The sequence below is a fragment of the Microcoleus sp. Pol10D4 genome (assembly GCF_036701555.1).
Taxonomy (GTDB): Bacteria; Cyanobacteriota; Cyanobacteriia; order Cyanobacteriales; family Microcoleaceae; genus Microcoleus.
In genome coordinates, this window is record NZ_JAUBRA010000013.1 from 1 (window position 1) to 57,671 (window position 57,671).

Consider the following 57,671-nt stretch of genomic DNA (forward strand, 5'->3'; position numbering starts at 1 on the left):
GGCATAGAGTTGAATTCCTTGACGGGGTAGATTCATATATCTCTTTTTTTGTCAACTTCTAATACTGTACCGACGCTCTAGTACCAACAATCTTCCCGTCGGAAAAACCATAAAACCCTATCAGGGATTGAAACATTTAATACCCTCCCCAGCCCTGACGAATCATTCCCGGTCGGAAAAACCATAAAACCCTATCAGGGATTGAAACGGGAAGCAATTGCCTGATTTCAGATATATCTATCCGGTCGGAAAAACCATAAAACCCTATCAGGGATTGAAACTTTTCCAGCCAGTTTTGATTCCCTTCTTCCGTTGGTCGGAAAAACCATAAAACCCTATCAGGGATTGAAACGGTTGGTTCGGTGTACCTTTGTGTTGTACTTTCAACGGTCGGAAAAACCATAAAACCCTATCAGGGATTGAAACTCGCAAAACCGGAGAACAGCTTGAAGACTACTTGTCGGAAAAACCATAAAACCCTATCAGGGATTGAAACCTCTTAGTTTTGAGGAGGTAGTAATTTTGGGCAAGGGTCGGAAAAACCATAAAACCCTATCAGGGATTGAAACAAATTCAAGAATCCTTTTCAAGTGCCAAGCAGGGAAGTCGGAAAAACCCTAAAACCCTATCAGGGATTGAAACTTAGCTCTAGGTTTGTACACAATTCGCCCCTCAAGTCGGAAAAACCATAAAACCCTATCAGGGATTGAAACAATGAAACTATTAGCCTCAGTCATGTGATTAAATGAAGTCGGAAAAACCATAAAACCCTATCAGGGATTGAAACACATCCCGCGACTCCGAAGGCACAATCCTCAAAATTCGGGTCGGAAAAACCATAAAACCCTATCAGGGATTGAAACCCATACTTTGATTTTGGGCAGGCCAGTCAATTTGGTCGGAAAAACCATAAAACCCTATCAGGGATTGAAACCGCATCGGCGGTAAAACCTACCAACTACTGCAACGTCGGAAAAACCATAAAACCCTATCAGGGATTGAAACTGAAACAAAAGCAATAGCCCCTGCTGCCGAAACAGGTCGGAAAAACCATAAAACCCTATCAGGGATTGAAACATGATTTACTTATCTCCAGCGGACAGGAGATTAGTGTCGGAAAAACCATAAAACCCTATCAGGGATTGAAACCGATTTTCGGTAATGACGAGTAGAGGCTACCACCTATAGTCGGAAAAACCATAAAACCCTATCAGGGATTGAAACGCAATCTATTTGTATTAGTAGAATTGTCCGATATGGTCGGAAAAACCATAAAACCCTATCAGGGATTGAAACAAGGGGCATGGACTCGGACAACTTTACGACTTGAGTCGGAAAAACCATAAAACCCTATCAGGGATTGAAACAACCGGGAACCCGCGCCTTGCACATCTACTAAAGTCGGAAAAACCATAAAACCCTATCAGGGATTGAAACCCGATCTCAAAAAGGTGCTATCCCGTGGGACTTGCGTCGGAAAAACCATAAAACCCTATCAGGGATTGAAACTGGATAACAGCCCTCGCACATCCTCTGTCAACTTTTTGTGTCGGAAAAACCATAAAACCCTATCAGGGATTGAAACTTTGTATTTAAGTGGTAGCTGCGGAAGTTGAGAAATGTCGGAAAAACCATAAAACCCTATCAGGGATTGAAACTTCATAATGCGAAAGGGGTAATCACCAAAGAGACACCAGGGTCGGAAAAACCATAAAACCCTATCAGGGATTGAAACGAAATCAAATAAGCAAGTGGCGACAAAAATGACAGTCGGAAAAACCATAAAACCCTATCAGGGATTGAAACTACTACTATCGATATGCCGACAATCGCCGCTGGAGCTGTCGGAGTCGGAAAAACCATAAAACCCTATCAGGGATTGAAACAAAAGCTGCATGGTACAAAAAGTAATGCAAAGAGCGTCGGAAAAACCATAAAACCCTATCAGGGATTGAAACTGATAAAAGCTTTCTAGATCACTATAATAACGAAAGTCGGAAAAACCATAAAACCCTATCAGGGATTGAAACACAGTCCAACAGGCTGCTACGTTGTTTCAGCTTCGTGTCGGAAAAACCATAAAACCCTATCAGGGATTGAAACCCCTTTTCCGGCTGGGCATACCACAACAGTAGCCGGTCGGAAAAACCATAAAACCCTATCAGGGATTGAAACTGATTATAGTTACATAGAAAACGGCGAACCGTACATCGAGTCGGAAAAACCATAAAACCCTATCAGGGATTGAAACTTGTATAGCGCCGCCATCTATTCCCTTTATAAATTCCTGAGTCGGAAAAACCATAAAACCCTATCAGGGATTGAAACACTACATAATGAGTGACCTAACCGTGGGTGATGCAGTCGGAAAAACCATAAAACCCTATCAGGGATTGAAACTTTGGCTTGATTTCTGATTTGCTGTTGTTGCTGCGGTCGGAAAAACCATAAAACCCTATCAGGGATTGAAACTATCTTGGTGATTATAATTATAGCAATTATTACAAGTCGGAAAAACCATAAAACCCTATCAGGGATTGAAACTTAAGGGATTATTCGGTAAAAAACCCACCTAAAAACTGTCGGAAAAACCATAAAACCCTATCAGGGATTGAAACGACAGTGTTGATAATAGGTCTGGCAACAGGAATTAAATCAGTCGGAAAAACCATAAAACCCTATCAGGGATTGAAACGGTAAACAATTGCCTGATTTTAGATATATCTATCCGTCGGAAAAACCATAAAACCCTATCAGGGATTGAAACATGACTCACCATTCAGATGGGCTTTCCTACTACAAGTCGGAAAAACCATAAAACCCTATCAGGGATTGAAACATTTGCGTAGGCAGAGGACACCTGAATGTCGCCCAGTCGGAAAAACCATAAAACCCTATCAGGGATTGAAACAATTCAATGAGCGATTTATTTCACGATGAAATCGTCGGAAAAACCATAAAACCCTATCAGGGATTGAAACGATCGAATTGGAGGACGGCAAGGTATTCGAGTTAGGTCGGAAAAACCATAAAACCCTATCAGGGATTGAAACTTTGTACGTTATAGGTTCGGCAACCGGTCTTTTTGGGTCGGAAAAACCATAAAACCCTATCAGGGATTGAAACCAAGCTGACCAGGGGAACCAACCAGAGGGCAACAGCGTCGGAAAAACCATAAAACCCTATCAGGGATTGAAACTTAGAGATAGCCAACAGCGCTTCGAGCATCTCAGGTCGGAAAAACCATAAAACCCTATCAGGGATTGAAACACTATGTGGAGCGCTGCTTTTCTTTCGATTGTCGGAAAAACCATAAAACCCTATCAGGGATTGAAACTGGTCGCCGCGTTGAGGCTCTTCTATTGTCGCAAATGTCGGAAAAACCATAAAACCCTATCAGGGATTGAAACTGAATCATCTGAAAAACACACCAAGTGTACGTAGGTCGGAAAAACCATAAAACCCTATCAGGGATTGAAACCGTGATACTAACATTCTTGCTTTAAATAAAGTTTGGTCGGAAAAACCATAAAACCCTATCAGGGATTGAAACTTTTTCCGGTGCAATATTTGCAGCGGCAAACCTAGTCGGAAAAACCATAAAACCCTATCAGGGATTGAAACCCCCAATTTCTCCCCCCACTTCGTATCGATACAACGTCGGAAAAACCATAAAACCCTATCAGGGATTGAAACTTACTGGAAGTTTAGGAATTGCAATTTGATATGCGTAAGTCGGAAAAACCATAAAACCCTATCAGGGATTGAAACCATTGATGAAGGTTTTGCCTGATGCGGTTTTGCGGTCGGAAAAACCATAAAACCCTATCAGGGATTGAAACCCGTGATTCTTCTCCCAGCGGCTGCTTTAACTCTGGTCGGAAAAACCATAAAACCCTATCAGGGATTGAAACGGTTTAGTTCCGATGAGCGCTCGAACTTCCGCGTCGGAAAAACCATAAAACCCTATCAGGGATTGAAACTTTGTAATCTTCTTCAAACAGTTCGCGGGATTCATAATCGTCTGGTCGGAAAAACCATAAAACCCTATCAGGGATTGAAACAACAAATTAGCTATCAAGGATTATAACACAATGATGTCGGAAAAACCATAAAACCCTATCAGGGATTGAAACAAGAAACTTTCAACTTACTTATAGCATTTATAGCGTCGGAAAAACCATAAAACCCTATCAGGGATTGAAACGTAGCTCCATCTACTGGGGCAACCATTCTGCAAGTCGGAAAAACCATAAAACCCTATCAGGGATTGAAACGTGATGGAATGTTTGACCTTGATTTAGCCATATTTGTCGGAAAAACCATAAAACCCTATCAGGGATTGAAACTTAGAAATGGAGCCTGGCTACTTTGAAAATAAGTCGGAAAAACCATAAAACCCTATCAGGGATTGAAACCAAAAAAATCGTACCAAATTGGATGGAAAGATTTAGTCGGAAAAACCATAAAACCCTATCAGGGATTGAAACTTGAATATGGTGCTTAGCCGCGTCTAGAATTCTGTCGGAAAAACCATAAAACCCTATCAGGGATTGAAACAGACCAAGCACTCGCGATCGAGACTCTGGCGACAAAGTCGGAAAAACCATAAAACCCTATCAGGGATTGAAACCTGCCTTCAGTTTGATCGAAGCTGTCAACAATTCAGGTCGGAAAAACCATAAAACCCTATCAGGGATTGAAACCCGGATCTGTAACTCTAACCATCACGTCTGCAGCAAAGTCGGAAAAACCATAAAACCCTATCAGGGATTGAAACCCTGGTTGCTGCTGTTTGTAACGTTGCCACATTGTCGTCGGAAAAACCATAAAACCCTATCAGGGATTGAAACTTCTATAATATGCCCACTGTTAATGCTGAATTTTAGTCGGAAAAACCATAAAACCCTATCAGGGATTGAAACAGAGCTAAATATTTTGCTTAGCTTCTTAATTGCGTCGGAAAAACCATAAAACCCTATCAGGGATTGAAACAACAAATTAGTTAGCAATGAAATCGAAATACTCACAAGTCGGAAAAACCATAAAACCCTATCAGGGATTGAAACGTTCAAGCAGTGATTGATAACTTGCTGTTTTTCGGTCGGAAAAACCATAAAACCCTATCAGGGATTGAAACCGAGATGAGGTTGCAGATGAGATTTTTTCATCTAGTCGGAAAAACCATAAAACCCTATCAGGGATTGAAACCAAGTCCAGGAGCCGATCGCACCAGCGCTCAAAACGTCGGAAAAACCATAAAACCCTATCAGGGATTGAAACCTCATCATTCGGCTGCCTCCCGCAAGGGGGTTAAGTCGGAAAAACAATAAAACCCTATCAGGGATTGAAACCTAGACAAAAAAATAGATACCAAAAAAGCGCCTCCCGTCGGAAAAACCATAAAACCCTATCAGGGATTGAAACCTCAAACTCAAACCAACAACAGCAGCGCTAATGGTCGGAAAAACCATAAAACCCTATCAGGGATTGAAACGTAAATGTAATCTTCAGAGAGAATCATGATATTGTCGGAAAAACCATAAAACCCTATCAGGGATTGAAACCAAATAGATAATGAGGTAATTTGGGAGACTGAAGAAAAGTCGGAAAAACCATAAAACCCTATCAGGGATTGAAACATTGCAAGAGTTAACTCCTGCTTCTTTTGGTTCAGGTCGGAAAAACCATAAAACCCTATCAGGGATTGAAACAGAAAAATGCCAAGCAAGAACAAAATGAGCACAGTCGGAAAAACCATAAAACCCTATCAGGGATTGAAACAAATTGCAAAATAAAGGCAAATAGTATGGTAGAGTCGGAAAAACCATAAAACCCTATCAGGGATTGAAACTCGGGCTGGTAATCAAACTCACCAACTAATTTGGTCGGAAAAACCATAAAACCCTATCAGGGATTGAAACTACTTTTGTATGCAGCAGTTTAAGCAATTCTGTGTCGGAAAAACCATAAAACCCTATCAGGGATTGAAACAATACTATCAAACACGGATTCCCGATACCACTGAAGTCGGAAAAACCATAAAACCCTATCAGGGATTGAAACACCGCCTGACGATGGCCGCACGGAATCAGTGGCCGGGTCGGAAAAACCATAAAACCCTATCAGGGATTGAAACCTATTAATGTGTTTAATGCACCGGGTGCACCGCCAACCAAGTCGGAAAAACCATAAAACCCTATCAGGGATTGAAACATAATACAAAATAGATATAGAATAAGCACAACATGTCGGAAAAACCATAAAACCCTATCAGGGATTGAAACCCTTTTCTAGGTTTGCTCGCGCCGTTCTCTCTTTTGTCGGAAAAACCATAAAACCCTATCAGGGATTGAAACCCACTGCTTCCGGTTGCACTTCCACCGAGGTAGGTCGGAAAAACCATAAAACCCTATCAGGGATTGAAACGAAGAAATAATAGCTGCTGTAGACACTTTTGTAAAGTCGGAAAAACCATAAAACCCTATCAGGGATTGAAACGAATAAATTCATTAGCTGTGCCGATTAGGTCACGCGTCGGAAAAACCATAAAACCCTATCAGGGATTGAAACATGATGTGTCTTACAGCTTAGGAACTTTGCTTGAGGTCGGAAAAACCATAAAACCCTATCAGGGATTGAAACCCCCATGTAATTACCAATTGGCGGCTTGCTTTAAAGTCGGAAAAACCATAAAACCCTATCAGGGATTGAAACAAAGTGAGCGGCCACACTGTTTGTCTGCGCTTTGTCGGAAAAACCATAAAACCCTATCAGGGATTGAAACCGAGAAAATATCGTGCTAGCAATCCAGAAAAAGGTCGGAAAAACCATAAAACCCTATCAGGGATTGAAACTTGCTGCTTAGGAATTATCAGATTTATCGGTTTGGGTCGGAAAAACCATAAAACCCTATCAGGGATTGAAACAGCAACATAAGGCAGCAACAAAAGAGCTTTTTGGGTCGGAAAAACCATAAAACCCTATCAGGGATTGAAACAAAATACGGATCAAAATAGCCAGGTATCTCAACAGTCGGAAAAACCATAAAACCCTATCAGGGATTGAAACACTGCGGCAAAATCCGGTCGGCTATAGGTAACTTGAGTCGGAAAAACCATAAAACCCTATCAGGGATTGAAACCAAACTCTTTGCGCTCGATGCCACAGATGAGCTGGGTCGGAAAAACCATAAAACCCTATCAGGGATTGAAACCAATCCACCGGAAATGCTGGTCTACAATTTATAATGTCGGAAAAACCATAAAACCCTATCAGGGATTGAAACTTGGACGATCATCTGGATCTGACAATGGACGCTTGCGGCGCGCGCGTCGGAAAAACCATAAAACCCTATCAGGGATTGAAACTTGGACGATCTATGTGAAATAGATGACTCCGAAACGTCGGAAAAACCATAAAACCCTATCAGGGATTGAAACCTCAATCGCCTGACGCAAGAATCATCTGGTATCGTCGGAAAAACCATAAAACCCTATCAGGGATTGAAACTTCACTTGTACTAGCATCATTCTTGGTGGGTATCGTCGGAAAAACCATAAAACCCTATCAGGGATTGAAACACGCCAACCGCATCTAATGGAACAAAATCACCAGTCGGAAAAACCATAAAACCCTATCAGGGATTGAAACAGAGACTACGGAAACAATAGAAGATTCTGGCGGGAACACGAAGTCGGAAAAACCATAAAACCCTATCAGGGATTGAAACAAATCCTGTGGGTTTAGATACGACCTTAAACGAGTGTCGGAAAAACCATAAAACCCTATCAGGGATTGAAACTCTTCTTTCCCAGTTTCTCGCCAAAACCCAACAAGTCGGAAAAACCATAAAACCCTATCAGGGATTGAAACTTCTATGGATTGGGCTATGAAAGCAGCGCTTGGTCGGAAAAACCATAAAACCCTATCAGGGATTGAAACCAAGTGCGATCGCAAACGATTGTCGAAATTCGCCGTCGGAAAAACCATAAAACTTTATCAGGGATTGAAACGGGAACTTTGCTTGAGTCTACCTACAGAAAATTAGTCGGAAAAACCATAAAACCCTATCAGGGATTGAAACGGGTCACTCAACACCATATCTAGCGTTCTTAAGAAGTCGGAAAAACCATAAAACCCTATCAGGGATTGAAACCCCAAAAATACAAGGATGCTGAGGTTGAATATCACCGGTCGGAAAAACCATAAAACCCTATCAGGGATTGAAACTTCAATAACTGCGAAGTCGGGCTGGAGCTCTCGGAGTCGGAAAAACCATAAAACCCTATCAGGGATTGAAACTCAGCCGACGGTTGTTGCAAATTTGCATTCTGTGGTCGGAAAAACCATAAAACCCTATCAGGGATTGAAACTGATTGGTGTTTACCTTCAGGAGTTTAAGAAAAGTCGGAAAAACCATAAAACCCTATCAGGGATTGAAACTTCTTTCTATTTTCATCGTGTTCTTGAGCGTAAGTAAGTCGGAAAAACCATAAAACCCTATCAGGGATTGAAACTTTCAGAGGGATTGAGCAAGGAAAGCGGATCATTTAGCGTCGGAAAAACCATAAAACCCTATCAGGGATTGAAACTGATAAAATGGTGTAAAGGCAATAATCTTTGTGTCGGAAAAACCATAAAACCCTATCAGGGATTGAAACAAAGGATGAACTATTCCACCGGGGTAGTATCGCAGCAGGGTAAACGCATCTTAACTGGAACCCCGAATATGCTACAGTTAAATCTGACTAAATTTCAATGTAGTTTGTTGTAGTTTATGGGTTCTACCAATGGCAAGAGGTTTTAGTAAAGCTGTAACTTCCCAACAAAAAGAAACAGATTCATTGCCTTCAATGAATATTTTAAATGCCAGTTTTTTAGAGCATTTTGCCAATTTGAAAGACCCCAGAATAGAAAGAAGTAAAGAACACTTACTCAAAGATATTATAGCGATTGCGATTCTAGCTATCATTAGCGGTGCCGACGGATGGGTGGCAATAGAAGCCTATGGTAATGCCAAATATGAATGGTTAAAAAGCTTTCTAGAATTACCGAATGGCATACCATCTCATGACACATTTAGTCGGGTATTTGCCCGAATTGAACCACAACAGTTTCAAGAATGCTTTTTGAGTTGGGTAAATGCCATAGTCGGGGAATTAGAACTAAACGTGATTGCCATTGATGGCAAAACAATGAAACAATCTTATGACCGAAATGACCAGCAAAAAGCGCTACATATAGTTACAGCCTGGTCTTCATCTCATCAATTGGTTTTAGGACAAAAAAAAGTCGATAAAAAATCAAATGAACTGACAGCAATTCCGCAATTAATAGAAATGTTAGAAATTGCCGGAAGTGTAATAACCATAGATGCTATGGGCTGTCAAAAAGACATAACATCTCTGATTATCAAGAAAAAAGGAGATTATGTTTTAGCTTTAAAAGGGAATCAAAAACTCCTATATCAAGCTGTGAAAGAGTGGTTTGAAGTAGCTAAAAAATCCGATTATTTAGGCAGAGACTACAGTCCGGCATGAGCAAGTAGAAGCTGGACATCATCGAGTGGAAAAAAGACAAGTGTGGACTGTTGATGTATCCGAGTTACCACCTCTGCACAATCAAGAATTATGGACGGGATTAAAAACAGTTGTCATGATAGTTAGTGAACGAAGGCTGTGGAATAAAACCACGACTGAAGCTCGTTTTTATTTGAGTAGTTTAAGCAGTAATGCTGAGATAATTGCTGGGGCTATTCGCAGTCATTGGGGCATTGAAAATAGCTTACATTGGACGCTGGATGTGACATTTTGTGAAGATGAAAGCCGGATTAGGAAACAGAACTCTCCCGAAAATTTTGCACTTCTACGTCGCTTGGCTATAAATTTACTAAAACAAGAAAAAACTTCCAAACAAAGTCTAAAAATGAAACGGTATCGAGCGGCAATGGACAATAATTATTTAGTGAAAATTTTAAACTCTGCCAGTTAATGCTCGAAATCTAACACCTATCTAAGAAGGAAAATTATCCGGCTTTAAGAAGTTTAGAAAATCTTAAGGTTCTGATTTAATTTGCTTAAATGTGGTTAAAGTTAATGATTTTTAAAAGTTTTTTTAGTTATTTAGTAATGCACAAATTTAGGTGTTTGTCAAATTAATTTAGATGCGTTTACCCTGCAACTTCTTGCAGTAAGCTTTTTACTTTATGTGCATCGGTTTCTGCACTATTGTATGTGACTATGCACAATGCCTCTCGGCACTGTTTAATAACATCTGCGTTACCTCGATCGCCCACATAGGCTAAACCAGGTAAATCAATAATTTTTACCCTTGTTCCTTGGGGTAGTTCCAGTTGAGACTCTTTCACAAGCCGGAAAGGGTAAAAAATTGTAGATTGTGGACAAGCTAAATTCGGTTGTTTGTCTCTGTTTTCGATATAACTTATCATTGCTTCATATAAGCGCTGATAAATTTTTTCCTCTCTAATACCTCTCCATTCTCCACATTCCCACAATGCTCCTGGTGTTTCATGGATTATGAGAGACTTTTCCTTGCTATATTCGATAGTGACTGCCCCTGCGCTCATTTCACTTACGGCTACAGGAACAATTTCGGCTCCACACAACAAATTTACCAAAGTGCTTTTCCCGCTACTGGTGGTTCCTGTAGTCGCAAGAGTCAGAGTCGGATTACGAAATTGATCAACCAGATTGCTTAAAGCCTCGTCTAACTTTATAGACAGTTCTTGCATTTCAGGCTGATATGTATCTGGTAAATGGTCTGAAATTTCTGTATAAAAATTATTCCAGTATTTAGTAAGCAGTTGAGCTTTGAATTCTACTTCGTCAAAAACTTTGTATAATTGTTTACTCATGTGTTCAATACCGGTGTTTATAGTGAATATGTATTCTAGGTAACATATTTGAGTCGCCACTCATAGAGGGCTGACAGCAGCACTGTTTAATTATGACTCTAGGTATAATACTATAACCTGTCAAGAGACGATCGCACTTTCTTTATTTATAGGACTTACGCATTGACAAAAAACATTCTCTATGCGTTCTAGATCGTGGCATTACTATTAAGGTTAGCAAAAATATGCTCACGTACAACTAAAGTAAAGAGATTCCGTTGTACTTCATACCAATTGCTAATTATTTTTTCAACGCGCATAAACTCCAGCCTAACAAAAGCTTGAAGTGAACAAAAGATGTGAGTCTTGATTGCATGAGTATCTCTAACCATGAACCGACAAATTCCACAGACTTGTTTTATGGCTCGATGAAAGGTTTCAATTCCCCAATGGGTATCATGAATTGTCATAAATTCATTTCTAGTTATATCCTTAATTTTTTCCTCATCTGGAAGATACAAGATATAATGTCTAGAGTCTTCTTTTTTAAAGTCTTTCCTAAACAGCTTCACAAATCCAAATTCTTTCAGATGAGTTCTCAATCCTGACTCTGGAATTACCAGATTCCTTACTTGGCAATAGTTATGTGGCTCGTTTGAGACAGTTCTGTTTTTTTCAATTCCGAATAGAAAACCCAATTTCTGGTTTTTTAGAAATTTTAAGTTTTCTACTCCTGAATACCAACTGTCTCCTGTCACTATTCTTGGCTTGACTCCCCAGCTTATTATTTCACTTACCATCTCTCTAAAATAATCGTTTTTTGTTTTTCCCTCCTTCTTGTCATATATTCTGTAATTTATTGGCACTGAATTACCATTAATATCGCTGTAATATAGAGTGATTAAATTTAAGCCAATAATTGTTTTATGGGCTTTTCCTGACCAAAAATAACTGATTAACTCGGCATTTTTTGGGTCGCTGTAAATCTTTTCTATAACAGTATCGTCTACACTTAGTATTCCTCCTACCAAGTTAATAATTTTCTCTATGATATTGAATAAATCTTTCGGTTCATATCGCTCTCTCAATAAAAAGCGATTCACACCCTGAATGTGAAACGTCTCCCAATATTTCTGATAACCTGCTACAACCTCCAAACTTTGGCTCTGACAGTAAAAATAAGGTGTATAGGTCTAGATTGCATTGCGCGGTGGATGGTTTAGTGATTTCTCTGATTGTCCGATACCTAGAAAGTAGACGACCTATATATATCAATGCACTATTTCGTTATTCTGTCAATGCGTAACTCCTAATTTAAATAAAGTTACAAACAGGCTCTTCAGATTTTTGCAGGTCTTCAATTAGATTATCAGCGGGCGTTGCTGAATCCAGGTCTGAAACGATCGCAAAAACGCCGAAGGAGCGCTCTAAATTGCGATCGATTATACCCATATTCCCCAAACCCGCTGATCGAAATCTCGCACAATTAGCCAACAATCGATCGACTAAAACAAACCCTATTACCAAGGATTGCCAATCATTCTAAAAGCAGACCAATAATAAGGATGAGAGAAATTCTGAGTCGTCGTGTTTGCCAATTCCGGGGGTAAGGGCAGATTGCCAACAGAAGTGTGCAGCATCCCCCCTTCAATTCGCACTTCTCCCCGCAACATCGCTAATTGCGCTTGCCGCAGTGCTTCTGCTTTAATCGGAGCAGTTTTTAACTGCCCGTAAAACTCCGTCATCAATCCCAAACTGCCCTCGTCGCTGACATACCAGAGAGTCGCCATCGCCGATTTAACCCCGGCTTGCACGGCTAACCCGCCAAACCCCAACTCGGCCTCTCGATCGCCCACAGCAGTCCTGCAAGCACTCAAAACTAACATTTCAACTTGCGGGCTGTGCCAATTCATTTGCCGCAACTGATCCAAACGCAATTTAGTATCCCACAACTGAATAAAGGATTGGCTGGGATCTCCCGCTCGAAATTCGGCGTGAGTAGCCAAGTGAATCATCCCAAAAGGCTGCTGCTGGCGCTGCGATTTCAAATTAGCCAGGGTGAAAGCTTCATTCAAGAAAGACTTACCCGGCCACTGCTGCGGCGTGATTGTCGATACTTCTATTTCCACCGCAGGTAAAGGACTCATATCTGGAAATTGCGACGCCCCCATTGCCAGAACTTGGGTATTTTTAAAATTGGCGAGGCTGGTATCTGTCAAACTCAGACTCGGCATCGAGCCAACACTGTAACGCTCTACCAGAAAGCCTTTGCCGTCGTACAGGGCACCCATCGGTATCGATCGCAACCCCATATCTGAGATAAAAGATAAATTCTCAATGCCTTTGGCTTGCAGTTCTGCTTCGAGCGGCGCTACCATCCACTGGTAGAGCTGCTGAGCCAAGGGCAAATAACTTTTAGTATTGCGCTTTACCGGATTAGTCAGTTCATCGCGAAATTTCCCAACAGCTTCCATTACCTGGGCGCGAGAGGTTCCAGGAATGCGCTGGCGAACGGGCACACCTTCCGGGGTGATCACCATCATTTCCAGTTCGTCAGAGGCTTGAATTTGCTGTTCTACGCGCAAGATGGACGAACTGCTGTAAGGCCGATCGACTGTAGAACCCCTGGGTACAAAGCTGATATAAATGAGAGCTGGTTTGATGCCTGTGGCTTGTTGGACACTGCGAAGGGTATTTTGGGCATCTTCTAGGGTGGCGATCGCAGTTGTGGATGGCAAACTTAAGTAATCGGCAAACTCCCTGGTAAATCTCTCCTCCACGGGAAAAATAACGGCATCGACGTTAGTTGGCAAATTGGAAGCGTCAAGATTCCCAGACGCGGGAGGTGAAATGCGCTGTTGCAAGGAATTAGATATCTGGTTTTGCTCTTGCAAGCTGGGCGAAAATAAAGGATTTGTGCTGGGTGGCTGGTTGGCTGCGAGTTCCGGTGTCGGCGCGAGATTTATCGGCGCAGCAGCAGGCGCAACCACTGGATTTTGAGTAACAGTTGGTGCTGGTGGCACATTTGAGACTGGTGCTGGGTTTTGAGTAATTGTCGGTGCTGGTGGCACATTTGAGACTGGTGCTGGCGTCGGCGTTAATGTTTGTGCTGGTGCGGGTGCGGGTGCAGGAGTTGGCGCTGGTGCGGGTGCGGGTGCAGGAGTTGGCGCTGGTGCGGGTGCGGGTGCGGGTGCAGGAGTTGGCGCTGGTGCGGGTGCGGGTGCTGGCGCTGGCGCGGGTGCGGGTGCGGGTGCTGGCGCTGGCGCGGGTGCGGGTGCGGGTGCAGGAGTTGGCGCTGGTGCGGGCGCGGGTGCGGGCGCTGGTTCCGGCGTTAGTGTTTGTAAAGGTGCGGGTGCGGGTGCTGGTGTTGGCGCGGGTGCGGGTGCGGGTGCTGGTGTTGGCGCTGGTGCGGGTGCGGGTGCTGGTGTTGGTGCTGGTGTTGGTGCGGGAGTTGGTGCTGGTGTTGGTGCTGGAGTTGGTGCTGGTGCGGGTGCTGGAGTTGGTGCGGGTGCGGGTGCGGGTGTTGGTGCGGGTGCGGGTGCGGGTGCGGGTGCGGGTGTTGGTGCGGGTGCGGGTGCGGGTGTTGGCGCTGGAGTTGGCGCTGGAGTTGGCGCTGGTGTTGGTTCGGGTGTTGGCGCTGGTGTTGGTTCGGGTGTTGGCGCTGGTGTTGGCGCAGGAGTTGGCGCAGGAGTTGGTGCGGGTGTTGGCGCTGGTGTTGGCGCAGGAGTTGGTGCGGGTGTTGGTGCAGGAGTTGGTGCGGGTGTTGGTGCAGGAGTTGGTGCGGGTGTTGGTGCTGGCGAGACAGAAGAAGCCGTAATGTTAATTTGGGTCGGCTGTACTATCTGAGGATCGGGGCTGAAATAACTTCCCTGTGTAATAACATTTTCCTTCTTTGGACCCCCAGTGGCAATGCTGCCAGCAGTACCGTTGAGTTTGTTATAGTCGGCCCCGACGCTGAAAGGAGTGTTCGAGGCTTCGCCATTGTGGCGAATGGTGATATCTCCACCATTGGCGCTACCAGTAGTGGATGCGGAAATGCTGCAAGCTTGCGACAAGCAATTGTTATCGTTTGTGAAAGTGCCTGTAGCTCGGAAATTACCGCCGGCTGTAATGTCAATCTCTCCTCCGCCTGTTCGACCTTCGGTGTTGATATGGGTTACTTCGATGTCGTTGCGGGCGTTGAGGGTGACTGCGCCGCCTTGTTTTTCTTCGGAGTTGGCGTCTATGAACCCTGTTTGAATGCTGCTTGAGGGTGCTGCAATACTAACGTTTCCGGCGTTGCTGGTTTTGTCGATCGACCCTGCGTTGATATTACCTGTTTCTACTTTTCCTGTACGACTGGTGACGGTGATGTTGCCGCCTGCAGTGGTTTCGGAGTGGGAGTCGAGATCCGCAGTGCTAATGTCGCCACTAGCTTCTAGGGCGATGGGGCCGCCTTGGGAACTTGTCAGGTTTCCGCTGACTGCAATGGTGTTGGCTGCTTGAATGTCGATCGCCCCAGCATTTGCATCTTTTACTGCAACGTCCCCCGCAGCTACTGCTCGGTTAGACGCCGTGAGTACCACTTCACCGTTGGCATTGACGCTGAGGCCTGTAGCGTTTGTTTCACCAATGCCTGTGAGCAGTTCGGGCAAAGATGCGATCGAGAATGTCGAAGCTGTGCTGGATGTTTCAGTGCTGCTAGTCGCTGAGGGCGCCTCGATTTCCAAACTCAGCAAATTGCCTCGTTGGCTGACGCGCACTAAATTTGTCCCGGATACTGATGCTACGGTAAGTTGACCGCCTGGGGCCGAAACGCTGCCGGTGCTGACAACGGTGCCGCCGAGCAAGGTTAAGTTCTGCCCTGACTTGACTGCTAAGTCTGCCGTGCTGATAATTGCTCCTGCTTGATCGGCTCCAAAACTAAAGGAATTGGGCGCGCCTGTCAGAGATGTGTAAGTGCTACTACCGTTGGCGTTAAACGAGTTTGAACCAAATCCAATCGCGGTGGCGGTGGTTGCTGTGAAAGAAGCCGGCACGTTTAAGCTGGCACTGTTGCCAAATATGATGCCGGAGGGATTCATCAGAAACAAGTTAGAATTGCCGCCGGTTACTTGAATTAAGCCGTTAATAATCGAGGGATTGCCGCCGCCTATGCCCGCTAAAATGTTGCGAATGTTGGGGTTTGATATAAAGTTGGCAATCTGATTTTCCGACAAGCCGAATTCTGTAAAGCTGTGGAAAAGATTTGCTTTATCGCTCGATAATTGTCCGCCTTCAATATCGAAGCGAGTTGGCTGCCCAGGAGTTCCGTTTTGGGCTGCGGGAGTGACGGTAGTACCCGTTGCGTCCGCCGCTGGAACAATTGTTTGACCTTCGGCTTTTGCTTGCAAAAAGTAAAGATTTATTAAGATAATTGGCAGATAAACTGCCAGTTTGCTTATTCTCTTTTTGGACAGCAATTTAGCCTTTATTTGAATATTCTTGGCAGTTTCCATAGGTTTTTAATGGGGAAAATATAGACAGAAAAATTAGGTAAATAAACCTAGTTTCTCTGAAAATTTGGGGTTAAAGACTGTATATTTATGAAGCTACCGGGTCTCGGACTGCAAGTGCGTTCCAGACTCACTTTCCCGACTCACTGAGGAAAATTTCCCTGTAAAATTTGCCTCTGCATTTGCAATTCCCCGAGCGTATCTTCTCCAGAATTTAAATATAACTCACAATGCCTAGAATCTGTATCTTCCCGATGACATATAAAAAAAACTGGCTTTCCTAGACGCAATCCGACCCCTAGAAACCGTTTTTTTTACATTAGTGAGAGTTTGAAGGAAGTATGGCTGTTTAAAAAATCGGCTTCTGCAGCCAGAACTGACGGGGGAAAATCCACGTAAAAAATCTTTCTTTTCCTTTTATAAACCACAAAAAAAGCCGGCTCTACAATTGCCGACCCTTAAAATTCTGACAAAAATAAGAAGTCCTGGACGCAACGGTTACACAAAGTGTAGGGTGCGTCAGAAACGGTCAATTGCTTCTTCATTCCTGGACGCAGAAACCCAGTTTTTTTACGAAAATACTTAGTTGCAGTCCAAGGCTTAAAAAACTCGGTTTCTTTGGTAGTCCTGGACGCAAGGCTGCATAGAAAGCGGTTTTGTTAACGAAAATAATTCGTTGCAGCCTGCAGAAACGATCAAAAAACCCGCTTTCTTTAGTCTGTATGCGTAAGTCCTGTCTTTGCTTCTTGCTTGTTCCTTCTGGCGCCTGTGTTTCGGTTTTAATCTGTCGCCCTGTGGGTGTTTAAGGGGATGTGCAGGCGGATTTGTGGAAGGATTTAAGAGTTAGTTTGGTGAAGTTTGGATAGTGGGCGAGGGACTGGGTGAAGCAGGGCGCGGTGAAGCAGGACGCGGGGAAGGATTTGCAGAAGGAGTGGATTGAGTGGATTTTTTGAGACCGACAAAAACGTCATAACGGGTGGTACGATCGCCAATGACGGCCGCTGTAACGCCGATCGACCGCGTGGCATCAATCCACATTTTTTGGCTGGGAGGAAACTCCGGCAAAGCTAGGTTTTTCGGGTTAAACGCACTCTCGGTGTCGATGAAGAAATTGCCGTTGTGGGGTTTAAGTTCCGATCGTACTGTTTTCTGGAACAGTTCGCTGCTTAAAAGCGGACTTTTCGGTGCCGGAACGATTGTATCAACCACTGGAGCTCCTACTGTCATAAACGCTACATCGTTCATCCAACCGCGAGTTACCGTAATCCCTCCAAATGGCGATGTCCATTTTGTCGCAGGTTTGCCGCCGACTTGAATTTCCTCAACTCTAAACCCTTTCATTCTCATCGTTTCATCAAGCTGTTTCAGGGATTTGTTGGCTGCGCCCCGGTTGTTTGTTTCCACCATAAATACAAACCCGGCAGCAAATTTGTCTCTGGGATTCTGGGCGGGCGCTGGTATTAATGATAGAGAAAATTCTCCCGCCATCCAGTTCATCAAGTCTTTATCTAAATCCAGGCCAGTAGTGGATTTTAAACCTGTGCGTAAAACTTGGGGATTAATCGGGGAAATCGGGTTCGCATCGGCTCCTAATACGTAGTCTTGCCACAAACGCTGCAAGTTGCCGCCGGATACCATCATTATTGTATTGCTTGGCAGGCGGTTAGCCATTTTTAGAGCATTGTTTTCTACTGCTATCCTTCTGGTAGAATCTGGTTTCAGCCAAGAGACTGATTTGAATTCAATTCCTTCTGCATCCAGCGTTGCTGTGGTGGCAAATCCTTGATTTTGTTGCAATTTTTCGAGGCTTTCTGGCGAAATTTCGCGGGCTGAGTTGGCGGCAGCATAGGCGGCGGCAACGGGCATATTGACGTAGATTTGACCGAAGGCGCCTGGACTTTTTATTTTGTCTATGGCGTCTGCATAGCCAGGGGTTTTGGCGAGGGAAGGTTCGCCTTTGTAGGTGTCGATTATTCTGTCTGTAGCGCTAGAATCTGTGGTGACTGCTAGATAGCTTGTACCGAGTACCGCGACTGAGAAATTGCGATCGGGTACGCCTTGAGTTTCTGTGACTTGGACGCCTTTATAATTACGCTCAACTATTTTTCCTTGGCTGAGAGGCCTGGGTTTTGTTAATAATTCTTTGGCTTTGATCGGGTTGGCAATTGGCAGGATAATTGCCACTGACTGTTGAATTGGCGGAGATGGGGGCGCGTTGGGTGCCGGCGAGGGGGCTGGTATAGCTATTTTGTTGCGGAGAAAGGCTACCATTGCTGTGTTACCAACCCAGGGTTGAATGTCTTGCTGGTAGGCGTAGCCGTTGCTTGTGAGGAGGCGATCGCGCATTTCCGTTAAAAACCTCTCAAACGAAGCTTTTGACTCCGGCGTGCCAAATTCTCGCAGTCTATTCCACTGGGATTCATCGGTGGTGATGGATAGGGCCATCATCGTATCTTGCGGGACAACCGTTGCCCCCGCCGGCAAATCTTTGGCGGGCCCACGGGAGATGACGAGGTAGTAGGTGACAAAGCCTAAACCGATCAGAAGTGTGGCGGCTCCGATCGTAAACAACAGGGAAGATTTATCTTTCTTAAACATTATTCGTAAGGTTCTGGTGCTCGCAACATCATAAATTATATTGGGGAAGGGGCATGGGGGATGGGGCATGGGGCATGGGGCATTGGTAATTTGTTGTTTTTTATTTGTTATTAGAAAAACTACTAACCAGTAACCACTAACCACTATAGTCCTAGACGCAGAAACCCTTTCTTTTACTAAATACTGGATTTGAGCGTTGAATCCTGGTAAAAAACCTGGTTTCTTTGGTATTTACGCATAAGTCCTACACTAACTACTCCCGATGCCCAATTCCCAATTCCCAATTCCCGATGCCCAATTCCCGATGCCCAATTCCCAATTCCCGATGCCCGATGCCCAATTCCCAATTCCCTGATGTTAGTTTCTAGCCTTAAAGTCTTTAAAGATAGTTTGAAACGAGTACATTAGCCTGTGGACATCGTTTGTCGATCGGGGAAAGATGTTGTGTTCCCATTTTTTGCGAGCGGTAGTTAGCAGTTTTGCTACGGGTTGCGAGTAACTGTTAGAAATGAAATAGCTGCCGCCTTCATAGCGAATGTCTGAGGCTAAGCCGATAAAAGCACCAGCGCTTTCTAGTTTAAGTTCTGAGGTGCTGTGTTCCGATTTTACTGCTAAAATTACCTGCGAGTGCCGGGGTTCGCGGTTGAGCAAGCGGCAGATATTCGCTTCTTTTTGGTACAAAATTAAAACGTTACAGTTGTGCAGAACTCCGGCTCTACCTTGGACTTTTACTCCTAGGTGAACTTCCAGGGCTGGTTTGTCGGGAAATTCCACAACAGCATGAGTGTATGGATGTGCAGTTCCGTGGATTTTTCCCGCTGTTTTTCTAAATGTTAAATATTTCGGTGTTTCGTCGTCTAAAACATTGTTGTAATAAATAGTACCGCCTTCATTAGCAACTGCTTTTAGCAGAATGGTGAATAGGTAAGCGTCAAAAATTCTGGCTTGTTCTGCCACTTCGTTGAAATCAGGATCGATCGAGCTTTTTAATTTGCTTTTTATTTCGGAATTGATGGCGTAGTTGCTGGGCCCAGAGGGCAGTTTTTCCAGTAAGTGCTTGAGGGCGATCGCCTGTTTGTGACGGGGGGCTGTGACGCTGGAGGTAAACTCAATTGTTTTGGCAGTTTCGCCACCTGAATTGGCAAAGGTAATTTTTGTGCCGAGGGGAGAAGTTTCTGATTCTACTTTCAAGAAATAAGCAATTTCGTCTTCCATTTCGGAAGTGTTGACCGTCGCTTGTTCTACAGCATTAATTAACAGCAAAAGTTGTTCTTTTGCGGTATAATCTTCTATCTTCAGCAGGGGTGTTTTTCGTTTGAGCGATCGCTCTTCAATTACTTTGCCTATCTCTACAGTATCCGCTACTTGTTGAACTACCCAACCCAAATTAAACTCATCCAGAATTGCCGCCAGTTCTTGATAGAGTTTGGCGTACTCGATCTCGTCCATAATTGTTTCTGCGCTGCACACTATTCTGATTATACAAGATAGTTTGATTTTTTGGTCAATGGCCCGTCAGCAACTGCGAATATTGCCTGTAATGGCGGATTGGCGGAGTTTTTGAGTGTCCGAGTGGGAAAATCTTTGTCTTGGCCCAACATCCATCGGTTACATAGGTTAAATCCCGTACACTGCTGGTTGCCGAACTTGCTGCTGCTTGAGAGAGACAATTGGGAGATGATACTAAACGGCAGTTTCATAAACTTTTCTTGACATTAAAGACATCTTGTCCAAAAAAACACGGTGTTTTTGTCCTTTCGCGGTCTGTGACTGGTAAAATAAGTATTAATGTTGGCACTCCTGACTCGCTCCCTGGCTATGTACGCCCTGAAGCTAGAACTCAAACTCAACAATGCTGAACGTACCCTAATGGCGCGACACGCTGGTTACGCTCGGTTTTGCTACAACTTGGCTTGTACCCTGTACATGGGCGTGATGGACATCAAAGTCAGCCGTACCCGAAAGATTGCCGAAATAAAAAAAACCTTCACCAACTTCATCAAAAAACAACCAGAATATCAATGGACTAATACTTTATCATCCCGCGTTTATCAAAACGCTTTCATTGCCTTCAATAACGGCCTCGAACGCTTTTTCAAAGGGGGGAGCGGGTTTCCTAATTTCAAACGCAAGAAGTCCGGGGACTCCTTTACCGTAGACAGCAGCAATGGGCCAATATTTCAGATGGCTGGCAATCGCATAAAAATTCCCACATTGGGAACGTTTCGTCTGAAAGAAGCTATCGGGTACAACTGTTGTTCTCAAACATTTACCATCAGCCGTACTGCGGATAAATGGTACGTCAGTTTTACCATAAAAGCGGACAAAATCCCCCCTTTATATCACTCCGTATCTGAACCGATAGGCATAGATTTAGGAGTATCCACCTTTGCCACCTTGAGTGACGGTACGGTATACCAACTGCCAGATTCCCTAAAAACAGCGAAAATCAAGCTAGGGAAACTACAGTACCGCCACCGTCACCAGCAATTAGGAAATAGAAAAGTTGGTATCAAAACCTCGAAAAACGCTCGGAAATTTTATCGAAAGCTTGCTAAAAAACACGCCGATATTGCCAATAGACGGCGAGATTTCTTACAGAAAACAACGACAGAAATCAGCCAAAAGTACGCTCACATTTGCATCGAAGATTTAAATATTTTTGGCTTGGCAGCAAATCACAAACTGGCTGCTGCAATTTTACATTCAGGGTTTTATGAATTTCGACGAGAACTCACTTATAAATCTCCCATCTACGGCACTGTTGTCGAAGTGGTAGATAGATGGTATCCTTCATCTAAAACTTGCTCAAAGTGCGGTAACATTCAACCGATGCCACTTTCGGAGCGAGTGTTTGTTTGTGAGGCTTGTGGTAACAGTTGTCATCGAGATTTGAATGCCGCAATTAATTTAGCGTCGGTCTCAAGAGATAGAGTAAGGATGGCTAGTCCTGAATTCACGCCTGTGGAGTAGAAGGAGCCGACTCCCTACGTAGAAGCAGGAAGTAAGTTTTAAGTGTCCGAGATGTTAGTCTTGTCCGCTTTATGTCAATCTTATGTAGCAGTAAGCTATTCTACGACATTTGTAGCGATCGAACTATGGCAACTATCAACGACAACTACCTCAAACTCAAAGCCGGCTACCTGTTTCCCGAAATTGGGCGCAGGGTGAAAGCCTATGCAGAGGCGAATCCCGAAGCGCCCATCATCCGGCTGGGGATTGGCGACGTGACGGAACCGCTACCGGAAGCTTGTCGGGAGGCGATGGTGAAAGCGGTGGAAGACATGGGTTCGCGGGATACGTTTAAAGGATACGGCCCGGAACAAGGTTATGAGTGGCTGCGGGAGAAAATTGCCGAGCACGATTTCAAGTCGCGGGGATGCGATGTTGATGCTTCGGAAATCTTTATTTCTGATGGTTCTAAGTGCGATTGTGGCAATATTCTCGATATCTTTGGCAACAATAACACGATCGCAGTTACCGATCCAGTTTATCCGGTGTATGTAGACACTAACGTGATGGCTGGACACACGGGAGATGCGAACGAAAATGGCGAATACGGCGGCTTAGTTTACCTGCCAATTACAGCGGAAAACAATTTTACTGCGGAAATTCCCACCGACAAAAAAGTCGATTTAATTTACTTGTGTTTCCCGAATAACCCGACGGGGGCAACTGCAACTAAGGAACACTTGCAAGCTTGGGTAAATTATGCTAAAGCTAACGGTTCGATTATTTTCTTCGATGCGGCTTACGAAGCGTATATTACCGATCCGAGTTTACCGCATTCTATCTACGAAATTGAAGGGGCGCGGGATTGTGCGATCGAATTTCGTTCTTTTTCCAAGAATGCTGGTTTTACGGGTACTCGCTGTGCGCTGACAGTTGTACCGAAGACTTTGACTGGAAAAGCAGCAGATGGTTCCGATGTCGAAATTTGGAAGTTGTGGAACCGCCGCCAATCTACTAAGTTTAACGGTGTTTCTTACATCGTGCAGCGCGGTGCTGAGGCGGTTTATTCTGAGGCTGGCAAGGCACAGATTCAGGCTTTAGTCAATTTTTACATGGAAAATGCTGCGATTATTCGCGAGAAATTGACAGCGGCGGGAATCGAGGTTTTTGGTGGCGAAAATGCACCTTATGTGTGGGTGAAAACGCCTCACGGTTTGTCGAGTTGGGATTTCTTTCAGAAGTTGCTGGAAACTTGCAATGTGGTGGGAACTCCGGGTTCTGGTTTTGGTGCGGCGGGTGAAGGTTATTTCCGCATTTCGGCGTTTAATAGTCGGGAGAATGTGGAAGAAGCGATGAGACGGATTGTGGAGAAGTTTAAGGTTTAAAAGGGCGAGAGATAAGTCTTTTTGGGGCGGGCAAGATGCCCACCCCACAAGAAATTGATATGTTGTGGAACAGGCATCTTGCCTGTTCCTTTGGGCGGGCAAGATGCCCACCCCACAAGAAATTGATATGTTGTGGAACAGGCATCTTGCCTGTGCATGAAAATAGTAAAAGATGTGAGTTATAATCTAAAATGATTGTGGCTCAGCCTTTCAATAAAAAATGCAAGCTAACACCAGGAGTTTTTTATGCACTTGCTACGAGTTCAAGTTCCTGATTTTCGCGGTTTAAAGGACATTGACATCACTTTTGAAAAGGATTTTCTTACTAAAATTTTTCCGCTGGGGAGTCAAAATGGCGGCGGTAAAAGTACGCTGTTGCAGTTAATTTTTGTATTGTTACACTGTGCGGTTGATGAGGAGAAAAAACCGTTTCTAGAAAATCTGCTTCAGGGATTTAAAATTTTGGATGAGGAAGAAAAAATTTTAGCAATCATTGACATTTGGGATGGAGAAAACATCGTCAATCTTGAATTTTATTGTAAAAACTTTTCTTTTCTAGAAGGTACAATCGAGGATGATGTAGATATAAGTTCCGAAAATAATATCGAAAATAATATATATATATGTTCTGTTGGAAATTTGATAAAAGAAATATATGACGACCATACAATACTAACAATCCCAGTGTTAAACTGTCGTTTTAACAATCAAAAAAAGGAGGAAGCAAAATTATTCTTAGATAAGGTATCGCGTAAAATATTTCTAGCAGCTCCTTCAACACAGGTCTTTTTATTTCTCCCGCAAAAATCGAGGCAACTATTATTTAAAAAATCCAGTAATGGAGACAATAATTATTATAGTGAACTCGAATCTGCACGATCTGAATTACAAGGCCTGTTTACCTATGACTTCCTTGCTGTAGAGCTACTTATTGAATCTTTTAAAGCTGCTCGCGACCGCGACTTTAGAGAAGCGATTAAAACAGGTAGCTACGGGAACAGCTATCAAACTCTAATTAAGGACTTAAATCTGCTATTGGGAAACAAAAAGATGAATTTAAATGAAGATTTTTCTGGAGTCAACTTTCAATTATATAATAATGGTGAAACTATAGAACTATATCCAGAAGATTTAAGTCACGGCGAACTAAAAAGACTTAGCATTTATATATGGCTCAAGTCCCGGAACATAGAAAATGCTATTGTTTTGATGGATGAAGTTGAAATTGCTTTTCATCCAGATTGGCAATATAAAATTATATCAGACCTCACAAAGTGGGCTCCCAGCAATCAATATATTCTGGCAACTCACTCCTACGCATTGTGTGAAGCTCTAACACCAGCTCATGTTAAAGAAATAGAGCCAAAACTGATCAAACAAGAATCTAATATTACAAATGAGTCTTAATCCAGAACAGCTACAAGAACATTGCGAGATAATTCTTAAGTCTCCCAGAATTAAGAACACAATTGTGGTGCTATGCGAAGGCGCTATTCCCGATATCGAGGGTAGGCGATCGCCTCAAGCTTATAAAAAAATGGAGGAAATGCCGGATGCCAACTTTTATAAGAAGTGCGTTCCGAGATGGTGGACAGAAAAGCTGCCACAATTTTTCAACTGTGGCGATCGCGAAGATGTAATAAACACCTACTTTACTCTTCCAATATTACACGAACAGGAGACACAGGATACGAAGAATTCATATTTAGATCCCGATCGACTTTTTGCAATGATAGATTTGGACTTGCACCTGCTGCAAAAGATTAATTATTACCCTTTTCCCGAAACAGAAGCAATTTTTTGCGATCTTTACAAAAAAAATGATTACCCTTTTCCCGATACAGAAGCAATTTTTTGCGATCTTTACGAAAACTCGGAGGTGCGCTCGCAAAATGCAGCACTACACCGGATATGGATTACAGGTTTGATTCATAAAGAAGCATATTTTATCACACCTGAGCTTCAATCAATATTTGATGATTCTCCTAATTATCCCATGTATCAGGATAATCCTGTTGAACTGAATAGTATTTATATGGATATGGCTGATAAAATTAGTAGCGATCCAGACTTGAAGAATAACCTTAACATACAGAGAGCGCTCGCTCGCATAAATCATTGTTTAAATTGTGCGGACTTAAATGAATTACAAGATTCATGGAAAACTGAGTTTCAAAATACCTCCGATGAAACGTGCAAGCATCAATTAATTATGGCTTTGCTCACAATTAAAAAAGCTAAGGATTATTGGGGAGAAATTAAGCCACCCGTTGACTGGAGCGGTAACGATCGCCAATTTAGAGACCAACTCTCGTTAAAAATTGGGGAATTTTATTCAAAGCAAAGTAGCGATGTTAAGTCTCATATTCCTTTTTTTTTCAAAACATTGTATGAGTTCGTTTAAATAAAACGCCTCAATTATAATATTCCATTTTCTATCCATCAGCATCGCTAGGAAAACCAAATTGGTCTGGTAATTCAGCAGAGGTAATTTGCAGAATCTCTAGCAACTTCTTGTATTGAACAGGCGTTAGCTTCGGTACAGATCGCCCAGCTTCCCAGTTGCTTACCGTCGCTTCCGTAACGCCAAGTGCTTCTGCTAGCTGCTTTTGAGTCATAAACCGCTGAACTCTCAGTCGCATTAGGGGCGATCGATCGGCTCTTTCTGAGGTTTCCATAGGCTATTTGTTAAGTTATATTAAGTTATTTGGGTTTTGCCTAAAATAATTGACATATACCCTAAATTAATTTAGCTTTAACCTAATCTAGATTAGACAGCACCAGCTAAGCCACTTGTGCTGTAGGGGAATTGCTGTCTTTTTTTCAACTTGTTATTGTACGCGGTTTTACCGTTACAAAGCATCAAACCTATCCAAAATTATTGGTCAAAGCTATGTTGCAAGATTCATCATCGAACCAAACATCGCCGAATGTTTTAACCAACCAAACCTTTGAGGGCGATCGCGAAGCAGTCCGTCACGTCATCATCGGTTCGCCGCTGGGGGTACGGCGAACTATCCACCAACTGCACGCATTGCGCTACGAAGAAGCTGTTCGTTGGACTCATCCGATCGCCATTCCCGACAATCGCATCATTATTACACCCGACCAGGGAGAAATCATGAGTCTGTTAGTCAAATTAATCCGGCTGCAATGAAGTCATAAATGTGCGATCGCTCTTTCTAGAATTGAGTCAAAAGTGCGATCGCGATTATTCAGCCATCTCGTACCATCCAAACCAGCATTCCCAAAATTTCGTCCACCGGAGGCAAGGCATAGTCATTAAGATCGATCGATACAATTTTTTCTTCTAGTTTGAGAAATCGCCACTGCGTGCCGTTACTGACACTGCCATAAATAACTGAAATTGGTTTCCCCTTCGCTTCATTAAACTTCTGCATTGCCACCATTTCTGCAACGCACTGTCCAATTCCTGTCTTCAAATCAGCTTTTTTAGCCTCAACAACCGCCACTGCCGGTGCTTCAATCTCCAACATTTCTGGAGAACGACTAATCAAATAATCACAAATCCCGTTTAGTCCAGTTTCATAATCAACCGTAAAGTCTTCCCCCGAAAACAAGCTAATATTCTGCTGCAAAATCTTCCTGACTTCCAGCAGTACCGGAGTAATAATCATTTCCGAGCGAGCTTTTTCGCTACCTGTCGCCACAGCTACGGGTAAACTATTTGCCAAAAAATCTGTCAGGGTTGCACTCGGAGCGATCGGAGTTATTTGCGGTAGAAATCGCGGCCCTTCTACAGTTGTTAATCCAAAGGCTTGTTTAACTTTGATAATTGAGGTGAACTCGCTATAAGACATCGCTCAATTTATCCTACTACTTATTCCTGCCAAATTGTCAACCCCTAAAGGTCGATAAATTGTATCTCTTTGCTGATAACTCCGCCCCAAAGAACTAATCGCATTTTGCAAATCTTCGACAGATTGACAACTGCCGCCAACCGCACCGGCCATCGTTGTAATGTGCTCTTCCATCAATGTACCGCCGATGTCGTTGCAGCCCCATTTCAGCGCTTCAGTAGCTCCATCTAAACCTAATTTTACCCAACTCGGCTGGTGATTGGAAATCAAATTGCCTAAGAAGATTCTTGATACTGCGGTGAGTAACAATGTATCTGCTAAAATTGGTTGGTCGCGGCCGACTCGACTCCGCAAAGGAGCCGGTGCTTCCTGTCCGATAAATGGTAGTAAAATAAATTCTGTGATACGTGCTGGATAGTTTTGGTCGATCGCAGTTTGTTGGAGCGATCGCACTTTTTCTAAATGCAAAACCTGCTGTTGGGCCGTCTCAATATGCCCGCAAAGCATCGTACTCGTTGTCGGCAAACCCAGATGGTGAGCAGTTCCCACAATTTCCAGCCAAGTTGCCGAATTTAGTTTTTCCGGGCAAATCACCCGCCGCACAGAATCGTCGAGAACTTCCGCCGCGGTTCCCGGCATCGAACCGACTCCCGCATCCTGCAAAGCCGAAATTACATAGCTGAAACTAAGATTATCTTCTCTGGCAATAAATTCTATTTCTTGCGGCGAAAAAGCGTGCAAGTGCAACTGAGGAAACTTATCCTTAATAGTTTTCACCAATTGCAGATAATAAGGCAAAGATGCGCCGTTGAGCTTAGCTTGAAGATTTAAGCCCCCCTGCATACAAATTTCCGTCGCAGCCCGCTGCACTGCATCAGTTGCCTTTTCCTGAATTTGAGCTGCATCTAACCAAAAAGCGCCCTCATCTCCCTCGTCGCGGCGGAATGCACAAAAACTGCAATGCTGCTCGCAAATGTTAGTAAAGTTAATATTCCGATTTATAACATAGGTGACAGTATCCCCTGATTGTCGGCGGCGGAGCAAATCAGCGGTTGTTTGAATAGAAGCTCGCGCATCGGGATCTCTTTGCTGCAAAAGTACCAAGGCCTCTGCAGAAGAGATATTATAACCTTGTAAAGCTCGATCGAGAATTGCATCCACAGTTTTCTTTTTAACTCAGCTACAGAATTACTGACTAGAATTAAGCCGTTTTTATATTTTAACTAATCAATTATGGAGGAACGATATTTTACAATCTCAAGTGGTACCAAACTATTCTTAACTTTCTGAACACTCAAATTATGGGCAGCTACCAACCAAATCAGGTATTGCCAGTGCCGTCGGGGCCTTTGCAAATTCCTGCTATACAGACTTTCGGTTCAACTTTTGTAAACGCAGGCACACCACCAATTTATTTTTCCCTGGTAATTCCCACGTACAACGAGTGCAGGAATATCCAGAGTATTGTGGAAAAATTGAGCCAATTGCTTGATGGTATCCTTCCCGGCAACTACGAATTAATTGTAGTCGATGACGACAGCCCCGATCGCACCTGGGAAGTTGCCCTGTCCCTGACACCGGAATATCCGCAATTGCGGGTAATGCGCCGGGAAGAGGAGCGGGGACTTTCCACAGCGGTAATTCGCGGGTGGCAGGCAGCTCAGGGTGAGGTTTTGGGCGTCATCGATGCCGACTTGCAGCATCCCCCGGAGACGCTATTGCAGCTTTTAGCAGAAATTCAGCGGGGAGCAGATTTAGCTGCTGCTAGTCGTCACGTGGGCGAGGGCGGGGTGAGCGACTGGAGCGTTGTCAGGCGATTTTTATCGCGGGGCGCTCAAACCCTGGGGTTGGTGATCCTGCCGGGAGTGGTGGGCCGAGTTTCCGATCCGATGAGTGGCTATTTTATGGTGCGCCGCACTTGCATAGCTGGCAAAACCATGAATCCTGCTGGTTACAAAATATTGATTGAAGTGCTCGGCAGAGGCGATATCGGCTGGATTGGAGAAGTTGGTTACGTGTTTCAGGAGCGGCAAGAAGGCGAGAGCAAAGTTACCTGGAAACAGTATATTGACTATTTGCGACATTTGCTTCGGTTGCGGTTTGCCCGCTGGCCGATGGGCCGATTCCTGCGGTTTGGTGTGGTTGGTTTCAGCGGCGTTTTTGTGGATATGGGAGTTTTTTACCTGCTGCGGACTGTCCTCGGTTTGGGGCTGACTCGCAGTGCAATCTTTTCTGCTGAAGTGGCAATTATCAATAATTTTTTGTGGAACGATTTATGGACTTTTGGTGATATTTCTAGGCAGCAGCCGGGAAAGCGCCAGCGCTTGAAACGGCTGTTGAAATTTAATGTGATTTGTTTGATTGGCTTGATTATGAATGTGCTGCTGGTGAATGTGCTGTTTAATGTTTTTAAGGTAAACGAGTATTTGGCTAAGTTGATTGCGATCGCGACTGTGACTATGTGGAATTTCTGGATAAATATGAAGCTGAGCTGGCGGGTGACGGACGTGAAGTAGGTAATGGGAAATGGGTAATAGGTAATTGATAATGGATAAAATGACTGATGGCTAATGACAAATTGGTCTCCTGCCCTATGCCTTTGAATGACCGAAAGCATCTAGGATACAAGCCCCCGGATTTATCCGTGGGGTCAATGCTTCAATTCTAAAATCTAAAATCTAAAATCTAAAATCGATTGACTGAATTAATGATTAAGAACAAACAACTGTTGTTGCTATTGCTGTGGACTGCGATCGCCTTTATTTTGCGCTTTGCCAATTTGGACTCGAAACCGCTGTGGACGGACGAGTTTTCGACCCTAGTTTTTAGTTTGGGCAACAGTTTTCGCGGGGTGCCGATCGATCGCGCGATCGACCTTTCTACATTATTACAACCCCTACAATTGCGCCCGGATGCTGACACCGCCGACGTGCTCCGCAATTTGTTGCTAGAAAGCAACCATCCACCAGTATATTTTATGCTCGCCCACTGGTGGATGCGGTTGTTTGGGCCTACCGAGGATAGTTTAGTTTGGATAGGGCGAGCTCTTCCTGCTTTATTGGGCGTGATTTCAGTTCCCGCTATCTACTTTGTAGGCAAATTCGCTTTTAGTTCTCGTTTAGTCGGTCAATGTGCGGCCGCGATGATGGCAGTTTCTCCCTACGGCATTTATCTCGCTCAAGAAGCTCGCCATTACACTTTAGGAATTTTATTAGTTATTGCCTCTCTTTTTTGCCTCACATTAGCTGCAAAAAAGCTGCAACAGCGCGCTCCCCTGCCTATTTGGGCGGTGCTGCTGTGGGTTGTTGTTAATTGTTTAGGGATTGCGGTTCACTACTTTTTTGCACTGACTTTGTGTGCGGAAGCAATAGCATTAATTGCTGTAATCTGGATGCAGTTTCATGGAAAGCTGCCAATTGACAACAGCCAGCAGCCTAATATTTGGCAATTTCAAATTCTTTGGCGGCTTTTCGCAGTAGCGATCGGCACTTTGGCGGGCGGTTTAGTTTGGCTGCCGGTATTTTTGTCAAATAAATACGGTAGCGAACTAACTAATTGGATTGTCAGCGGCGATCGCACATTTTTAAATTGGATCGCGCCGATTTTTCAAGCTTTAGCTGGATGGATCACTGTCATCTCTCTGCTGCCGGTGGAATCACCAAATTTGGTAGTAGTAGTAGCATCGGCGATCGCAATGACAATATTTTTTATATTGGTGCTTCCCATCCTGTTTAGCGCTTTTAAAAATTCCTTAACAACGCCAGATACTCGTTTAGGTACTGTTACTTTCGGCGGATTTGTGATAGGAGCAATTTTCCTATTTTTCAGCTTTGCATATATTCTCGGCATTGACCTCACACGCGGCGCACGATACAATTTCGTCTACTTTCCGGGGGTGATATTGCTTTTAGGAGCAACCTTGGCGGTTATTTGTAACACACCTACAGTAAAAAGTCAATCGTTTAATTTACGGGCGATCGAAGTTCCGGGCAAAAAAGCAGTTCTGCTAATTTTAGTAATGGGTTTTTTTAGCGGTGTTACAGTAAATTCCAATCTCGGCTATCGCAAATATTACAAACCCGACCTTTTAATTCCGATTATCCGCGAAGTATCGAAAGTTCCCGTGTTAATTGCCACTACTCAAAAAACTCATGTAGAAATAGGAGAGTTGATGGGGATAGGGTGGGAATGGGAAAGAAGGAAGAAGGAAGAAGGAAGAAGGAAGAAGGAAGAAGGAAGAGGGAAGAGGGAAGAAGGAAAAGGGAAGAAGGAGGACGTTAAAGCCTTTGATTCTCCGCTGTTTCTTTTGGCTAATCAGAGAAGGGAGGGGCCGGAAATAGCGGCAGGGACTCTTGACAAAACACTCAGTCAATTAGAACGCCCGCTTGATTTGTGGTTGGTTAATTTTCGCGCACCTGTGAATCTAGAAGCACAGAAATGTCAGCTTGAATCGCGCGATTTGCCTGCGGTGGATGGGTATGAATATCAAGTTTATCATTGTTCTAGGTCATAGGTAAGTCTTAGGGGATAGATGGGTCGAGCGCAAATTCCCGATTTGCCCGATCGCATAATCCCTGCTTCTGCTTTGTATCTTAACGTGCCAGTGATTAGTCGCGATCACCGGATTCAATTATCAAGTATCGACACAACTTGGTAAAGCCGAAATTTCTATATTCTTATGGTAGGAAGAAAGTAGTTTTCACTCTTGCCTGACACTATCGGGCACGCCCACGGCCGAAATACCCGATATTGCCTTTAAGTTTTGACACCGAATCAACTCATTAAAATCCAAACTGCGCCCTTCAATTTGCGCCACAGCCTCGATCGCCCCAAGCAAATGTCCGGCCGCTTCCGCTTCCTTGTAACCACGCCTTCCCGCGACTCTAACCGCCCCTTCGTCAGCATCTAAATCTACTTGGGAACTGCGGTTGTCGCGCCAAATTCGAGTCATGGCGAGTCCCGTCAAACCGCCCGCGATCGCAGTGCCGATCGCATCTCCCTGCAACAATTCTACAACAGTCCCGACAATTCCCGCCAGAGCCGCACCTTGATAAATATCCGGTTTAAACCACTTAAAACTGCACAGAAAACTTACATTCCGCAATAGCAGTAAATCCCGCTGCGGCTTAGATAGCAGCCGCCACAAATCAAAATTAATATAAATCGGGCGATATTGATTCCAAGGTAAAGGAAAATCGCAGTCAATTACCGTTGATTGTTGGGGCTTATTAATAATTTTACACATCATGCGGCCGGAAGCGGGCATCACATCTAACAGGCGGCGAATTTCTGGATCGGGATTCATAAATTTTGGTAATTGGGAATTGGGAATTGCTTGCATCGGCATAAAAAACAACAACATCCATCAGGGGCTTGTAGGGGCGGGTTCACCAACCATAATTGTCTAAAACCTACAATCTCTAAAACCCGCCCTCACTCACCCAAGGGCAAATCGCAATCTGATGCACGGGTGGCCAGAAACCGGGTTTTTGCGAGCATACTTTGTGACAACCACAGATTTGATGAAAAACCCGGTTTCTTTGGTTTGAGCGTGTCCATAACTGAGCTGATGCAAATCAAAGTTAATCTAGATTATTGGTTGTGCGGGGGCGGGTTTACAAGATTTTTAACGGGAGTTAAATATTGTTGGAAAAACCAGCCCCTACAAGTCCATAGAAGATAATTAAGGGTTTTTCTTGGATGCGGGAGAGGGAGATTCTTGATCTCTGGGAGACGCTTTTTGGGTATTAGCCGAAGGCTTCGGGCTGGCAATTTCTGGGGCAACTGACGGCTTTGAATTAGCGTTTGGGGATGGCAGCGGTTTCGGAGAATCAGGGGCTATTAGTGGGGCAGCAGGGGCTGTTTTAGCGCCTAAAATGCTGGCGTCTCCGGTGTCGAAGGTTCCCGCGATGCAAGCGATCATCATTGTCGCTAAAGTGCCGACAAATAATGCTTTCCAACCAAGTTCGGAAATGTCTTTGCGACGGGATGGAATTAGGGCGATCGTACCGCCGACAAATATGCCGACGGAGGCTAAGTGGGCGAAGCCGGAAAGGGCGTAACTGACAATTAAAACTGTACGATCGCTCACCAGTCCTTTTGCCCCCGCTTCTGCTAAACTTTGATAGGGCGGAATCGCTGTTTCTAATAGCCTGCGACCGATGATTACTGATGCTTGCCAAGAGTCGTCAATGGAGACTCCTGTTAATAGCGTCAGGGGATAAAATAAAACTCCCATAATGTTTGCTAAGGTGACAACTTTGAAAAAGCCACCAATGGGGCCTGGCAAAATTGCCAGCCAGCCAAAGAATTGATTAATTAAGGAAACTAAGCCTAAGATTAAAATCAAAACAGCGGCAATGGCTACCGCCATTTTTACACCGTCCAATGCACCAATTATCGCTGCATCCAAAGGGCTGACTCGTTCAATGGGTTCTCCCCCTACAGTCTCTTGTTTGAATTCTTCGCCGTCCATTTCGGAAATTTCTTCGCCCACAAACTCGCGACCTTTAGGCTGCCGTTCTTCCTTGGGAATGCCGCCCATTGTCAGCGGCACGCCTGTTTCTGGTACTAAGATTTTGGAGAGGACAAAACAAGCGGGTATGGCGATAATTGAGGCTGAAACTAAATGCCCTAAAATATTTGGAAAAACTGGCTTGAGGAAACTAACGTAAATTGCTAAAGTTGAAGAAGCGGCAGTCCCAAAACAGCAAGAGAGGATTGCACAAATTTCCGAACGAGTCATTTTGGGCAAATAAGGCTTGACGACAATTGCCGCTTCAATTCCTACGAAAATATTAGCAGCGCCACTGAGGGCTTCTGCGCCGCTCAACCGCATTGTCGTATAAAATATTTTGGCAAAAAGTTCGGTGACAATTTGAATCACGCCGATGTTGTATAGCAAGGCCATGAGGCCAGAAAAAAAGATGACTGTCGGTAAAGCTCGAAAGGCAAAAATATATCCTAAATTAACTGCCGGCTCTTTACCAGGTATGGGTACAACATTGCTCCCGAATACAAACCTCGCTCCAGCGTCAGCAGCGGTGAATACTCCATCCAGTAAGCTAGTAAACCACTCTAGGGCGATGCGAGTTGGGGGGAACAGGAATACTAAAAATCCTAAGACTAATTGCAGGCCAATGCCCCAGATGATGACGCGCCAAGGTATATACTGAACTTTGCGGTTTTCTGAAAAAACCCAGGCGATCGCACATAAGCCAAAAATGCCCAGAAACGAGATAAGATTGTAGATAGACATGAGCCTAGTCCTTGAAATACTTGAGAATGCCGATCGACGGTTTGCACCACATCAGTTATACTATTCATCTGACGGCAAATGCTAAAAAAAATAACGGGCAGATAAATTACGCACTCAACAGCGTACTTATGTCATTGCTTAGGTCATTCCGAACTCTGCGGATCTTTAGCAAGCCTTGATTTGCCTTAATTACCAGCAGTTTAGATAGAAACTCTAACACATGGAAGCTTTTGCTCCACATCCTCCTGAATGGACTGCGACGGCGGTTCACGCTAATGAGTTTTGCTGTCCCAAGTGCGGTGCTAGCTGTACGGATGCCACTGAGGTCTGGATTAATCGCCGATCGCCAGTATACACCGAGTTCAACCGCCGCAAGTGGCAAGAATTTTACCGCTGCCAGTGCGATTCCGTGTGGTGGGCCTGGAGTAACGATAGGCCTCCTTCTGAACTTGTGCGTCGTGATACTAGCTCGGATGAGGGCCCGGATTACGGCCCGAATGATGATTTTTAGAACGGTGACAGAATTTTCGATTTTCGATTTTATTTAAAATTAGGGTAAGGTGTGCCTCGGCGCACCCTACATTTAGATATGTTCGCGCCCGTTATCAACTAATTCATCACGTCAAGGATTCCCTTGACTACGCCTTCCATGACTCTTTCAATTAAGCTCAATTCATTTTCGCCGATCGACTCATTTAAGAGCATTGACTGAATTCGCTGTCTGTCATCGCGAGTCAGTTCGCCTGACGAAAATATCCGCTCTACTATTTGTTCAGTTAGAAATGGGAAAGCTGGAGTTTGCATGGTTGGTCTCTAAAAGCATCAATATTTTGTTTTTAACTTTATTAGAGGAGCCAGTTATTGTGTGGGTTTTTACTTTCCCACCCAATCAGTGCTCCAATCATAGGACTCTGGGGGGATTTTGTCAATACACTTGTTACAGATCAATACAAAATTTTTATTGAATTTCCCACATTCTGGCAACGGGTGGTTTTGGAGTACGATCGACCCCCGGCGGTGGCGGTGTTCGATCGACCTTTTTAAGTTTATTGGCACTTTGGCGGAACATTACAGCTCAAAAAAAATCAAAACGATAAGAGATTAGAATGGGGCATGGGGCATGGGGCATGAGGCATGGGCAAAACAGGGAATTGGTAATAGAGAATTGGCAATAGGCAATTGGCTTTTCTGACTTCCCTCGAACCTCTTCTTTCTTCCTTCTGGCTAATGACTAAGCTGTCGCGCATTTAAATTGCATATTCGAGGCGGGCGGGAGGCCCAACTCCTACTCCCCACAAGACTTTGATTGTTTTTTGACAGACAATTTAAATGCCGCAACAGCTTAATAACTAATGACTAATAACTAATGACTAATGACCTATTTTCGTTCTGCTCTAATTTTGACATTAGGTTTTTGGCTGCTACCGCTAGCAGTGCGATCGCAACCTGTCGTTCCCGCTACTGACGGCACAAATACTGTTGTTCAGTCCGAGCAAAACCGTACAGATATTAGTGGCGGACAACTGTCAGGAAACGGGGCCAATCTGTTTCACAGCTTCAGTCAGTTTAATCTCAGCGAAGGTCAAATCGCTAATTTTCTAACTAATCCAAATATTCAAAATATTTTAGGGCGGATTTCCGGCGGGGATGTTTCCGTCATTAACGGTCTGATTTCTGTAAGCGGCGGCAACTCAAATTTATTCTTAATGAATCCGGCGGGAATTGTCTTCGGTCAAAATGCTAGATTAAACGTGCCGGGGTCTTTTTTCGCGACAACTGCTACAGGTATTGGGTTCGGCGATAACTGGTTCAATTCTGCCGGAATTAATGATTACAAAGCTTTAGTGGGAAATCCCAATCAATTTAATTTTAATAACTCACAAGTGGGGGCAATTGTCAATGCAGGAAACTTGGCAGTTGGTAGCGGGCAAAGTTTAACTTTGCTCGGTGGCACTGTTATTAATACAGGACAATTATCGGCTCCAGGCGGTCAAATTACTGTGGCTGCTGTTCCGGGAGAAAATGCAGTCCGTATCAGTCAAGCTGGCAATTTATTAAGTTTAGAAATTACTCCGTCTTTGCAGTCAGAACAATCGGCGATCGCCCCGGTTTCTTTGCCTCAGTTGCTAACAGGCCCCGGCGTAGCGTCAGCCACAGGTTTAACGACTAACGCACAAGGTCAATTGGTACTGACTAGCGGCCAAACAGTGGGGATAAATGGGGGAAGTGCGATCGTCTCTGGTTCTGTAAATGTATTTGGCCCTTCTGGGAATGCTGGCGGCACAGTCAATATTTTAGGAGAAAAAGTCGGACTCTTCGGCGCAAATATCGATGCTTCCGGGACAGACGGCGGAGGTACTGTGCGCGTCGGAGGCGGTTTCCAGGGGATGGAACCAGTGCCAAACGCCCAGGTAACTTATGTTAGTCCTGATTCTACGATCGCAGCAAACGCGATCGACCGCGGCAATGGCGGCACTGCGGTAATTTGGTCAGACAATACAACTCGCTTCTTGGGCAATATTAGTGCTCGCGGCGGCACTGCAGCAGGTAACGGCGGCAGAGTAGAAGTTTCCGGCAAAAATGCTTTAACTTTCCAAGGAGAGGTCGATACCCGCGCGACTAACGGTGCGATCGGCAATTTGTGGCTCGATCCGGCAAATATTACGATCGTCAGCGGTAACGGCGACACCAGCGCGCCATCTGGCGGGGAACTCGCATCGGCACCTGAACCCAATGAAACATCGATCTCAGAAGTACAGTTGGAACAGATGGCAGCCGGCAGCAACGTGGTTATAGAAACCCCCGGCTACATCACCCTCCAAGACTTACCCGATAACCAACTTTCCCTGCAAGCGAGAACCGGAGACACCGTAACATTTAGATCGGGCGGAGTGTTTGTTGTCAATGACCCCAAGGATTTAATCGAGACTCAAGGTGGCAACATCAACATTTTCGCCAGCAGCATCTCTCTGGGCGGACTCAATGCTAACGGCGGCAGTATCGCTATCACTGCTAACGGTATTGACTTCAGAGGCGGCAGCAATTCTGTCAGCAGTGCGGGGGGAACAATTCGCTTGCAGCCCAACGACAGCCGAGCAATTCGGATCGGTGGCACCGGCGATATTTTGGGCATTTTGGACTTGACGGCAACGGATCTCGGCGCTTTGGCGGGGGATTTCGGCTCGATCGCGATCGGGCGCGAAAACGGTAGCAGCGAGTCGATCGCGATCGTCGCACCCATTACCTTCAACAGCCCGCTAACACTTCAAGGCAGCTCGATCGCGATCAACAATCCCCTGAGTACAAGCGGCAGCGCTAGCTTGACTCTCGACGCGCCTCAAACTGATCTCAACGCCAACATTGCGACATCCGGCGGCGATCTCACTTTCACAGGAAACGCATCCCTCAATGCTGACGTGGCTTTGAGCACGGAAGTTACCGGCAACATTCTGTTCTCCGGTAGCCTAGACGGATCTCACGCCCTGAGACTTGACGCTGGGCGAGTGCTGTTCGGCGCTACAGTCGGTCAAACTGCACCGCTGGCGAGTTTGGCTGTCAACGCCGGCAGTACCGAGGTATCGGGCAATATTGCGACATCTGGCGACATGACTTTCAATAGTAACGTCACAGTCGATCGCAGTGCCGCCCTAGCCACCACTACCGGCAATATCACTTTTGCCAATAGCCTCGACAGCACGCCGGGCCGGGCTAATAATTTGACGCTGCGCGCTGGCGGCAACATTACTTTTGGCGGCCTAGTCGGTCAAACTCAGAGGTTGGGCCAGCTCTCGGCTGACGCTGCTAGCGTGACGGCTGCTTCCACAATTACAGCGCGCAGTTTGAGCGTTAACGCGCGAGATTCCGCTCGCTTCGGGGGGGACAGCACGGCCGCTTTGGGAGCCGATATCAAGGCAGAAAATGTCCTCTTAGAGGGTAATTTAAGGACGGATGGCGGCAGCGTGAATCTGCAAGGAAGCGGCGAGGTTCGGACGGGCAATATTACCTCGAACGGTGGGAGGATTCGGGTTGAGGGAAATACTGTTGCAGCAGGCGCGATCGACTCGTCATCGGCAACGGGAACAGGAGGCGCGATCGCTCTCCAAACCAATGCTGGGCCTTTAACTGCCGGAGCTTTGAACGCTTCGGGGGCGATCGGCGGAAATATTGATGTCATCTCGAAAGCGGGCATTTCGGCTCTAGATATCAACTCCAGCAGCACTTCAAACGGCAACGGCGGAGGCGTTTCCCTGAACGCGACTGATAACATTCAGTTGGGCTTTATCAATGCTCAAGGTGGCCTTGGTGGCACTGGTGGCAGCGTTGATGTGACAACCCTCGGTTTGTTTCGCTCGAACAATGTTTTCAACGATATATCGGGCAATTCTTCGAGTATTTCTACTGCCGGAGGTGCGGGGGCGGGGGCGATCGCAATTCGCCACGGAGGCGGTATCGATCGACCTTTTGTAGTTGGCGGCGCGATCGACAATGGAACCCTGGGAAGCATTAATGCTGGCGGGGGAAACGCCATTTTGCCCACTTTTTCTTTTGGACAAACTTACACCCAAGGAAGTTTACCAAATCAGATTTCCCTAGTTACACCGGCCGCGCCCTCTACTCCTGCACCAATTCCCGCACCAATTCCCGAACCAATTCCCGAACCCATTCCCGCACCAATTCCCGCACCAATTCCCGAACCGCCTCTAGAGTCCGTAAATCCCGATCCGGCGCTGTCATTTCCTGCATCTTTGCAAGTAGAATTGCGATCGCCCAATCGAGACAGAAATTCCCCAATGAGCCAGGATATTTTCGCTCCTTCTCGCAGATTAGATGCGGCAGGTTCGGGAGTTTTAGAATTTGAACAAACCTTTACTCGCGAGTACGAAAAGTATCTGGAGTTGCCCCCAAGAAAGCCGATTACTAATCTATCGGTAATTTACGAAACTCTTCGCAAAAACGAACAAATTACAGGGGCAAAATCTGCAATTATTTATATGAATTGGCTCAGGAGATCGGATGCAGCCGCAGCCAAAGAAGATGGTTCACTGCTGGTGGCAAGTCGGGATTTATCTAATCTATTGCCTGTGAGAAAAAAACTCACCTCCGAACCCCCTCGCCCCTTAGAAGATAAGTTAGCCCAGAGGTTGTCGCCGCAGGGCCAAGAAATTCCCGATGTTCCTAACGGGGAGTATTTAGAATTAGTGTTAGTCACAGCTAACGCTCAACCGATGCGCGTTGTAGTTCCGGCGACAACGCGGTGGCAGGTGTTGCAACTAGCCGACGCCCTGCAAAGCGAAATAACTAATCCCCGAAAAAGAAGCAGCATTAGTTATTTGGATACGGCGCAAAAACTTTATCGGTGGTTAATTGCACCAGTTGCTGCAGAATTGACAGCTTTAAAAATTGACAATTTAATTGTAATTCCGGCAGCAGGTTTGCGGAGTGTGCCGTTTGCTGCCCTTCACGACGGCAAAGGCTTTTTAGTGGAGAAATACAGCATTAGCGTGATGCCGAGTCTGAGTTTAACTGATATCGGCTACGACAATATTGCGGATGATGAAATTTTGGCAATGGGGGCGTCGGTATTTGAAGATAAAGCGCCATTACCAGCCGTACCAGTGGAGTTAGAGTCGATCGCGCCGCCCTCAGAAGGAAAATTATTTTTGAATCAAGATTTTACTCTGGGAAATTTGCAAGCTCAGCGGGCAAATCGACCTTTTGGCATCATTCACTTAGCAACTCACAGCGAATTCCAGCCTGGGGAACCGAAAAATTCTTACATTCAGTTGTGGGATACTAAATTGCGCCTGGATCAAATGCCACAGTTGCGCTGGAATGAACCGCCGGTGAATCTGTTAGTTTTAAGCGCGTGCAGTACCGCTTTGGGCGACGAAGAGGCGGAGTTGGGGTTTGCGGGTTTGGCGGTAGCTAGCGGTGCTAGATCCGCTTTAGCGAGTTTGTGGGAAGTCAGCGATGAGGGGACTTTGGGGCTGATGACTGAGTTTTATCGGCAGTTGCGCGCCCCCAGACGCGGTGGCAATTTGATGATTAAAGCGGAGGCTTTGCGGCGCGCGCAATTGGAGATGCTGCGGGGGCGCGTGCGGATTCAAGACGGGATGTTGCGAGTCGAAGGGCTCTCTATGAGTCTAATTTTGCCTCCGGAAATTGCGACGCGGGGCGATCGAGTGCTTTTGCATCCTTATTATTGGGCCGCCTTTACAATGATTGGCAATCCTTGGTAATGGAGTTTTCCCACAAGTCTTATCGAAGTTATTAGGGTGGTGTGATAAACTCCCTTGATTCGTTAATTGCCCGAAAACCTATACTATTGACATACATTTTTAGGCATTCGGGTTTCACACTCTCGCTGTAATAAGGCGTGGGGCTCATCATCAGCGATAAATTGACATCGCATTTGACACAAATGTGGTTCTGTTTTCCTTTTTTCTTAGTGTTTTTACGGATATGGGTTAATTTGCACTCGCTTTGATTGCATGGTGATTCGCCCTATTTATACTCTAATTATGCAACGCCCAAATCTCCTATGAAGACTAAGGGCGATCGCACTTCACTCTGTTTTGCCGGATTTTGCAGGAAACTGTGGAGCGATCGTACTCCTGACCGGAATGTTTAGCCGTCTTATTTTGAAGATATGTTAATAAAAAATAACTTTTCTTTTGAAACTTAAGTTTTTCTTAATTTTTCAGATAATATTATGTATTAGAGGATACATCTACTTAATTAATTAACAATTTTTAAACTAATAATTGAGTATTAATACTTACAAGAGGCTGTAAGAATGATTAACTTACCGGGCTACGACATTACCAACCAGATCCATGAAAGTAATAATTCTATAGTTTACCGGGGACTGAGAAAGCAAGACAACCAACCGGTAATTCTCAAATTTCTCAAACAAGATTATCCGATGCCAGCTTCGTTAGTCAGATACAAGCAGGAATACGAAATTACACACAATCTTCACCTAGAAAGTGTGCCTAAAACCTACAGCTTAGAAAGATACCATAACAGTTTGGCTATCATTTTCGAGGATTGTGGTGGAGACTCATTAAAGCTCTTATTGGCTTCTCACCAACTTACCTTAGAAGAGTTTTTATTAACAGCTATTAAAATAACCAGGGCTTTAGGTGAAATTCATCGACATAAAATTATTCATAAAGATATCAATCCCAGCAATATTATTATTAACTCAACCACAGGGCGAGTTCAAATTATAGATTTTGGCATCTCTACTGTTTTAAAGCGCGAAAATCCTACCCTAAAAAATCCTAATGTTTTAGAAGGCACTCTTAGCTATATATCGCCGGAACAAACAGGCAGAATGAACAGAGCGATCGACTACCGCACTGATTTTTACTCATTAGGAGTCACTTTTTACGAACTGCTAACGCGGCAATTGCCCTGGGATTACAGCGATGCAATGGAATTAATCCACTGTCACATTGCTAAACAAGCAGTACCGCTCCATCAAATCAATCGAGAAATTCCTAAAGCTGTTTCTGATATTGTGATGAAGCTATTAGCGAAAACCGCTGAAGCCAGATATCAAAGCCCTTGGGGAATTATCGCTGACTTAGAAGAATGCCTAGAACAATTAAAAAATACGGGAGGAATTGCTGATTTTGCGATCGCCCAAAAAGATATTACAGATAAGTTTCAGATACCTCAAAAACTCTACGGGAGAGAAACAGAAGTTGAAACCTTATTAGCAGCATTTGAGCGAGTCAGCAGAGGCAGCACCGAAATGATGCTAGTATCCGGTTACTCTGGCATTGGAAAATCCGCCTTAGTACAAGAAGTTTATAAACCAATTACTAAAGCCAGAGGTTATTTTATAGCCGGAAAATTCGACCAATTTCAACGAAATATCCCTTACGCCGCCGTTGTCAAAGCCTTTCAATCATTAGTCAAGCAACTCTTAACAGAAAGCGAAAATCAACTAAATACCTGGAAAGAAAAAATATTAGCAGCCGTTGGCGCTAATAGTCAAATCATTGTCGATGTCATTCCTGAAGTAGAATTAATCATTGGCCAACAGCCCGCCGTACAAGAATTAGGCGCTACAGAAGCACAAAACCGCTTTAATTTAGTATTTCAAAAATTCATCCGCGTCTTTTGTTCAGTTGACTATCCCTTAGTCATCTTTCTCGACGATTTACAATGGGCTGATGCCGCCACATTGAAATTGCTACAAGTAATGATAGCAGATGAGCAAACCAACTATCTATTTCTAATTGGTGCTTATCGAGACAACGAAGTTAACCCATCTCATCCTTTAATGATGACTGTGGATGAGCTGCAAAATCAAGGTGCAAGAATCGAGCGAATTACTTTAGCTCCCTTACACCTTCACCACATAGTTAACTTAATTGCTGATACCCTGCGTAAAGACCAAAAATCAGCCCTCCCCCTCGCCGAGTTAGTTCTCGATAAAACTCAAGGTAATCCTTTTTTTGTCAATCAGTTTCTCAAAACTCTCTATCAAGAAAACCTGCTGAAATTCAACTTTCAAAAAAGAAACTGGGATTGGAATATATCAGAAATTGAATCAGTAGGTATTACTGATAACGTCATTGAATTGATGCTAGGAAAATTGAAAAGACTGCCCGCATCAACTCAGCAAGTGTTGCGTTTGGCTGCTTGCGTGGGTAATAGTTTTGACTTAAACACTCTTTCAATTATTAACGAGAAATCTTGGGTAGCCACCTTTCAAGAACTATTGCCAGCCATCCAAGAGGGATTAATCTTAGCTACTTCTGAGTTAGGTGCTAGCGAATCAGAAATAATTAACTCAGACTTAGTAATTACTACTTATAAATTTTTGCATGACCGCGTGCAACAGTCAGGTTACGCTTTAATTGACTCAAAACTGCAAACAGCAATTCACCTACAAATTGGTCGTCTGTTACTGGCAAATATTTCTCCTGAGCGACGAGCCGAAAGAATTTTTGAAATTGCTGATCATTTGAATTCGGGTCGGACTTTAATCATTGATGATCACGAGAAAATTGAACTAGCTATTTTAAATTTAACAGCCGCTCGCAAAGCCAAAGATGCAACGGCTTATGCTGCTGCCAGAGACTACTTAAAATTCGGTCGAGAAATTTTACCGGGCGATATTTGGCAAGAATCCTACGAACTAGCTTTTACATTTCATAAGGAGCTGGCAGAGGCAGAATATTTAAACGGCAATTTTGAAGAATCAGAAGCTTTAATAGAAGTGGCATTTGCCCAGGCAAAATCTGAGCTAGAAAAAGCCGAAATATACAACATTTTGATCGTGCAGTACACTCTGCTGAGTAAATATGAAGCAGCAGTTCAATCTGGACTAAAAGCCCTTCACTTGCTGGGCATAGACTTGGCTGAAGATAATTTAAGCGAGGCGGTTAATGCGGAAATGGCGGCAGCTAAAGCCAACTTGGCAAACCAAGAAATTGCTTCATTAATTCATGCCGAAAAAATGCAAGATCCTGCTCAACAAATGGCTATGAAATTATTGGGAAACATGGGACCGCTAACGTTCTTTTCATCTCAAGAACTGTGGAAGTTGACTGTAATCAAAGCGATTAACCTTTCTCTCAAGTACGGTTTTGTAGCGGGAGGGTCTTACTGCTATTCATGTTATGGAATTATCCTGAATTCAATTTTAGGGGATTACCAATCGGCTTATGAGTTTGGCAGACTCGCTCTGACTCTGAGCGAAAATTCAAATAACTTGTCTCAAAACTGCCAAGATAGTGTGATATTTGCCAATTACTTAAACTGCTGGGTGAGACCGCTCAAAACTACGGCGGAAATTAATAACGAAGGTTATAAAGTTGGCTTGCAATCGGGCAATTTGCAATGGACGGGTTATAACCGGATGTTTCAAACTATTACCTATTTCTTCCAGGGCATGAATTTGAATAATCTCTTGGAAGATATTGGCAAGTCGCTCCATTTTTGCGAGCAAACTAAAAATTTCTGGGCGATTGATATTATCATTGCTAATAAGATAGCAATTTTAAATTTGATGGGCGAAGAGGATGAAATTAGCGAAAAAGAGCATTTAGCAAATTTCCACAGCCGTAAAAGTATGGCGGCGCTGTGCGAGTTTTATGTTTTAAAGGCGCAGACTTTCTATCTTTACGAACAGTATAGTGAGGCGCTAGAAGCATCGGATCGCGCGGCAGAGCTGATCGATTATTTGATGGGTCATATTTCTAGTGCTCACCATTATTTTTACCGTTGTCTGATTTTAACGGCTCTGTATTCAGAGGTTTCTGAATCGGAGCGACAAGATTACTGGCTGCAATTAGAAGCTAATCAGAAACAAATCAAAGTTTGGGCGGATAACTGCTCGGAAAGTTTTTTACATAAATTATCGCTAGTGGCGGCAGAAATGGCGAGAATTTCAGGTCGAGATTTAGAGGCGATGGATTTGTACGATCGCGCGATAGCTGAGGCTAGAGAGGGTGATTTTATTCAGAATGAAGCGCTGGCGGCGTTTCTTGCTGCTAAGTTCTGGTTGGGGAAAGATAAAGAAGAATTTGCCCAAATCTATTTGACTAAGGCCCACTATGGCTACCAATACTGGGGTGCTAAACGTAAAGTTGAGAGTTTGGAGGAAAAATATCCTCAATTAATCGCGAGAACTTCAGGGAAGACAACTACTCAAACTAAAGTTAATCGCACTACGACGGCGACTACTAGCAACAATTTGGGTGAGACGCTAGATTTAGCTACGGTGATGAAAGCTTCTTTCGCAATTTCGGGTGAAATAGTTTTGAGTAGGTTGCTGGAAAGATTGATGAAAATTGCGATCGAGAATGCGGGGGCGCAAAAAGGTTTTTTGATTTTAGAAAAAGGGGGAAACTGGGCGCTAGAGGCGGAAGGTTCGGTGCAGGAGGATGAAGTTAGTGTGCTGCAATCGCTTCCTCTCAATCCGATAGCAGCTTCTGGGGGCTCTCCTTTGCTTGCAAGTGCGATCGCCAATTATGTGATTCGCACTCAGGAAAATGTGGTGTTAAATAATGCGGCTCAAGAGGGACAATTTACCCGCGATCCTTATATTGCAGCTACTCAACCGAAGTCTATTCTTTGCACTCCTCTGCTGCACCAAGGTAAGCTGACTGGCATTCTTTATTTGGAAAATAACCTGACTGAAGGGGCTTTTACTACTGATCGCCTTGAGTTGTTAAAACTTTTATCTGCCCAAATTGCTATTTCCATTGAGAATGCTCAACTTTACAAAAATTTACAGGATTTTAATCAAAACTTAGAGCAATTAGTGAGCGATCGTACTCAACAATTATCGAACACCTTAGAGGCTTTAAAAGCCACCCAAACTCAGCTAGTCGAATCTGAAAAAATGGCATCTCTGGGAGGATTAGTTGCTGGTGTTGCCCATGAAATTAATACTCCCATCGGAGTGGGTGTCACTGTTGCTTCAGCTTTGGCAGAAAATACTACAGAATTTGCATCTATTTATAAAAGTGGCAAAATGAAGCGATCGGATTTAGAAGAGTTTGTCGATATTGCTACCCAAAGCAGTAAGGCACTTCTAATTAACCTAGATCGGGCGGCAGCCTTGATTCAAAGCTTTAAACAAGTAGCAGTAGATCGCTCTAGCGAAGAACGGCGTACTTTCCAGATCAGACCTTATCTTGATGAAATTTTATTACAATTAAAACCAAAGTTGAAAAATAGCCAACATTCGCTTAAAATTAAGGGAGATAGCAAAATTGCTATAGATTCTTATCCAGGAGCATTGTCCCAAGTTGTGACAAACTTGCTAATCAATTCTCTGATTCATGCCTACGAACCAGGGATTTCTGGGGAACTAATCTTTGCTTGGGAGCAAGAAGGTAATCGGCTAAGGTTTGAATACGCCGATGAAGGTAAAGGTATTCCCCCAGAAAACTTAAGTAAAATTTTTGAGCCATTCTTTACCACTAAGCGTGGTCAAGGTGGCAGTGGGTTAGGGTTACATATTGTCTACAATTTAGTCACCCAAAAACTAAAAGGTGAAATTGAATGTCTAAGTGAGGTGGGAAGAGGAACCAAGTTTATTATTAAATTACCCATGCAAATTGATTCATAAATGTAGAGTTCCAATTCCGATTGTGTAACCAAGATAACTAAGTAAGTCCACCGTATTAAAAATAAAATAAGGATGACTGAAAAGGTTGCTGTGTAACTCTTCTCCCTTCTGCCTTTTTCTTAACAGGTTTTCTAACTTCAAACCTAAACATTAGTAAAAAATAAAGGTGTACAGCAATGAAAAATGATTTTGACGATTTGTTAACTCAACCATCTCCAGAAACAGTATACTTTGCCGAAGTAATCGACTCGGATGACGAGATATTGTTTGCAGATGAAACCCCAGAAGAAAAACTGAGTGAAAGCTGGAAAATTTTAGTTGTAGATGATGAGGCTCAAGTTCACACCGCTACCGAAATTTCACTAAGGAAGTTTGTTTTTGAAAATAAATCTTTAACTTTCATTAATGCTTACTCCGCTCGTGAAGCTAAACAGCTAATCCAAGAAAATCCTGATGTTGCCATCATCTTACTTGATGTAATTATGGAAACAGATGATGCTGGCTTAAACTTTGTTAAATATGTCCGAGAAGTTTTAGGCAATCAGTTAGTGCGAATTATTTTACGCACGGGTCAACCCGGACAAGTACCTGAAAAAAGCATTATTATCAATTACGATATTAATGACTATAAAACTAAAACTGAATTAACGACATCAAAGCTATACACTACCATGCTAACAGCTTTGAGAAGTTTTTCTCTAAGCCAGAATTTGCTGTCTGAAATAGAGCGGCGCGAACAAGTAGAGAAAGCACTCCGTATCAGTGAAGAAAAAGAACACCAAAAATCTGTTGCCTTAGAGCATTTTGTCAAAGAACTCCAAGAAACACAACTCCAGCTAGTTCAAAGTGAAAAAATGTCTAGTCTCGGTCAATTAGTTGCAGGTGTAGCTCATGAAATCAATAATCCGGTTAACTTTATTTATGGCAATCTGTCCCACGCCAACGACTATATTAAAGAACTCATTAATATGTTGAATCTTTATCAAAGGCATTACCCGAAACCAGAAGCAGAAATTATCCATGAAATAGAAGATGCAGAGTTGCCATTTATCATAGATGATTTACCAAAATTGCTTTCTTCCATGCAGTTAGGGATCGAACGCATTCGCAATATTGTTCACTCTCTACGCAATTTTTCTCGGTTGGATGAAACTGAAATTAAATCAGTAGATATCCACGAAGGCATTAATAGCACTTTGATGATCTTACAGCACCGACTAAAGGCTAAGTCTGATCGCCCTGCTATCAATGTGATAAAAGACTATGGTGCATTGCCGCTTGTGAACTGTTATGCCGGTCAGCTCAATCAGGTGTTTATGAACCTTTTAGCGAATGCTATAGATGCTTTAGAAGAGCGGCTAAGTAGAGAAGATGGTGCAGTTTTTAACCCCCAGATTTTGATTCGGACTGAAGTTGTACCCGGCAATTCGCATGACAACAGTAGCTCGGCTTCCCACATCCTGGTAACAATTTCTGATAATGGTGTGGGCATGACAGAAACAGTTCGTGCTAAACTTTTCACTCCCTTTTTTACTACTAAGCCTATAGGAAAAGGTACAGGCATGGGATTGTCCATCAGCAGAAAAATTCTGATAGAAAAACACTGCGGTCAATTGGAGTGTATTTCTACGCCAGAGCAGGGAACGCAGTTTATTATTGATCTGCCGACTATCTGTAGAGCCACTAAGATCGCCACCGTAGCGAATGCCTAGAAAACTCATCGGGCTGAATTGATCATATACTGTTTTTCAGTTGCATGAGAACAGGGTAATTGCTAATTGGTAATTGCTCATTAATCGGAATTATGACAGAATTTTTCCCCGCAGCAAGTCCCCCCCTTCTGGGTTCGGGATAGGCGCTGCGGCTTTAGCCATATTCTTCTAACTTAGAGCAGATTACAGGTTTATGAAGTAAACCCCTGATGGCTCAATCCCCGTAGGGGATTGGCATTGCCGTGTCTAAAGCTGCACCGCGCTCTCACGGTTTTTTTTAGAGTTCTCGCATCATTACTGATTCTGTTGCTCGAAACCCGGTTGATCGCGATCTACATCTACATGGAATATGCTGTATATATAGGACAATAGTTGAGCGCGAAAATACAAGATTAATACATCCTGATAGCTCGTTTGAAACGAAAAACTTTTTGTTATTCTAAATCAGACAACAAGTTGATCAGACATTCTCTTCGATTATTAATTTACTATCTAAAATTTGCTAATTTTCCCATGCCATCTCACAATCAAAGAAATTATTTGGGTTTTATGCGATCGCCTGCGTTGCTTAGTGATACCCTAATTAAGCAACGGCTTTTTTTGTAGTAATACCATCGAGGCGATCAACGCTTTTCGCTTTGCTGGAAATGCCGCCAAACTTCATGATGACAGACGTACCAAAAATACAGGGCTAAATTCACTAGACCTAATAATTTAGTGCCATCTTCTAAAATCGCGTGTAGTCCTTGATTTGGAGTGTTTACAATATCCTCCAACCGCGAGATAGCAAACAAGATGAATGCTCCAACTAATGGCAGGTAAGGAGTAGTGTTGATGTATCGCCAAAACTTAACTCCGTAAAGGAAAACTGCACTACCATAACACAAATAAATTAATTTCTTAGATATTCCCAACCGAGACATAATCAAAGTCATCCGAAACCTGTCATCCAGGTAAAAAACTCCCAGGAGTAAAGCACTAAAAAATAAGAATATCGTCGCTCTACTACCCGGATCTTTTTGGCGCAACACTCCGAAAGTAAATGCACAAATTGCGACTGGGAGACACCCGATAACTTCGGAAAGTCCGGTTAGAATTCCTTCATAAGGGAGCCAGAAATTAAAAGGATCGCTAAATAGGCGTTCAACTCCGCGTCCCTTGTTGTTAAATTTGGCGTATACGCTCAGCCCGCCCAAAATCACAATAGTCAGAATGTTAAAAAAAGCTAAAAGGGGTACACCCAAAAAGTGTTTCTTGAAAACTTTTAAAGAATTTGATAACTTGGGAATTTTATCGAATAAAGGCAGATGTTTCATAAAAAATGTCTCTAAGCAATGGAGTTCGTTAATTATTCACTGGTAGCCAAACCACAAAGGTAGTGCCACGATCCGTTGGATATAATAAATTAGTTTCTGCAAAGGGTAGCCATTCAGGATTGACTGGGGAAAATACTTCTATTTCTCCTTGCATTTGGCGGACTAAATCGCGGGCGATCGCCAAACCCAATCCTGTACCCGGAATTTCTGTCTGCGCTTTTTCTCCCCGGTAGTGCCGCTCAAATAAATGCTCTAAATCCTGGGGAGGAATGCCGGAACCTGTGTCGCTGACGGCAACTGCTATGGCAGGCAATTGGCTGTATCCTGCCCGATCGCCATCCGCTGCTTTGTACCTTACTTTAATATAAATTTGGCGGCCGGCCGGGGTATATTTCAAAGCATTGTCAATTAAATTGCTCAAAACCTCGCGCAAAGCTCGATCGTTCGCTGAGACTGGCGGCAAATCCGCCGGGATGTCGGCTAGCAATTTCAGATGCCTTTCAGATGCGATCGCCTCAGCGGAAGTTAACAGCGGTTTTAAGACTTCTGTAACAAAACAGGATTCCTCCAAATTGACCGCAGGTGACAGCGACAGAGGAGAATGCCGGATTGATTCCACATTGGACATTGCTTTTTCTGAAGTGCGCGATGGCAGTTTTATATGTGCTTCGCCGGTGTCAACAGTTCGATCGAACTGGCCGAGCAACTCTTGCAGCCGATCGCTCTCTCGGACAATACTAAAAGCCACATTGCGGTTTTTGTCTTCCGGTACCAGCCGCCGCGCTAACAGCTTGCCAAAAGTTCGCAACGCTGTCAGCGGACTTTTGAACTGATGCAGCAAATTGTGCATCGTGTCGTAAACCTGAGCCTGGATTTGCCGACTCGTACCCAATTCCTGCTGCATCCACTGCGATCGCTGGTCTAAAATGCAGGCTAGGGCTAAGGTGCGAGCAATTTGTTGTATTTGAGCCTCTTCTGGCTCGTTCCAAGGCCTGTCTTGCCGACCGCTGACTAGGAGTCCCATTACAGCTCCCTCGTGTATCAGAGGCGTCACAATTTGCCTGCGTTGCTGCCACACATTCTCCGGGCCTTGGCACTGATGGGAAGTGCGCTCATTACCCGGAAGCGGTTCGGGTGCGATCGCCCCTACCGTTGATTCTTCCACCTCAACAGGCGGCGCCAGCAGTCGCGGTACCGGTTTTACTGTCGAGCTTTCGGAAGATTGGAACCTCAACCCCTGATTTTCTTCCGATTCGGCTGAGGTTTCTGGGTAAACTGCGATCGGCACCAACTTTGCTTCGCTGCCTTCTACCAACTCTTGTGTCAGGTATACCGCGCTGAATTTCGCTCCCAAACTAACGGCGATGGCTACCTGCGAGCGGCAAAGTTTGACAAATTCTGAACTGGCTGGCATTAACATGAGCGCCACATTAAGATATCTAACGGAATTCTAAGTAAATTACAAATTATCGGCGGCCGATTACTGATGAGAGACTTCTCGATTTCAGATTTATTCCCTTTGATAGAAGGCAGCTAGGTTAAAAGCATGGGGCTTTCATGAACCCAAATTGCCCCGCATCGCCGTCGGCGCAGCTTCCACCGATCCCCAAGCTTGGCTCTTGCCGGAACTTGCGGCCAACCATAGCACAACCGCTACACTTTTGTCGATCGGCACGAATGTTAAGATTATGTCGATATATTAAAAACAGTTGATTTTTGGAGCTAGAACGGATATACTGGCCTCGGATTTGGTAGCTATCATTACAACCTGTCTGCTCATACTGTCTGCTCACAGAGGAGGTAAAGAAATTGGCCAGGAGACGCAAACGCAAGAGTCGCCGCCGACAAGAAGGACGCAGAATTTTAGAGTGTGTGCCTCAATATAGCATCGAGAGCGGCGAAGATAAACCCGTAACAGCGGCTCGCAAGTTCATCCATGCAGAAGGCATTGCTCCCCCAGCTTTGCTGTTAGTCAAGCGTAACGAGCATACCACTGACAGATACTTCTGGGCTGAAAAAGGTTTATTTGGAGCCCAATACGTAGAAGAGAACCATTTCTTGTTTCCCAGCTTAAAGGTGATGTTGGAAGCTACCACGGAAAAAATTCCTGTGGTGTCAGCGGCCCGCGCATAGCTCAAAATGTTTAGCTCAAAACATTGACAGCAATGTTTTTCTAAGTCTTTTAACCAAAGCGCGAGAGTTCTCATTGTCTGGAGAGTGCCAACTGAAATTTCTGCGAAAAGTCCTTAGAAATTAGGGTATAAGGAGCCATCGCAACAGGCGTGATCGCAGCCCAAGGGCGATCGCCACAATTGGCACTTTCAGGATAATGGTTTTTTTTGACTGTTTTGTCAATCAAAAAAGAGCCAACGAGAGAGCCGCTCTTGAGTCATCGGTTTGTCAGCTAGAAGTCTAACTACGGCATCTAGCATATCAAAAAACGTTCCGCGTCAAACTTTTAATCTATCGGTTTCAAATCTAAAGCTTTTTGCATGGCTGCTAGTTCATCACGGTGAGCTCTGACAGTAACAAAGCTCTTGGTTTGGCTTCCCGACTCAGCAACTGATTCGAGTTTGAGCGAGACTTGCTCAGCTCGTCCAGCTTTTTTCCAGTAAAATACCCCCGCCAGCGGGGACAGCAGTACCAAAGCTAGGAAAATTTGACCCTGCTGGGGAACTAGCATTCCCAAAACCAATCCCAAGCACAGAGTGCCGCCTGCACTCAGCAGGGTTAGAAAAATAGCCAGAAACCAACTCGGCCTGACAAAACCCTCAAACGTGACTTTATAGTTGGGGGCATCGACGGCTGCAACTCGGTAAGCCCTAGAAGCAAAATACTCTTGTAACTGGCTTAACAGTGACTCTTGGGCGCTCTCGGAAGCCAGCTTGACTTGTTCGATTCGATCTTTGACTGAAGCCTTGATGAAGAAAAACAAGCCAACAGCCAGCAGTAGCGTTAGCACAAAGGTAGAAGGAAGAACAGCAGTATCCATCGGTAGAAGTTTGTGTAATTGAAATGATCTACTATTACTTTACAGAACTTGACATACGAAAGCGATCGAGGACCTACGCAGACACTTTTTTACCAAGATTCGCAGAAAGCTTCTTCTGCAAGGCGTTTTGCTCTCCATCACCCAATTTCCATATCTCCCCATCGTTGCTAATTCTCAAGTGACAATGCGTAAGTCCTGACGCAGTGTAGATGCTTGAATCGCTGTGCGGCGATCGAGCAAAGCGAAGGCAAGGAAGGCAAATCGCTTTGCAAGTAGCGCCAGCATCTCCAGGGTTTAGGCATCCGATTCCAACTCGGTTAACCCGTCTGACCAGTTTCTAAGGCGCGGGATCGACGCTCTGACGCGCCGTTTCCCTGACCAATATACTCGTGCCAGAGACGAGCGAGGTCTTGAGCTTGGTGCCGCCACTCAGGGAGGATTTGATACATCCGGCGGGGGCGGCCTCGTCCTTCTACTTTTTTCCAGTAACCGGTGATTACGGCTTCATCTTCAAGGAATTTCAGAGCGCTGTAGAGAACGGTATCAGAAAGTCGGTAGATGGGGAATTCCCTCTCTAATTGGCCAATCAGTTCTGTACCGTAGGAATCTCCGCGCAATAACACGGAGAGAATGTAACACACCGCTAGTTCCTTGTTTAGATAAACAGGAGGGGGGTCTTGAAAAAATTGATAGATATGTTCAAACTTCATTTGTCTTGTCCGCTGGAAACTCTCGTGATACCGTCAGGTTAACGGGAGAGGAAAGCGGGGCGGGGTGTGCCGCTTCCTAATGATTAAGTGGGACACCGGGGAAACAGAGGTGCAGTATTTCCCCAGTGAATGTTGATAGCCCCAAACGCTTGTTCTGCACTTCGGTAATGTTTGCCTGCCCCTTGGTTGAGGAGCACTGGCGTAACTAGCGCAATTTTTTTCCTCTTCCAATCTATCGCAGCGACTATTGTCAAGTGTGCGATCGCCTGCAAGAGTTGGCCGTTACTTTGGGAGTTAGTGTTTTAACTGAATTTGCCGTTGATGTTGGCGTTCTAGCTTGGCTTTAAACCGAACTCAGGCCTAACATAGCCCGTAGTGTAAAAGTTAGAAAGACAAAAGTCGCTACAATCGAACTAATCAGGGCGATCGCAGTTGCCGGTCGATCGAGCAGGGGTTTGAGTCGCTCGAACAGGAAAAAGAAAATTCCCAGGCATATCGTAATGAAAAAGCGGGGGTAGCGAGAGACGTTATTAATAAAATCTTGCATGAGCTTGGTGGGGTAAAGTGTCACAGCACGATCTTTGACTGGTAACACTTGTGAGCGAGTTAGACAATTTTGGCACAGCCGGAGCTAAATCTGCTGATCGGGCGATCGGGCATTTTTGCCGGCGAGGCTGACATATATAATTCTAACGAAAACTTTTCGCCGATGGCTCCAGCACTGTCTGTTTAATGCCACGCCACCTCCGGTAACAACTTCAGAAGTATGTCTATTGAGGTGTAGTTGTGATAAATATTATAGGGTCGTTATTTCTAGATAAATGTCTGCTGCCGCACCTTCTTTCGTCTTGCCACGTCCCTTTCTGAAATGGCCCGGAGGCAAAACTAGGTTGAAGATATTAAAAACCCAGAGAATCAAACTATGCGAATTTTAGTCTTTGATTTGGGACAATATCCAAGAAATCCAGCCTTGGACAGTAGACTTACGCCTTTTTATAGTTGTATCATTAATATCGGGACGATTTTCTGAAATTATTTTACAGATTGCATCTTCTGGCGGAATTTCTCCCTGTTTAAGGGTTAATTCAAATACTAAATAAAAAACTTTTTTTTCTAAAATTTTATTAATCAAATCTAGATATTTAAATTTAGGTCTTTTATGTAAAATTGACCTTCCTTCACTTGTTAAGCGAAAGATTGGTTTTTTTAGAGAACTTTTATCTTTTTCTATCAGTCCAATATACAGACCAGCATTAGTATAATAGTCAGTTTGCCTGCGGTCAAATTTATAGTTTTCAGTAATATCATCTGTGGTTAAATCTCTTTCTAATAACAAGGATAATAAATATACTATCCTCTCAAATTTATTAGCTTGTGGCAATGGAACCTTTTGCTCTTCAATTACTTTAATATTATTAAAGACGCGAGCGACATCACTCCGTTGTATTTCTTCGGGAGCGATCGTATAATTTTTTTGCGTTATCAGTTGGAGAGAGTTATAATCTTTATCATTGCTAAATTCATAAATAAAAAAGCTAAAAATGTCGTTATAGTATGTCATCAATACGGGAATCACTTTTTTAGTTATTCTTTTTGACCACAATCTGTAAGGATAGTAAAGTTGTCGAATCAAAAAATCCTCAATCAAATCTTTTTTAGATTCTATCAATACAAAATAATTTTCACTTTCAAATCCTGCATCTATTTCACACTGAGAATTTTCAACTTTGATTGAATATGATTCGTTGGCGAAGGAATTTATAATATTAAAATCAAAAGACTCTGTAGACATTCTCCCAGAAACAGTATAAGCGGTTTTTTCACCCACTAAATCATCTATAATACCGATATTAAATGCACAGTGCAATGCCGAACTCTCCGAATATAAATTTTTGTAATCTATACTCTCTATCTCTGCTGGAAATTCAAAATGCGTCAATTCAGTTTCACTATCATATTCAACTTTCAAGTGTGCATCAAACTTCCCAATAACGTATTTAGAACGAGAAATTGGCAATATGGATAGATGATTGTCTCGAAAGATATCTGGCAAATTAACCCGGTGATCGAACTTTGCCATCAGCCTGCTTTCTCTTTGCTTATTAATTTGAGCCGCTTCTATTTCAAAACAACCATTTTTCTCTACTTCTTCTAATATCTTATGCCTTTCAAATAATATTTCCCAAGCTTTGTCATTGGCATTTTTATGGCTTCTACTCATATTTATTTATCCTGAATTTCATAATTCAAAACTAATACTTCATCAACCATACCTCTTTTCAAGGCATTTGAGTTGATACTTCTCGTTGCCCTAACTTTTATGATTGTATACTGATCATCCTTGTACAAATCCCGAATAAAATCCGTACAAGAATTACTCAGCATTACCTTGCAACCTCTTTTATGTAAAGCGTCAAACTCTTCTTTTAGTCGTTCTTGTTCGTCTCTATTAAAGCCATTCACATCATAACCAGTAAAAGAAGCTGTTTCCGAAACTGGATCGTAAGGAGGATCTAAATAAACAAAATCTCCTTTCTTGGCGCTTTGAACAGCTTTTGCAAAATCCTGATTTAACAGTTCTATAGTGTCCCTCTTCAAGTATTTATTCACAGCTCTTAAAACAGCGTTATCTAAAATATTTGGGTTTTTATACCTACCAAACGGAACATTAAACTGACCTTGGGAATTAACCCTAAACAAGCCATTATAGCAGGTTTTATTTAGATAAATGATTCGTGCTGCTTTTTCCACTTCCGACAAATTTTCATATTCTTTCCTTGAACGATCTAAGTCTCTCATGCCATAATAAGACCTTTCGCTATTGGTATATTTATCCTTGCTTAATTCCTCGATCAGCTCATCTAATGAGTCTCTAATTACTTTATAGCAGTTAATCAGTTCTGTGTTGCTATCATTGATAACAGCTTTTTGGGGCTGTAACTCAAACAAGAGTGCGCCTCCACCTATGAAAGGTTCATAGTATGTATGTTTTATCGGCTTGGGAACATACTTAACAATTTCTGGCAATAACTGCCTTTTACCTCCTGCCCACTTTAAGAAAGGTCTTACTAACGGATTAAATTTCCCTCTTACTAACGTATCGCTTTTCACTCAGATGCCTCTAATGCTGAACAATTCATTGTACTTGAATTTTTGTTCAAGTCAAGAGGAAAGGGTGATATTGATTCAAGGTGTAAGTCACAGTTAAATAGATCGACCAAAGCACCTTGACATAAATCCATTCATCTGATATGTCTGGGAAAACAATCTGAATTAAGCCGATCGCACTTTTATCACTCCCCTATCAAAAACCTGTTTGTCAGTACCGATAGAACTGACAAACATCCGGTCTTCATAGACATCAAACGTCGCAAAACTCAGGCGGCTAGCAGAATACTCCGTCCACTCAGAACGCCGCACCGCACGAGTTCCCGCGCCGGCACCGCAAATTAAATAAGTCGTACCGTTAATCGAGCGAGTGCGTTCGTAACTATGCTCGTGTCCGTTGATATAAAGCTGCACGCCGTACTTTTGAAACAAAGGCGCGAAAGTCTTAATAAAAGATTGATTCGATCCGTAGACGCCAGAGGAATAAATCGGGTGGTGACCGAACACAACTTTCCAAGGTGCGGTGCTCTGACTCAACTCTTTTTCCAGCCAAACAAGCTGATTTTTCCAATCCGCATTGTGATTGGTATCTAAAGCAAAAAACTGTACGGGATCGCGCCGAAAAGTATAGTAGCGACCTTGCATATTAAAACCCGGATATTTAACTTGCGGATCGCCGTTAGAAGTGCGGATGTCGTGATTTCCCAGACAAGCATAAAATTTTACGTTTTGCTGCAATAACGGCTGATAAGGCTTCTCGAAAACAGCATTAATTTTTTCAAATTCGCCGTTGTTGTAGATATTGTCGCCCGCGAGAACAGCAACATTAAAAGGGTTTTCCCGGTGATATTGCGCCATCGCCTCAGCCACAGCATACTGACCTTCAGCGCCGGTACCGGTGTCGGCTACCGAAATAAAGCGTAAAATAGGCGGTGAGGCCGGCAAAGAGACGATCGCCCTTTCTGCCTCAACATTAGAAGGCACAGCAGCATTGGTGTCTCTACCGGAGGAAGTCCGAAGCTGAATAATTTTCGAGACTGCGGCAAAACCTAAGCTGCTGAGACTGCCTAAAATTAGAAAGTGACGACGTTTGATGCTCATTTTGGTTCGGTTACAACTAATTAAATGATAAATTAAGGTTGAGATGACTCAACTAAAATTTATCTCGTTTAGATATATTTGCAACGCCCCAAGGCAGAGAAAATGTCAGAAGAACAACTAAACCAGTCAACTCCAGAACCATCTCAATCTCCGACACCGGAGGTTGATTCGGCTGCAAAGTCTGCCCCCACTGGCAGCAAAACTCAAAATGCCAGTAGCGCGGTTCCCAAAAATCAGAGAATCAAAACTTTGATGGCATCGATTGGGAATTTGGGAAAAAAAGGCAAAA

General features: G+C 43.9%; 33 protein-coding genes, 2 pseudogenes and 1 CRISPR repeat array (1 of these 36 running past the window's edge). Of the genes and pseudogenes, 15 read left to right on the top strand and 20 right to left on the bottom strand.

The features are described from left to right. Positions 1 to 97 precede the first annotated feature (97 nt). A CRISPR array of direct repeats spans positions 98 to 8,663; the repeat unit is 37 nt; unit sequence GTCGGAAAAACCATAAAACCCTATCAGGGATTGAAAC. A gap of 129 nt (positions 8,664 to 8,792) precedes the next feature. After that, positions 8,793 to 9,993 (top strand): annotated as a pseudogene (locus QUA36_RS09590) (ISAs1 family transposase). A 178-nt stretch (positions 9,994 to 10,171) separates the two neighbouring features. Here QUA36_RS09590 and QUA36_RS09595 read toward each other — a convergent pair. From QUA36_RS09595 to QUA36_RS09620, 6 genes and pseudogenes are all read right to left on the bottom strand, one after another. After that, positions 10,172 to 10,876, bottom strand: a complete 705-nt coding sequence (locus QUA36_RS09595; protein WP_333457058.1) for a dynamin family protein — start codon at positions 10,874 to 10,876, stop codon at positions 10,172 to 10,174. Positions 10,877 to 11,064: 188 nt separating this feature from the next. Next, positions 11,065 to 12,091 (bottom strand): annotated as a pseudogene (locus QUA36_RS09600) (IS701 family transposase). A gap of 78 nt (positions 12,092 to 12,169) precedes the next feature. Next, the gene (locus QUA36_RS09605; RefSeq protein WP_333457060.1) at positions 12,170 to 12,382 is read right to left on the bottom strand and encodes a hypothetical protein; all 213 of its coding nucleotides are present in this window, start codon (positions 12,380 to 12,382) and stop codon (positions 12,170 to 12,172) included. Continuing rightward, positions 12,376 to 16,332, bottom strand: coding sequence for a CHAT domain-containing protein (locus tag QUA36_RS09610; protein WP_333457062.1), 3,957 nt, complete (start codon positions 16,330 to 16,332; stop codon positions 12,376 to 12,378). Before QUA36_RS09610 ends, QUA36_RS09605 begins: the two co-directional genes overlap by 7 nt. Before the next feature lie 840 nt (positions 16,333 to 17,172). Then, the gene (locus tag QUA36_RS09615) at positions 17,173 to 18,927 is read right to left on the bottom strand and encodes a DUF3352 domain-containing protein (RefSeq protein WP_333457064.1); all 1,755 of its coding nucleotides are present in this window, start codon (positions 18,925 to 18,927) and stop codon (positions 17,173 to 17,175) included. 357 nt (positions 18,928 to 19,284) lie between these two features. Beyond that, positions 19,285 to 20,376: a hypothetical protein gene (locus QUA36_RS09620; RefSeq protein WP_333162607.1), complete on the bottom strand. Its 1,092-nt coding sequence runs from the start codon at positions 20,374 to 20,376 to the stop codon at positions 19,285 to 19,287. A gap of 339 nt (positions 20,377 to 20,715) precedes the next feature. Here QUA36_RS09620 and QUA36_RS09625 point away from each other — a divergent pair, with 339 nt between their 5' ends. From QUA36_RS09625 to QUA36_RS09640, 4 genes are all read left to right on the top strand, one after another. Then, entirely contained in the window at positions 20,716 to 21,900 is a 1,185-nt protein-coding gene (locus tag QUA36_RS09625; RefSeq protein ID WP_333457065.1) for a transposase, read from the top strand. 125 nt (positions 21,901 to 22,025) lie between these two features. Further along, complete coding sequence (locus QUA36_RS09630; protein WP_333457067.1) at positions 22,026 to 23,264, top strand: LL-diaminopimelate aminotransferase; 1,239 nt, start codon at positions 22,026 to 22,028, stop codon at positions 23,262 to 23,264. A gap of 246 nt (positions 23,265 to 23,510) precedes the next feature. Then, positions 23,511 to 24,671, top strand: coding sequence for an AAA family ATPase (locus QUA36_RS09635; protein ID WP_333457069.1), 1,161 nt, complete (start codon positions 23,511 to 23,513; stop codon positions 24,669 to 24,671). Beyond that, entirely contained in the window at positions 24,661 to 25,668 is a 1,008-nt protein-coding gene (locus QUA36_RS09640; protein WP_333457070.1) for a hypothetical protein, read from the top strand. The genes QUA36_RS09635 and QUA36_RS09640 overlap by 11 nt, the downstream gene beginning before the upstream one ends. A gap of 31 nt (positions 25,669 to 25,699) precedes the next feature. Here the strand turns inward: QUA36_RS09640 and QUA36_RS09645 are convergent, their stop codons facing one another. Next, positions 25,700 to 25,942 carry a helix-turn-helix domain-containing protein gene (locus QUA36_RS09645; RefSeq protein WP_190745066.1) on the bottom strand — a complete coding sequence of 81 codons (243 nt, stop codon included), beginning with the start codon at positions 25,940 to 25,942 and terminating at the stop codon, positions 25,700 to 25,702. A gap of 215 nt (positions 25,943 to 26,157) precedes the next feature. Here QUA36_RS09645 and QUA36_RS09650 point away from each other — a divergent pair, with 215 nt between their 5' ends. Beyond that, on the top strand, positions 26,158 to 26,421 hold the full coding sequence (locus QUA36_RS09650; protein ID WP_172186722.1) for a hypothetical protein: 264 nt from the start codon (positions 26,158 to 26,160) through the stop codon (positions 26,419 to 26,421). 58 nt (positions 26,422 to 26,479) lie between these two features. Here QUA36_RS09650 and QUA36_RS09655 read toward each other — a convergent pair whose 3' ends face one another. Together QUA36_RS09655 and cofH are read right to left on the bottom strand one after the other, a co-directional pair. Next, on the bottom strand, positions 26,480 to 27,085 hold the full coding sequence (locus tag QUA36_RS09655; protein ID WP_333156224.1) for a hypothetical protein: 606 nt from the start codon (positions 27,083 to 27,085) through the stop codon (positions 26,480 to 26,482). A 3-nt stretch (positions 27,086 to 27,088) separates the two neighbouring features. After that, complete coding sequence (gene cofH / locus QUA36_RS09660) at positions 27,089 to 28,246, bottom strand: 7,8-didemethyl-8-hydroxy-5-deazariboflavin synthase subunit CofH (protein WP_333457072.1); 1,158 nt, start codon at positions 28,244 to 28,246, stop codon at positions 27,089 to 27,091. Positions 28,247 to 28,386: 140 nt separating this feature from the next. Between cofH and QUA36_RS09665 the strand changes: the two genes are divergently transcribed. The 3 genes from QUA36_RS09665 (at position 28,387) to QUA36_RS09675 (ending at position 31,742) form a co-directional block, all read left to right on the top strand. Next, positions 28,387 to 29,601 carry a glycosyltransferase gene (locus QUA36_RS09665; protein ID WP_333457073.1) on the top strand — a complete coding sequence of 405 codons (1,215 nt, stop codon included), beginning with the start codon at positions 28,387 to 28,389 and terminating at the stop codon, positions 29,599 to 29,601. Positions 29,602 to 29,780: 179 nt separating this feature from the next. Beyond that, positions 29,781 to 31,598 (top strand): glycosyltransferase family 39 protein, encoded by a 1,818-nt coding sequence (locus QUA36_RS09670; RefSeq protein ID WP_333457075.1) that lies wholly within the window; start codon positions 29,781 to 29,783, stop codon positions 31,596 to 31,598. A gap of 18 nt (positions 31,599 to 31,616) precedes the next feature. After that, the gene (locus QUA36_RS09675) at positions 31,617 to 31,742 is read left to right on the top strand and encodes a hypothetical protein (protein ID WP_333457077.1); all 126 of its coding nucleotides are present in this window, start codon (positions 31,617 to 31,619) and stop codon (positions 31,740 to 31,742) included. Between the two features lie 42 nt (positions 31,743 to 31,784). Here the strand turns inward: QUA36_RS09675 and QUA36_RS09680 are convergent, their stop codons facing one another. Further along, the gene (locus tag QUA36_RS09680; RefSeq protein WP_333457152.1) at positions 31,785 to 32,390 is read right to left on the bottom strand and encodes a DUF3318 domain-containing protein; all 606 of its coding nucleotides are present in this window, start codon (positions 32,388 to 32,390) and stop codon (positions 31,785 to 31,787) included. Positions 32,391 to 32,768: 378 nt separating this feature from the next. After that, on the bottom strand, positions 32,769 to 34,343 hold the full coding sequence (locus QUA36_RS09685) for a nucleoside transporter C-terminal domain-containing protein (RefSeq protein WP_333457078.1): 1,575 nt from the start codon (positions 34,341 to 34,343) through the stop codon (positions 32,769 to 32,771). Between the two features lie 220 nt (positions 34,344 to 34,563). On the opposite strand from QUA36_RS09685, the gene QUA36_RS09690 reads away from it, so the two are divergent. Then, positions 34,564 to 34,854 (top strand): hypothetical protein, encoded by a 291-nt coding sequence (locus tag QUA36_RS09690; RefSeq protein WP_333162643.1) that lies wholly within the window; start codon positions 34,564 to 34,566, stop codon positions 34,852 to 34,854. Between the two features lie 98 nt (positions 34,855 to 34,952). On the opposite strand, the gene QUA36_RS09695 is transcribed toward QUA36_RS09690, so the two are convergent. Beyond that, on the bottom strand, positions 34,953 to 35,147 hold the full coding sequence (locus tag QUA36_RS09695; RefSeq protein ID WP_333162645.1) for a hypothetical protein: 195 nt from the start codon (positions 35,145 to 35,147) through the stop codon (positions 34,953 to 34,955). Positions 35,148 to 35,716: 569 nt separating this feature from the next. Between QUA36_RS09695 and QUA36_RS09700 the strand changes: the two genes are divergently transcribed. From QUA36_RS09700 to QUA36_RS09710, 3 genes are all read left to right on the top strand, one after another. Further along, positions 35,717 to 40,582, top strand: a complete 4,866-nt coding sequence (locus QUA36_RS09700; RefSeq protein WP_333457080.1) for a CHAT domain-containing protein — start codon at positions 35,717 to 35,719, stop codon at positions 40,580 to 40,582. 557 nt (positions 40,583 to 41,139) lie between these two features. Continuing rightward, positions 41,140 to 46,443, top strand: a complete 5,304-nt coding sequence (locus QUA36_RS09705; protein ID WP_333457082.1) for an ATP-binding sensor histidine kinase — start codon at positions 41,140 to 41,142, stop codon at positions 46,441 to 46,443. Positions 46,444 to 46,619: 176 nt separating this feature from the next. Next, complete coding sequence (locus QUA36_RS09710) at positions 46,620 to 48,155, top strand: ATP-binding protein (protein ID WP_333457084.1); 1,536 nt, start codon at positions 46,620 to 46,622, stop codon at positions 48,153 to 48,155. Positions 48,156 to 48,778: 623 nt separating this feature from the next. Here QUA36_RS09710 and QUA36_RS09720 read toward each other — a convergent pair. After that, entirely contained in the window at positions 48,779 to 49,471 is a 693-nt protein-coding gene (locus QUA36_RS09720) for a hypothetical protein (protein WP_333162653.1), read from the bottom strand. Positions 49,472 to 49,499: 28 nt separating this feature from the next. Next, positions 49,500 to 50,885 carry a GAF domain-containing sensor histidine kinase gene (locus QUA36_RS09725; RefSeq protein WP_333457086.1) on the bottom strand — a complete coding sequence of 462 codons (1,386 nt, stop codon included), beginning with the start codon at positions 50,883 to 50,885 and terminating at the stop codon, positions 49,500 to 49,502. Positions 50,886 to 51,280: 395 nt separating this feature from the next. On the opposite strand from QUA36_RS09725, the gene QUA36_RS09730 reads away from it, so the two are divergent. Beyond that, entirely contained in the window at positions 51,281 to 51,604 is a 324-nt protein-coding gene (locus QUA36_RS09730; RefSeq protein ID WP_333066452.1) for a DUF3155 domain-containing protein, read from the top strand. A 325-nt stretch (positions 51,605 to 51,929) separates the two neighbouring features. On the opposite strand, the gene QUA36_RS09735 is transcribed toward QUA36_RS09730, so the two are convergent. The 6 genes from QUA36_RS09735 to QUA36_RS09760 all read right to left on the bottom strand — a co-directional run bounded on the left by QUA36_RS09735 (position 51,930) and on the right by QUA36_RS09760 (position 57,382). Then, positions 51,930 to 52,463 carry a cofactor assembly of complex C subunit B gene (locus QUA36_RS09735; RefSeq protein ID WP_333457088.1) on the bottom strand — a complete coding sequence of 178 codons (534 nt, stop codon included), beginning with the start codon at positions 52,461 to 52,463 and terminating at the stop codon, positions 51,930 to 51,932. A 317-nt stretch (positions 52,464 to 52,780) separates the two neighbouring features. Continuing rightward, positions 52,781 to 53,173: a PadR family transcriptional regulator gene (locus QUA36_RS09740; RefSeq protein WP_333139606.1), complete on the bottom strand. Its 393-nt coding sequence runs from the start codon at positions 53,171 to 53,173 to the stop codon at positions 52,781 to 52,783. A gap of 343 nt (positions 53,174 to 53,516) precedes the next feature. Continuing rightward, on the bottom strand, positions 53,517 to 53,720 hold the full coding sequence (locus tag QUA36_RS09745) for a DUF751 family protein (RefSeq protein WP_190657763.1): 204 nt from the start codon (positions 53,718 to 53,720) through the stop codon (positions 53,517 to 53,519). A gap of 384 nt (positions 53,721 to 54,104) precedes the next feature. Continuing rightward, a complete protein-coding gene (locus QUA36_RS09750) occupies positions 54,105 to 55,394 on the bottom strand; it encodes a type II restriction enzyme (RefSeq protein ID WP_333457090.1) in 1,290 nt (429 codons plus the stop codon). A gap of 2 nt (positions 55,395 to 55,396) precedes the next feature. Beyond that, positions 55,397 to 56,284, bottom strand: coding sequence for a DNA adenine methylase (locus QUA36_RS09755; RefSeq protein WP_333457092.1), 888 nt, complete (start codon positions 56,282 to 56,284; stop codon positions 55,397 to 55,399). A 162-nt stretch (positions 56,285 to 56,446) separates the two neighbouring features. Continuing rightward, on the bottom strand, positions 56,447 to 57,382 hold the full coding sequence (locus QUA36_RS09760; RefSeq protein WP_333457093.1) for a metallophosphoesterase: 936 nt from the start codon (positions 57,380 to 57,382) through the stop codon (positions 56,447 to 56,449). 102 nt (positions 57,383 to 57,484) lie between these two features. Here QUA36_RS09760 and QUA36_RS09765 point away from each other — a divergent pair, with 102 nt between their 5' ends. After that, positions 57,485 to 57,671 carry the 5' end (the start) of a hypothetical protein gene (locus QUA36_RS09765; RefSeq protein WP_333457095.1) on the top strand. It continues 845 nt past the right edge of the window, so the window shows 187 of its 1,032 coding nt (coding positions 1-187); the start codon lies at positions 57,485 to 57,487; its stop codon lies off the right edge, out of view.

Excerpts from the sequence above, each read along its gene's own strand:
- QUA36_RS09595 (WP_333457058.1), bottom strand. The coding sequence starts at position 10,876 with ATGAGTAAACAATTATACAAAGTTTTTGACGAAGTAGAATTCAAAGCT.
- QUA36_RS09610 (WP_333457062.1), bottom strand. The coding sequence starts at position 16,332 with ATGGAAACTGCCAAGAATATTCAAATAAAGGCTAAATTGCTGTCCAAA.
- QUA36_RS09615 (WP_333457064.1), bottom strand. The coding sequence starts at position 18,927 with ATGTTTAAGAAAGATAAATCTTCCCTGTTGTTTACGATCGGAGCCGCC.
- QUA36_RS09620 (WP_333162607.1), bottom strand. The coding sequence starts at position 20,376 with ATGGACGAGATCGAGTACGCCAAACTCTATCAAGAACTGGCGGCAATT.
- QUA36_RS09625 (WP_333457065.1), top strand. The coding sequence starts at position 20,716 with ATGTTGGCACTCCTGACTCGCTCCCTGGCTATGTACGCCCTGAAGCTA.
- QUA36_RS09630 (WP_333457067.1), top strand. The coding sequence starts at position 22,026 with ATGGCAACTATCAACGACAACTACCTCAAACTCAAAGCCGGCTACCTG.
- QUA36_RS09635 (WP_333457069.1), top strand. The coding sequence starts at position 23,511 with ATGCACTTGCTACGAGTTCAAGTTCCTGATTTTCGCGGTTTAAAGGAC.
- QUA36_RS09640 (WP_333457070.1), top strand. The coding sequence starts at position 24,661 with ATGAGTCTTAATCCAGAACAGCTACAAGAACATTGCGAGATAATTCTT.
- QUA36_RS09645 (WP_190745066.1), bottom strand. The coding sequence starts at position 25,942 with ATGGAAACCTCAGAAAGAGCCGATCGATCGCCCCTAATGCGACTGAGA.
- QUA36_RS09650 (WP_172186722.1), top strand. The coding sequence starts at position 26,158 with ATGTTGCAAGATTCATCATCGAACCAAACATCGCCGAATGTTTTAACC.
- QUA36_RS09655 (WP_333156224.1), bottom strand. The coding sequence starts at position 27,085 with ATGTCTTATAGCGAGTTCACCTCAATTATCAAAGTTAAACAAGCCTTT.
- QUA36_RS09665 (WP_333457073.1), top strand. The coding sequence starts at position 28,387 with ATGGGCAGCTACCAACCAAATCAGGTATTGCCAGTGCCGTCGGGGCCT.
- QUA36_RS09675 (WP_333457077.1), top strand. The coding sequence starts at position 31,617 with ATGGGTCGAGCGCAAATTCCCGATTTGCCCGATCGCATAATCCCTGCT.
- QUA36_RS09680 (WP_333457152.1), bottom strand. The coding sequence starts at position 32,390 with ATGAATCCCGATCCAGAAATTCGCCGCCTGTTAGATGTGATGCCCGCT.
- QUA36_RS09685 (WP_333457078.1), bottom strand. The coding sequence starts at position 34,343 with ATGTCTATCTACAATCTTATCTCGTTTCTGGGCATTTTTGGCTTATGT.
- QUA36_RS09690 (WP_333162643.1), top strand. The coding sequence starts at position 34,564 with ATGGAAGCTTTTGCTCCACATCCTCCTGAATGGACTGCGACGGCGGTT.
- QUA36_RS09695 (WP_333162645.1), bottom strand. The coding sequence starts at position 35,147 with ATGCAAACTCCAGCTTTCCCATTTCTAACTGAACAAATAGTAGAGCGG.
- QUA36_RS09700 (WP_333457080.1), top strand. The coding sequence starts at position 35,717 with ATGACCTATTTTCGTTCTGCTCTAATTTTGACATTAGGTTTTTGGCTG.
- QUA36_RS09705 (WP_333457082.1), top strand. The coding sequence starts at position 41,140 with ATGATTAACTTACCGGGCTACGACATTACCAACCAGATCCATGAAAGT.
- QUA36_RS09710 (WP_333457084.1), top strand. The coding sequence starts at position 46,620 with ATGAAAAATGATTTTGACGATTTGTTAACTCAACCATCTCCAGAAACA.
- QUA36_RS09720 (WP_333162653.1), bottom strand. The coding sequence starts at position 49,471 with ATGAAACATCTGCCTTTATTCGATAAAATTCCCAAGTTATCAAATTCT.
- QUA36_RS09725 (WP_333457086.1), bottom strand. The coding sequence starts at position 50,885 with ATGCCAGCCAGTTCAGAATTTGTCAAACTTTGCCGCTCGCAGGTAGCC.
- QUA36_RS09735 (WP_333457088.1), bottom strand. The coding sequence starts at position 52,463 with ATGGATACTGCTGTTCTTCCTTCTACCTTTGTGCTAACGCTACTGCTG.
- QUA36_RS09740 (WP_333139606.1), bottom strand. The coding sequence starts at position 53,173 with ATGAAGTTTGAACATATCTATCAATTTTTTCAAGACCCCCCTCCTGTT.
- QUA36_RS09745 (WP_190657763.1), bottom strand. The coding sequence starts at position 53,720 with ATGCAAGATTTTATTAATAACGTCTCTCGCTACCCCCGCTTTTTCATT.
- QUA36_RS09750 (WP_333457090.1), bottom strand. The coding sequence starts at position 55,394 with ATGAGTAGAAGCCATAAAAATGCCAATGACAAAGCTTGGGAAATATTA.
- QUA36_RS09760 (WP_333457093.1), bottom strand. The coding sequence starts at position 57,382 with ATGAGCATCAAACGTCGTCACTTTCTAATTTTAGGCAGTCTCAGCAGC.